The organism is Microcystis viridis FACHB-1342 (assembly GCF_014698335.1).
Lineage (GTDB): Bacteria > Cyanobacteriota > Cyanobacteriia > Cyanobacteriales > Microcystaceae > Microcystis > Microcystis ichthyoblabe_A.
Genome location: NZ_JACJSV010000007.1, coordinates 1 through 57417, shown reverse-complemented (window position 1 = coordinate 57417; position 57417 = coordinate 1). Strand labels below are relative to the sequence as shown.

Sequence of the window (57417 nt, the reverse complement as noted above, 5' to 3'; positions counted from 1 at the left end):
CTGCGACTGTAGCGCCTCTGCGTCAAACAAAAAATATAAAACTCAAGCCCTAATTACAGTAATTCTATATTGATTTTCTGTCACCACAACTTCAGTGGATAATCTTTCTTCCATAGGTAAAGCATTTTTCCTCCTATCAAAGATAAATAACCAACCAAAATCTAAACCCAAACGCCCTAAATAAGATTCTAATTGTTCAATTCCGTCAGCTTGCGGATTGCGTTTTTTATCCCGCCATACTTTTAATTCAATCCCTAAAGTTACATCTTTATACTGCAAACATAAATCCATTCTGTCACTACCAATTGCATATTCCCTTTCTAAAACTCCTCCACCATTAACCACACGATGTAAAAAAGCCATTAATACTATATGCGGAGCAATTTCATGGTAAGCAGCACTACTTAATAATGGTTCTCCATGCTGTCGCCAAAACTTGAGAAATGCTGTTAATAAAGCATCTATATTTAATTCACCTTTTGCTGTCAACCAACTAGGACTAATTAAAGGTAAACTGTCCTGAGTTCCTTGTACTAAAACGCGGGGAATTACTTCACGATAAATGGGGTTAGAAATAACTAATCCCCCCATCGGATCACGTCGTAATAATCCTAAATCTATTAAATATTGCCTATCATCTGCTAGGGTATCGGGTAAGGTTTGCCCTGCTAAAATTGGTTCAATAATGTTTTTAACTCGTTTTTCTCTGAGTTTTTCCGCTAAACTATCTAAATGAGTATCCTGACGAGCAATTAATATTTCCTTAGCTTGTAAAATGTTTTCTTCGGTAATAGCAATACTTCTATCTTTTACCATTTTTTCTACAATTTCTTTAGCTAAAGCATTGACTAACCAAGGTTGTCCTTGGGTTAAATCAAACGCTGTTTCTATTGCTTCTGGTGTAAAAAGTTGTCCAGTTGCTGCTGTATGTTGTTGATATAATTCTCCCACTTCTGCAAGATTAAAATTTCGCATAGTCAGAGAAGCAACTTTGATATTAAAAGGACTAGATGTATTTAATCTATCACTACCACCAGATGCTACTTTATAATCTCTCACATCTCGTAAACCAATTAATCCTACTGAGGTCGGAAAATTTTCAGGACGGTTAGGAAAACCATCTCTTAACTGTCGTAAAACTGATATTAATGTTTGGTCTTGTAAAGAGTCAATTTCATCTATAAATAATACTAAAGGGCGGTTTAAGGATGTTGCCCAATCTGATAAAAAAGCCTTAATTCTGCTTCCCGGTTGTTCCTGTTGCCATTGTTTAGCAGCTGGTTGCAATTCTTTAGGTAAACGGATATTTATTGTATTATACCATGCCCCTAAAATTGCCAATTCTGCGGCAGTAGGATCATGATTAAATGCACTTCCTACTTCCACTGATACCATGACTGCGGCATAATTTCCGGTGTCGGTAAGTTGTTTTGCTAGGGATAACATAGCGGTGGTTTTCCCTGTTTGTCGTGGTGCATGAAGGACAAAATAACTTTCTTGTTCAATTAGCTCCTCTAAATCTGGTAATCGTACTGTGGGAGATAACATATAGTGGATATCGTCTTTACAGGGACCGGCAATATTAAACCAGCGAGTCATGGTATTTTGGCAGTGGGTGAACTCTTTAAGTTTACACTATCTATAATTATGTTGGTATCAAGCAAGATTTTCACAGGTTATGTTTCTCCTTTAAATATTCCCATTTAGCTTGATCTGGATCAAAATCAGGAGGTGCAGGTTGGGTTTTCTCAAACCAGTTTTGCAAAACCTTGATTTTAGTTGGTCTTTTTGGTGTTTCTGGTGCTGATTCAGTGGTTAGGGTTGTGGTATGATCAAGGGTATCTGTAGCTGCCCAAACTACAATTTCCCCTTTTCTGGGGGGTAAATTCAGGGGTTCGGTAATTACTAAGTTACCAGATTGATCAATTTTTCCTTTGAGTTTGTATGCTTGCATGATATTTTTCATGAGACTCTGTTTTTATATTATTATCTCAAATTGACTGAATTGGAGGTTATTAACTGAATGTACACCTTAAAAATTAGTAGAGTTGGAAATTCCTTGGCTATAACATTACCTCAAGAAGCTCTGGAAAAACTTAAAGTTCAAGAAGGAGACAGTGTATTTGTCACTGAAACACCAACAGGTATTATTATAACTGCTGGTAATCCTGATTTTGAAAAAGCAATGGAGGCTTACAGAAAAGTCAGCACAAAATACAGAAATGCACTTCATGAGTTAGGGAAATGAATGGAATTTTCTGGTTAAATGAAATAATTGTTAAAGCTATACATGAAGACCAATTAATACAGCATGGTGGTCTTGCAGGTGTGCGAGATAACAATTTGTTTTTAGCTAGTTTAGATAGACCGAAAAATTTACTTGCTTATGGTGAACCTACACCCAGTATATTTGATTTAGCTGCGGCTTATGGTTATGGATTTGCTAAAAATCATGCTTTTATAGATGGTAATAAACGGGTAGCTTTCGTAGTAATGGCTATCTTTCTGGAATTAAATGGATATTCGTTAGATGTTCCAGAACCCGAAGTTGTTTTAATAATGGAACGACTAGCAAACGGTCAAGAAAGTCAAGAAACTATATCAGAATGGCTGCGAGAAAATTCTATTAAATATTAAAGGTTATCTGTGGCTGCCCAAACTACAATTTTCACGTTTCTGGGGGGTAAATTCAGGGGTTTGGTAATCACTAAGTTACCAGATTGACCAATTTTTCCTTTGAGTTTGTATGCTTGCATGATATTTTTTTAGGACTTACGCAAAAGGGAACGAAAGTAGGGGTAATTCATGAATTACCCCTACGCAAGAATAAGGTTTTCAGTCACATCTTGCGTAAGTCCTAAATATAAAATGGTGATTTTTCCGCTCTTTCGCATCAAGACTTGTGGAGTGTAACCTATGTTAGGATGTCTCTAGTATATTTCTTAAAAATTAATCTACAGGAATATCACTATGAGCTTACAGCGAGAGGTAGAATTAAAATCAGATGCAGGAATGGACTACAGCAAACTCCGTGACTTACTCAAAGCTGGGAAATGGAAAGAAGCGGATGAGGAAACAGCAAGGGTAATGTTAGCGGTTGCAAACCTCGAAGAAGAAAGTTGGTTAGATAATGAACACATTGATAATTTTCCCTGTGCAGACCTCCGCACCATTGACCAATTGTGGGTAAAATACAGTAATGGTAGATTTGGGTTTTCTGTTCAGAAACGCATTTATCAGGGTTTAGGGGGAACGAGAGAATATAACCGAGAAATCTGGGAAAAGTTCGGGGACAAGGTAGGATGGAGAGAAGGAGGAAGCTGGTTGTCTTACATTGATATTACTTTTGAGATGAAAGCACCTAAAGGCCAACTCCCATGTGATTGTTGGGGTTTTTGGTTTTTTAGGAATGATTTTTCGTTTGGGTCTTCTCTCGCGTCGAGACTTGTAGATTGTAACCTGTAAAGGTTACAAGAAAATATTAAGTTTGTAGGGTGCGTTAGGAACGCAAAAAGATTATAAAATATACAAATAAATTAAATACGCGACGTAACGCACCATTATTATTAAATGAGATTTTTAAAAACATAATAAAATAAATTATTTAGTAAATATGAGGTGCGTTACGCTGTCGCTAACACACCCTACAAATTATCTATTACATCAGAAGATTAATAACAGAAGTCGGGGATCTAAATTTTATCAGAATCAGATATAATCAAATTGGGTAAATAACCAAAATAATCTATGAATACGTTAGAACTTCGTGAACAAATCCAAAAATATGTTGAACAACTGTCACCAGAAAAATTACTCGTAGCAGTTGATTTTTTAGCATATTTGGCAACAAGAGAAGATGATGCTACTCAAGAGTTATTAGAGATTGTAGGATTTAAAGAAAATTTTGATCATGCTAGAGAAAATGTAAAACAAGGAAAGGTGATTACTGTTGACAAACTTAAACGAAAATATTAATTATACTGTTGTTATTAGTATTGATGCAGGGGAGTTTTTTGAATCTGCTTCTGCTACTTTACAAAAAAAGTTAGATAGATGTTTTGAACGTTTAAAAATTAATCCTCGTAATCATCCTAATATAAAATCTCTCAAAGGTGAGTTATCAGGTTATTATCGTTATCGAGTAGGTGACTATAGAGTTATTTATGAAATTAATGATGATTTAAAACTGGTAACGATAATTTTTATCGCCCATAGAAGTAAAGTTTATGAATAGCTGAAATAAAAATTAAGCAGCCAATCCTGTAGGGTGTGTTAATTAAATGCAACGTACCTTATAAATTCACCGTTAAATATCTTTGAAAAAAGCATTGTTTCCAAAAATACTTCATTTAAAACACTCAAGCTCTAATCACAGTAATTCTATATTGATTTTCCGTCACCACAACTTCAGTTGATAACCTTTCTTCCATAGGTAAAGCATTTTTCCGCCTATCAAAGATAAATAACCAACCAAAATCTAAACCCAAACGCCCTAAATAAGATTCTAATTGTTCAATTCCGTCAGCTTGCGGATCGCGTTTTTTATCCCGCCATACTTTTAATTCAATCCCTAAAGTTACATCTTTATACTGTAAACATAAATCCATTCTGTCGCTACCAATGGCATATTCCCTTTCTAAAACTCCCCCACCATTAATCACACGATGTAAAAAAGCCATTAATACAATATGCGGTGCGATTTCATGATAGCCAGTGCTACCTAATAACGGTTCTCCGTGCTGTCGCCAAAATTTGAGAAATGCTGTTAATAAAGCATCTAGATTTAACTCCCCTTCTGGTGTTAACCAAGTCGGTGCAATCATTGGTAAAGATGCCATTGGTGTGACTGTTAATACTCTGGGTAACACTTCCCGATAAATGGGATTAGCAATAGTTAAACCTCCGTAGGGGTGCATTTTACATAATCCCAAATCAATGACAAATTGAATATCATCATTAGGTATATTCCCTAATTCTAAACCGGCTAACATCGGTTCAATAATGGCTTTAATTCTTGGTTCTCTTAAACGTTCTGCTAAACTATCTAAGTGAGTATCCTGACGAGCTATTAATATTTCTTTGGCTATTAAAATGTGTTCTTTTGTAATAGCAATACTTCTATCTTTTAACATTTTTTCTACAACTTCTTTAGCCAAAGCATTAACTAACCAAGGTTGTCCTTGGGTTAAATCATAAGCTGTTTCTATTGCTTCTGGTGTGAAAATTTGTCCGGTTGCTGCTGTATGTTGTTGATATAATTCTCCCACTTCTGCAAGATTAAAATTTCGCATAGTCAGAGAAGCAACTTTTATATTAAAAGGACTAGATGTATTTAATCTATCACTGCCTCCCGATGCTACTTTATAATCTCGCACATCTCGTAAACCAATTAATCCTACTGAGGTCGGAAAATTTTCAGGACGGTTAGGAAAACCATCTCTTAACTGTCGTAAAACTGATATTAATGTTTGGTCTTGTAAAGAGTAAATTTCATCTATAAATAATACTATGGGACGATTGATAGCTTTTGCCCAATCTGATAAAAAAGCCTTGATTCTGCTTCCTGCTTCTTTCTGTTGCCATTCTTTTACAGGTGGTTGCAATTCTTTAGGTAAACGAATATTTATTGTATTATACCATGCCCCTAAAATTGCCAATTCTGCGGCAGTAGGATCATGATTAAATGCACTTCCTACTTCCACTGATACCATGACTGCGGCATAATTTCCTGTAGCAGTAAGTTGTTTTGCTAGGGCTAACATTGCGGTGGTTTTCCCCGTTTGTCGTGGTGCGTGTAGGACAAAGTAACTACGTTGTTGAATTAGCTCCTCTAAATCTGGTAATCGTACTGTGGGAGAGAGCATATAGTGGATATCGTTGGAACAGGGACCGGCAATATTAAACCAGCGAGTCATAGAATTTTATTATTTAGTGGACATTTTAATTTTAGATGATTTTGGTGGGGTTTGTCATGGCAGGAAGGAAGAGGTGATGATCGGCAATACCTTGTTATGCTTGATTATGATCAATTATTGTTATGTAGAGGAATGGTAGGCTGATTTTACGTTTGCTAATGGGTAGTGATACTAAATCTGGTTATTAAAAGTGGCATTTAATATACAAGACTTTGATTGTTGATAGCTTACTGGTATAATGTGGGAGCGCATTGATATGGTTAACTTCCATGACCATCGTTACCTAAACCCGATCGAACGATGGTGACAGGAGATCAGTTAATGATCAAAATTGAAAATCTTAAGCTAATTGTCAAAAATTATGGCCGCTGAAATTATTTGTGTAGGAACGGAATTATTATTAGGGGATATAGTTAATACTAACGCCCAATATTTAGCTCTAGAATTGGCAAAATTAGGCATTCCCCATTATTATCAAACGGTGGTGGGGGATAATGTAGAAAGACTGAAAAAAGCGATCGCTATTGCCCGAGAACGTTCCTCAATTTTAATTTTTACCGGGGGACTGGGACCTACTCCCGACGATTTAACCACAGAAACAATCGCCGATTTTTTCCAAACGCCCCTTAGAGAAGATAAAGAGATTTTAGCAGAAATCGAGGCTAAATTTACGAGTTTAGGGCGAGAAATGCCTCCTAGTAACAGTAAACAGGCTTTAATACCCGTGGGAGCCGATTTTTTGCCAAATCCGACCGGAACCGCCCCCGGCATGATCTGGCAACCAGAGACTAACATAACTATTCTCACTTTCCCCGGAGTACCCTCAGAAATGAAGAGAATGTGGGTAGAAACGGCCATTCCTTACCTAAAAAGTCAAGGATGGGGCAAAGAGAGGATTTATAGTCGTTCTCTGAAATTTCGCGGTATCGGTGAGTCAGCTTTAGCGGAAAAAGTAGCCCATTTATTCGCTCTGACTAATCCCACCGTTGCCCCCTATGCTGGTTTAGGCGAAGTGCGTTTGCGAATTGCGACGAAAGCCCCTTCTTTACAGGCTGCTTTGCAGGTAATTGAACCGGTAGCGACGGAAATTAAGGAAATCGCCGGATTAGATTATTTTGGGGCCGATGATGATACTTTACCCTCGGTAGTGGGGGAACTGTTGCGGCGACAAAAACAAACTTTGAGTGTGGCAGAATCCTGTACCGGAGGGGGATTAGGGGAAATTATCACCCAAATCGCCGGCAGTTCCGATTATTTTTGGGGTGGGGTTATTTCCTACGATAATCGGGTAAAAGTTGCCCTCTTAGACGTAAATGAGCAGGATTTAAATAATGTCGGGGCTGTCAGTGCCATTGTTGCCCAACAGATGGCTCTAGGAGTGCAAAAACGCCTCGCTACCGATTGGGGGATCAGTATCACGGGTATTGCTGGACCAGGAGGAGGCAGTGAGACAAAACCCGTGGGCCTAGTTTATATCGGTTTAGCCAGTCCTGACGGAAAAGTGACTGTATCAGAGCATCGTTTCGGAGAAAATCGAGATCGCTTGACCATTCGCCAGATTAGTGCCTATACCGCCCTCGATCGCCTACGACGGAACTTATTAACAATATCTTAAAAAAGAATTACCAAGAATATATACTCAGACTAAAAAGTTATGTTAAGCTTAATATAAGTACAAGATATAGATTCCCCCGTTCGTCAGATTGAACAGCCAAACGATAAAAATTAGTTAAAATTCTCTAGAATCAAGCTTTTGCGTGGCTGTTGCGGGGATCAATCGACGAAAACTCATAGCTAGTATCTCAAAGGAGCCATTTGGTCAATGGACTATTTAGATGAAGTGATAGAAAAATTGAGAGAATGGGCGCGCAAACTGGTCGAGAGTGTTTTTGGTCCGGAACCCGAACCCGAACCCGAACTAATCCCGATCCCCGTGCGCGATCACAGTCGATAAAGCCACCAGTAAAACAGAATATTGCGATAATATCAGTGCAAACTTACTATGAGTCTGCACTTGATTTTTAGGTGAAGCCAAGTCTAGCTTAGAGCAGGCTGAATAAATCTAAAATTTAGACTTTTTGGAAATCAAAAAGTACCAGATATGGGAGTAAGCGGGGGTAAAATTCAGGTAATTTTTTCCTAAAAATTAGGTAGGGTTTGCTGAATAAATCTAAAAACCTTGTTAGATAAGGCTTTTAGACTTTTTTCCCTCAAAAAGTGTTGACCATTGGAGTGATCCGGGGTAAAATCCCTGGACTTTTTCCCTGAAAATTAGGTAACTGACTACCTAAAAATCGGTAAAACCCCACACCCCACACCCCACACCCCACACCCTGCCCCCACGAGCAACTTTTTGCCGTAAACCCTAGCTTAATTTGGTGACTATTTGATTATTTAGTAACAATTCTTGACTGAGTAAATCTTCCACATTAATCCGCAGAAAACACTGATCATCAATCCAGAACTGCACTTTAATGCGATCTTTACCCCGGAAACCTAAAGGATCGAGTTTAGCGATCGAACGGGCCCCCTCGCGATCATTTAAGGGTTGGACGCTAGTTTCTCCATTACTCAGGGAACGAGTAATTAATTTATCACCATCAAAATAAACCTCCATTGCTCCACTTTCTGTGCCTAATTCGCCGATAATTAACTCAATGCTGGGTTGATTGTCCACGGAAGCACCTAGGACTAATTCCACGGGTTTTTCCATGGGATAGGGTTGTCCAGAGTTAATAATTGGATGCCAAGCGTGGGCATTTTTGCGACGATTCCAGTAACGAATGCCGTAGCTATGATAGAGAAAATCTTTGACTTGATAACCTTGGGTTAATTGTAACGCTCCCAAAGCGATCGCTTCAAAGGGTCGATCCTCTTTAATTTTACTACTATCAAAATACTGTCGCACCCAATCTTTTACCGCCGGAATTTGTACAGTTCCCCCAACTAATAACACCGCATCGATGTCGCTAACTTCAATTCCATTGCGTCTTCCCTGTTGCAAAACTCCCGTCATTAAATCATCTAATTGATTAAAAAAGTTTTGTTGTTGGAGAATATCGGTCAATTGTTCTCGATCTAAGCTTAACTCGTAACTCTCGAAATTTTCCTGATCAAAATATACCTCCTCGGCGGTTAATTGGGAAGAAAGTTTAATTTTTAATCTTTCCGCTAGACGAGTAGTCAAGGAAGTTTTCGCTAAAGATTGCTTTTGGGCAAAATAATCGACAATCCAATCATCGATATCTGACCCCCCTAAATTTATCCCCGCCTTGGCTAAAACTCTGGCTAGTTTAGTTTTTTGGGCGGAATTATTGCCTAAAAGTTTTTCTCCCCACTTGAGAATAAAACCTTGATTTTTTTGAGGATTATCTAAATCTAATTGTACCAAAGAAAGATCGAGGGTGCCACCGCCAAAATCTACCACTAAAATTACCTGATCACCCGTGCTTCCATAACCCAAAGCGGCGGCCGTGGGTTCATCAATTAGTCGAATTTGTTCGATTTCCCACCCCTGACAAACATTACTTAACCAATTGCGGTAACTTTCAAAACTATCAACGGGGACGGTTAAAACTAGAGATTGGGGGGTTTCCGAGGTGGTGTTTTTTAAGTTGTCGATGATGCTATCAAGGAACCATTGACCAACCCCCTCGAAACTGAGGACAGTTTCCTCTAATTCTGGTAAAAATCCTTGAATTTTTGCCCCGATACCTCGTTTAAAGCGACGAAAAAAACGCGGATCTTGATCGATATCTAAACCCCGATCGCGCACTGCTTGACCAGCAATTACTTGCAGAGGATTGGCTGATTTAATATAGAGTAAACTGGGAATTAGGGGCGGATTGTCGGCTATTTGTTGGGATAACTCCGATAATTTCACGGTTTCGGCCCTATTTGTCGCCCCATTCCAACGAGTAATGACGGTATTGCTGGTTCCGAAATCAATAGCGTAGAACACGATCGATAGTTTTTAGGTAAATTTAGTTAATTATTGGCTATTGTAACCTGTTATTTAGTGAAACCGCCCGATTGAGGTGGAAGTTTCCCTAAAAAATCGGGAATTTGTTCAGCGCAAGCTAAAGAATTCTGTGCAGAAACTTGACCAATAATCTTTAATAGTATAAGTTGCACCTGATCAAAGGATTATGTTAGCAGTTACTACCTCACCCGAAACCCTCTCCTTAGAAATTCCTAGCGCGATCGCTCTCTCTATCACCCTTGAACAGTTTGAAGCCCTTGCGGAGGTCAACCGGGACTTAAAATTAGAACGTACAGCCCAAGGAGAATTAATCGTGAATCCCCCGACAGGTGGCGAATCAGGACAGCGAAATTTTAGCTTAACGACTCAACTGGGTCGCTGGTGCGAAGAAAATGAAGCTTTAGGAGTCGGGTTTGACTCTTCCACTGGATTTATACTGCCAAATGGGGCGATTCGTTCTCCCGATCTATCTTGGGTGAGTCGAGAACGCTGGGAATCTTTAACCCCTAAGCAGAAAAAAGGATTTATTCCCCTCTGTCCCGATTTTGTGGTGGAATTGCGCTCTGAATCCGATAGTCTTGACAAATTACAGAAAAAACTGCTTGAGTATAGGGAAAATGGCGCAAGGTTAGGCTGGTTAATCGATCCCCAGAATCGGCAAGTTGAAATTTATCGTCAAGGAAAGGAAGTAGATATCTTAGAAAATCCCACTGATTTGTCAGGTGAAGATGTTTTACCTAATTTTAGCTTAAATTTAAAGCTCTGATGTTTTAAGGAGTAATCCTGCGATATTCTGCCAATGTTTTTGAGATCGGGGAGTCGCTTTAAAATTATCTAAGAATTCTTTTTTCTAGGTCATCATCAAATGAGCATCGAAAAGTCTTTAGTTTCCTCAGGTAAAAGTCTTTATCAAGAAGATTTCTACCGATGGTTACAAGAAACCGCTAATTTACTCAAAGAACATCGTTTTGAAAAATTAGACTTAGAAAATTTGATCGAAGAAATTGAAACGATGGGAAGGAGTGAAAAACGAGAACTAGAAAGTCGCTTAACCGTCATTGCCGAACATTTGCTTAAATTGACTTACTGGCTAACTGAAAAGGAAGCAAACGCTCAAGGGTGGCGCAGCACAATTGTTGAACAACGCCGACAAGTTCAACGCTTATTAAAGGAGAGTCCAAGTCTGAGAAGATTGATTCCTGAAATCTGGATAGATTGTTACCAAGCAGCCAGAGAAGATACTGTCAGAAAGTATCTTCTCTCTGCTGATTTATTCCCAATTGAATCACCCTTTGCCCTTGCAGAAATCCTTGATTCTGACTATCTTCCTTAAAACTAAAGTTTGGTGTTTTATCGATGAAGACAATGCCTAACAAAGCCAAGCGTTAAACGGCAATCACTACCTCTGATTTACCAAATCAAAGTAAGATTTAAACTAAATTCTGGCAGAATACTTTCCCCCGATAAACTCTCTGGATTAGTTAAAATTTTTACTGCCTGTCCTTGACGATAAATTTCCACTTCTCTAGTTTTTCTATTGATTAACCAACCTAAACGAGTCCCATTATCTAAATATTCCTGCATTTTTTTCCTAGCGGTTTCTAGGCTATCACTAGGAGACATTAATTCAATGACAAAATCGGGAGATAGAGGTAAAAATCTTTCCTTTTGTTGCGGGGTTAAAGCTTGCCATTTTTCTAAAGGTATCCAAGCAGCATCGGGAGAGCGATCGGCCCCATTCGGTAGTTTAAATCCTCCAGAAGAATCAAAAGCGATACCCGTACCATTATTATCTGACCAATTAAATAATTTTTGGGTGATTCTACCGTTACTATTGCCCGTTTTTCCTCCGGTTGGTGGCATAATAATTAAATCTCCTTTGGCGCTGCGTTCCAAACGTAAATCTCGGTTATCCTGACAAAGTTGAAAAAACTGTTCATCGCTGAGTTGCCAAGATTCAAATTTAATTTCTACTACTGTCATCATAGATTCTCTTTTATAGGATTATAGAATTACCAAATATTATCAAGTTCTAAGACAAATTGAGATAAAATATTTTCCCCCGATAAACTCTCTGGATTAGTTAAAATTTCTACTGCCTGTCCTTGACGATAAATTTCTACTTCTCTAGTTTTTCTATTGATTAACCAACCCAAACGAGTCCCATTATCTAAATATTCCTGCATTTTTTTCCTAGCGGTTTCTATGTTGTCACTAGGAGACATTAATTCAATGACAAAATCGGGAGATAGAGGTAAAAATCTTTCCTTTTGTTGCGGGGTTAAAGCTTGCCATTTTTCTAAAGGTATCCAAGCAGCATCGGGAGAGCGATCGGCCCCGTTAGGTAGTTTAAATCCTCCAGAAGAATCAAAAACTACACCTAATTTATGTAGGTTATTCCATAACCATAATTGGGCAGTGATTCCAGCGTTAGAATTGCTGGTTTCTCCTCCAGTCGGTGGCATAATAATTAAATCTCCTTTTGGGTTGCGTTCCAAGCGTAAATCTCGGTTATCCTGACAAAGTTGAAAGAACTGTTCATCGCTGAGTTGAAACGAGTTAAATTTAACTTCTACTGTCATTATTATACCCAACCTACTCTCGTCTAAAATTTATGGTAACGCCCTAGGGCAAGAGATGTTCCTGGATGAAATTAGTATAAACATCTCCGGCTAAAAAGGCGGGAGTTTCCAATATTTTACGATGGAAATCAATAGTTGTCGGTACTCCCGTGATCGCACATTCCCGCAGAGCGCGTTTCATGCGTTTAATCGCAGTTTCGCGATTTTCTCCCCAGACAATTAATTTACCGATTAGGGAATCGTAATAGGGGGGGATTTCGTAATCGGTGTAAACGTGGGAATCCATGCGGACACCCGGACCACCGGGGGGCAGATAACCGCTAATTTTGCCGGGGTGAGGGCGAAAATTGTGATCGGGATCCTCGGCATTAATGCGACACTCGATCGAATGCCCTCTAAATATCACCTGATCTTGCTTAATTTGCAGTTTTTCGCCCTGTGCCACCAGAATTTGTTCTCGGATCAGGTCTATCCCCGTGATCATCTCCGTGACGGGGTGTTCCACCTGAATACGGGTGTTCATTTCCATGAAGTAAAAATTGCCCTGTTTATCGACTAAAAATTCCACAGTTCCCACCCCGACGTAATTAATCGATTTAGCGGCTTTAACAGCGGCATTACCCATTTTTGAGCGTAAATGGGGCGTTAAGAAGGTGCTGGGTGCCTCTTCTAGCAGTTTTTGGTGTCGTCGCTGAATCGAACAGTCTCTTTCTCCTAAATGGATCACGTTACCGTGACTATCGGCCAAAATCTGAAACTCGATATGTCGGGGACATTCGATAAATTTTTCTAGATATACTCCTGAATTGCCAAAAGCCGCTTCTGCTTCTCCTTGGGCGGCTTTTAACATATTACCTAGTTCATCTGCACTCTTGACAAGACGCATCCCACGCCCTCCACCGCCGGCGGTGGCTTTAATCAGGACAGGATAACCGATGTCATCAGCGATACGTTTTGCTTCCGCTTCTGAGGTAATTAAACCACCACTGCCGGGGATAGTGGGAACTCCCGCTTTTTGCATGGTTTTTTTAGCGGTAGATTTATCCCCCATAGCCAGAATAGCACTGGGAGACGGACCGATAAAAGTTAACTGATGATCGGCACAAATTTCGGCAAAGCGGGCGTTTTCTGCCAAAAAACCGTAACCGGGATGGATGGCCGTGGCGTTGCGTGTTAGGGCAGCCGAGATGATATTAGGGATATTTAGGTAACTTTTGCTGCTCGGAGGCGGACCAATACAAACACTCTCATCGGCCAATTGAACATGAAGGGCATGGCGATCGATGGTAGAGTGGACGGCAACGGTTCTAATGCCCAATTCTTCGCAACTATGAAGGATTCTTAAGGCGATTTCCCCGCGATTGGCGATTAATATCTTGGCAAACTGCATTGGACGACCACGAGATCAGGCTGGTGTGATAGGCGACTATTTAGTAGAATATCTGGTTTTGTTACCTTGGGGAAATCGGGAAGTGGGGAAGTGGGGTGCGGGGTGTGGGGTGTGGGGTGTGGGGTGTGGGGAGAAAAAATAAAAATAATCTCCTGACTCCTATCTCCTGACTCCTGACTCCTGACGGCTAAATTAACCGACTTCGTCTCCCTCCCCGGTCAAGATTGAAAGCGATAAGCTAGAGTGTGAGAAGTGAAAACCTTTTAATCTCGTTTCGCCCCTAGAGGATAATAGCTCGATGTTGCGAATTATCACAGAGCCATGGTCAGCCAGAACGGAACTGAGACGAATTCGGGAACGATTCGACGATCCGGAAATTCGGGAAAAAGAATCGCTTGTCCGAGAGATTATCGATCAGGTGCGACTTACTGGCGATCGCTCGTTGGTGGATTACACGGAAAAATTCTACCAACAGTCCCTTAATCTACAACAACTTAAGGTGAGTGGCTCGGAACTCGATGCTGCTTATCAACAGGTGTCCCAGGATTTATTAAATGCGATCGCTATTGCCTGTGCAAAAATGGAGGCTTTTCACCGTCAGCGTCTTCCCAAAGCTTGGGTGCAGTTTCCTGAGGATGGTACGGTTCGAGGGAAACGTTATCAACCGATTAACAGTGTGGGAATTGTCGTTCCCGATGGTAAACGAGCCTATCTCAGTTTATTGCTCCAACAGGCGATTCCTGCCAAAATAGCGGGGGTTAAACGGATTGTCATGGTGTCCCCCGCCGATGAGGATTTACGCATCCATCCGGCGATTTTAGTGGCAGCCCAATCGGTGGGTATTAGTGAGATTTATCGGGTGGCTGGACCACAGGCGATCGCCGCTTTAGCCTACGGGACAAAAACGATCGCTCCTGTGGAGATGATTGCCGGAATAGGTGATTTTTACACTAATTTGGCTAAAAAACTGGTTTCTGATCATGTAAAAATCGATTATCTCTCTATTACTTCTGATTTAGTTATTATTGCTGATAATCAAGCTAATCCTAGACAGTTGGCCCTAGATCTATTAGCGCAAGCGGAACAGTATTCCCTAGCGGCAGCGATTTTATTGACGACGGATAAGGCTTTGGCTTTAATAGTACAGGAAGAAGTACAAAAACAGTTACAGGTACATCCCCAGAGATTGTTAACGGAAAAAGCGATCGCTCATTATGGTTTAATCGTGGTGGTGGAATCATTGGAGAAAGCGATCGAATTATCGAATCTTTTTGCTCCTACCCATTTATCCTTAATGATCGATGAACCCTGGGAAAAGCTATCTTCTGTGAGACAATCGGGAACTATTCTCCTTGGTTCTACTACTCCAAAAGCGGTGGCTGATTATTTAGGTTGTCCCGTGGGAGTGGAAACTTTTCTCGATTCCGCCACTTTGATCGAATATCCCGCCGATTCCTTCGCCTCCATAGCCCACAATCTACAAATATTAGCGCAAGCAGAGGGCTTTACGGCAACGGATGAGGGCATAGAGTACCGAGGACAGGACAAAACCTAGAAAAAGTATGGTCTTGTGACATATTTTTTGATTCCCATATCCTTAATTTTTTTACCTTGCTGTTCTTCGAGATTACCACTTCCTTTTTTATCTAATATCTCCCCATAGATTGGGATGACTCTCTTGTCATAAATTAGACTCACCATTAAGATATTTATTGCTCCCCAACTCATCCGGTCTATGGCAATATCTACCAGAGTAACCGCATCTTAACAATCCTTGACAAAATCAACTTTATATGAGTTGCTTACCCAGCAAAGCAAAGGATTAAGTAGTCATGCAAAATAAATTTCCTAGTGAAGACAGGCAAGAGGCAATAGGCAAGAGGCAAAAGCTTTATCGAAATGTGTAATTAATTTTGCTTAGGTACTTAAGTCTCCATCACTACCACCGAATCACCACCTCTTAGTGAATAGTAAACACCAACGAGTGGAAACTTTTCGACGGGGTGAACAGGGTTTATGGATTCTGCAAACCTATCAGCAAGAAAGTTTTAGTTTGCAGAGTATTAATCTGACGGCATCTTTTCGGGATTTATACGAGGATGTCACCCTAGAAACGGTTAATTATTCCGTGGAAGAAATAGAATAAATTATTGTTTTTTACCGGGGGGAATAAAACGGATTTCAATTCTGCGTCTGCTTGCATCTGCGTCACGATTAACCGCAGCTAATTTACCCGATGGGAGGTATAACTGTCCTGCGGAAAAAGCTCGAAATTTGACGTTTTTGAGTTTACCTGTGCTTTCGATTTCTTGCACTACTGCTAAAGCTCGCATTAATCCTAAATCAGTGTTAGAACCGGGTACTAGCATTTTAACAGATTGTTTTCTGCTGGCAACCGATTCGATATTTTTATCGAGATTACTTGTCTTTTGTATTCCCTGTCCGTCCGTGTGTCCAATTACTTGAATAAAGTCGATTTCTCTGTCTTTGGTAATGGTTTCGATAGCGGGAATAATGCGCTGACGAATATAGGTTTTTAAAGCGGGGTTTAATTCAGCACTTCCTGACTGAAATTTGAATTTTCCTGATTTTTCATCGATAACTATCGGGGTTGCTGTTTGTAGTTTTTGAAGTTTTCGATTTGCTTATTCGAGATACCTAATCAGTAGATATCTCCAAGAGTGACAAACCAATCACAGCTTGCTTTTATGCTGTGTACTAACAAAATAGTGCAACGACTGAAATGTATGTCTTTCATTGCTAATTTAATTTTATAAAAAAACTATGGGGCAAATAAAATAATTTTTATTTAGCCCAACTCCTTTGCTGGAAACATTTTCAGTCTTAAAATAATATTATGGAGGTGTCTAATGGTCAACTGGCTATTTAATCGCTTACAGTTGAATAAATTGTCTAAATCTCTTCCTTAATTCCTTCTTAGAGGCGATAATGAAGATAAATTCGTTATGTCTGCTTGTCCTATTGAATAAATTTAATCACTTATTTTTGGTGTTCTCTCTTATATTTTTACATAAATGGGATGCTCTCGATGCTCCCGTGTTTTGATTGATTGACAAACCCCTACTTTTTGTGGATAATAAAGCAAAGACGGCCAAGAGCAACATTTGGCTTATTTTCAATAATTCTAAAAGTCGTATCTCCTAGATTATATAAAAAGGGTTGTAAATTGTAAGTTCTATCTCCTGCAAAAATTTCGTTTTCGCCAAAACTCCAATCTTTCCACCAAGACGGGGCTTGATATGGTCTTGATGAGCCAGAAATTTTTTCGGGAAACACATCAAAAATTAAGCGATAAACGCCAATTCCTTGAGGATTATTGTCAAGATTTATTAAAGCATTAAATTCTAATTGACTATTCGTAGATTGCCAATTCGTTAGTTGAAGGGGAATCAGTGAACTTTGGGGATCTAATTTTTTAAATTCTTCTGTGTTGTTATTAAAGTCACTATCACCATTGAGTTGATAACTAGCAGAATTCCCTAGAGGCAAAGTATAGGGCAGAGGATTATAGTTAAGTCTATATTTTAAAGAAGTTTCTTTTGGACTATCATTGCTCGTTTGACTAGGAATAATAAGTCGTTCTACATTTTGAGGATTCTCCACTTTTTTGATCACTATTCTACCATCATTAATCACTTCTACTCGTCTAATTCCTGATTTCTGAGGATTATCTGATGTCGGAGAAGAAGATGAAGGGGTAGGTTGTTCATTGTCATTAATTTGCAGTAAAGCAGGTTTTTCAAAAATTTGAGTGGAGAAAATAACAAAATTTTCAGCAGGAAAATCAAGTCCTGTATTTTGACTTTCCGATTTGATTTTATCGAAATATTGTTTAACCTGAGAATAGCGACCTAACACTAAGATATAAAAGGGATGATTTGTTTTAACACTGGGATAACGAATATTATCTAATCCGACATCATAAATATCCCCCAAAAATTCACTTTTGACTGCGATAATACCGACGGCGTCATCCTTCAGGAGATAATGATCTTTGAGCTGTGCTACTAAGTCTTCCCATTGAGCTTTTTCTTGATATAAATCTGTGACAATTACATAGAGAGAATTGGGCGGATCAGTCTTTTGGGGTGCGATAATTTTATGAGTGGCCGCATCTCTTAATTCAGGTCTTCCCCCACTATAAAACCAGGCAGTTTCAGCTGATTGATGATTGATCGGCTCCTTGAGTCGCTGAGTCCCAAAAACATAAAAGGTAGGAGATGGAGTGACGGGAAAAGCTGTATTTGTCGCACTTCTTAATAATCTTAGGGTTCTAATGTAGCGACTATTGCGATCGCTGACAAACCCTTTCATAGACGGCGTACCATCAATTTGAATGATGATTTTTTCTGGTTTGTCAGGATTTTATAACATAAATTTAGCACAGAAAAACTTGATTTATGTTTTAGTGGTTTTATATTGTAATCGATACTGTTCCTGTCTGCCATTAGTTGGATTATAATAAGTCTAGTAATAATGAACAAACAGTTATGAACATTAACATAAATTTACAACACGAGGTTACATCGGAAGACTCTTATGAATTAGAATACCTTGCTATGCTAATTGAAAAAGAGTGTAACTTAACCGTAAAACAAGAAAAACTTGAATCTTTATCTAAGGTGAAGGATGGCGGATTAACGATAGGAATAGCCATTGCTAGTTTAGCCTTATCTGCTGTCGGAACTTTTATTTCAGTTTTAGCATACTGGCAATCTCAAAAACCCAGATACTCTGTTTCAATGACAATTGGAACTCAAACTTATACCATTGAAAATATTTCTCCGCAACAAATTGAAAATATTCAAACTACAATTGCTCAACTTCAGTCTAGCTCAACAGAATCAAATATTTTGGTCAACATTTATAAACAATAAATCATGAACGAAACAACAGGGAAAAGAATAGCATTTGTTGTTAATGCACGGACAGGGGATGAATTGCAGGCTGGCAACCGTGATTCATCTCGTTTGTGGACTTTGTTAACCGATCCTAATCTTGGAAGATGCGAGCCTATTTATCCGCCTCTTCACAATTGTGAGAACGAATTTTCCTTTTTAAAAGAACTAAAAGAAATTCTCAAAAAATTGAATTCTAGCGATCAATTATTGTTCTATTTCTCCGGACATGGAATTGTCAAAAATCAGCAATATTGTATTAAACTGGGCTTAGATGAAGATAGTTATTACCCTTTTAAAAATCTTATAAATCAGCTAAGAGCATCAGGAATTGAGCGTGCTATCATTATTATTGATGCTTGTCATAGTGGCAAAATCTTAAGTGAAATAGGGACTAAAAAAAACGAATTTAATCCCTTGGAAAATCTAGAACTAGAATTACCCAAAGGTATTGCTATTATTGCCTCTTGTCAAGAAAGTCAGAAGAGCTATGAATTGGCAGACAGTTCATCTAGCGTCTTCACCCATTTGTTATGTCAAGCGATAGAAGGGGGGTTAGATGGTCAAGCTACTCCCAATAGTTTAATTAGTATTTCTGATGTTATTGGATATATACAAAAACAGCTAGAAACAAATAAAATTTATAAAAGTTATCCTCAGAAACCTATTTTTACGATCAACGGAGCTAATCAAGATATTTGGATTGCTAAAAATAAAAGTGGTTTACAAGAAATTGATAATAATATAGTACATAATTCCAAGATTAAGATTATCTCTTCTCAAGAAGACCTAAGATTATTATATGAAAAAACTGTTCCTAGTCGTCATCCCTGTATAGAAGCCAGAATAGAGGAGTTAGATTGGGATTCAATTATAGAATATGCTCAAAGAGTTTATCCTAATGAGTTGTGGAAAGGAAAGAACAGGGAAGACATTTTAGATTTTCTAAGTTTATATTCACCTATTGATTATTTAGGACAACGGAAACTACACAAATCAGCCGTATTGTGCTTCCATAAATATCCAGATAAAATTTTTTCCACAGCTAGATCAATTTTCGTGTTTGGACAACTTGATAGCCCACAATTCCAAAGAGAAGAGATTTGTGGCTCTCTACCTTATCAATTTAAACAATTAATGGAACGAGTGACTCAAAAAATAGAGAAAATATCTTACATAGATCAAAAAGGACTTAGACAAGAAACCGATGAAATTGACCTTGTAGTTGTCAGAGAATTAATATCAAATGCCATTACTCATAGAGATTATAATAAATCAGGAAATATTACAGTGAAGCTAACACCACAAGCTTTAGAAGTCCATAGTCCGGGTAATTTTCCTGATTCGATTTCATGGGAACAACTGATATATGAAGATCATACATTGTCTGTGCCAGTTGATGAAGCACTTTCTATGTATTTGTCAAGATTACTGGTACTGGAAGGAATAGGACGCGGATTTTCTATTATTCGTAAATATATTAAAGATAACGGCGAAGCGACCATTACCCATACATTTAAAGGAGATATGACTTGTATTCGTCTTTTACGAATATTAAAAGAGAAAATAGGTATTTTAATACCAAGTGAAGTAGGGATTGTGGGGACTGACGCAAAATCCAAGACAAATTTGCATCACATTAGTGAAGAAGATATTTTCGCAAAAACTTTCTACTATTTAGAAGGAGAAGGACAATTACCGGGGGCGTTACTTCCTGAAGGAATAATAGTTGACGAGCAGAAACGTATTTTAACGCCTTTATTACCCCTAAAGCCTAAAATACTTGATTATTTTAGCCCAGAAGAACTCATTAAACGCCTTGCTTTTAATCCGACGACCATTGGCAACCAATCAGCCGTCAGAGTATCTTTAACTTTACCCTTATCTGGGGGAGACTTTACCATTCACAGAGAGTATCCTATTGAAGTTAACAATGCAATTACAGCGAAACCATTCTTAGAAATTTGGCCGAATTTTAAAGCCCCGAACTGGAAAGCGTATTATGCGCTATATTTCGACAACCGCACCGAAGCGACCAAACAAAATAAAATCTTTCGAGCCGTTTTTCCTGAAGCAAGAGAAATTCATCCCCTTGATCTTAAAGACTTCCAAATTACTCGTTTAGATAGTTTTCCCGATTATATTCTTTGTCAGGATGAAATAGGGATTTCTCAAGGGTTAATTGTGTTGAAAACGCCGCCTAACGTGGGAGATCAAAATCCCAATAAAACATGGACAGTGGGCGTTGATTATGGTACATCCTTTACTACTGCTTATTACCAAACTGAAAATATTAGAGAACCTGTAACCTTAACTCCCCTACATCTCCAAGTTACCCAAGTCTCTCAAATTATTCGTTTTTGCATTTTATATTACTACTTTATGTCTGGCGAAGCTGAAACATTTCCTGTATCATCAACTCTGACGATTAGAGGCGGTGCTGGACAAGAAAGACCTATTTTAGATGGACGAGTCTATATTCTGGGAGATGTCAGAGCGTTTGACCCCACTCAAGATGATATTAAAACCGATCTTAAATGGCACCCTCAGAATATTGCCTATACTCGCACCTTTCTAAAGCATTTAGCCCTTTTAATTACGGCTGAAGCGGCGAAAAATCATGTCAAAAAGATCAACTGGTCTATTTCCTATCCCTCGGCCTTTTCTCGCAGTGACAAAAATCTCTATAAAGTGACGTGGCAACGAATTATCGAGGATTTAGGCAAAACGACGGGAATTGACCATAAATGGTTAGACAGAGGCAACCCCTATCGTGCAGAAAGTTTAGCATTAGCCCATTATTTTGCCGATGAAGAAGGAAAAGACCTCCTTTATACCACCTGCATTGATATGGGAGGGGGAACGTCCGATATTTCTATCTGGGTTGGTAATCGTTTGATTCATCAATGTTCGGTACAGATAGCAGGAAGACTCCTCTTTTCCCAATTTTGGAAAAACCGACCTGATTTTCTTAATCAGCAATTTAATACAGATTTAAGTGATTTAAGCAGTAGTTTGCGGGATGAACCCTTTTTCGTGAAACTTGATGGCTTATTGGCGGCCGAAGGAAGCAAGTGGTTAGAACGCAATCGAACGCTGATGGACGACGATACTGATCTGCAAACGATTGTACAACTTTCTACACTAGGAATTTCAGGTTTGTATTACTATATCGGTCTTGTATTGCGTGCTTTAGACATTGAGGAAAAATACACTCGTAAGCTGAATACGCCAGTCTATATTGGGGGAAATGGCTCTCGGATTCTTAATTGGTTGGATTTAAGTGGAAGATTTAGTCCAGATTGTGAAACTTCTCTTCTTTTTAGCCGATTGCTCAGTAAAGCATCAGGATTTGAGAACAAAAAAGAACCCACTGTCCTCAGTTCTAAACCGAAAGCAGAAGTCGCTTGTGGCTTAGTTTTAGATCAAAATGTGACTCGTTTAACGGGATTACAAGATGATGATGAAGTGATTTTCGCAGGAGAAGATTGTGAGGTGAATGGGAAGGCTTTTGGCTGGCAAGATCGCCTTGATTTAACTCAATTTCAGGAAATTGAAAGCTTTAAGCTGGTTGGGTCAGATGATGAGGAGGTAGGATTAGCCAATCTTCAGAAATTTCTAGAGGATTTTCAACAAGCTTTTAAGGAGTTAAAAATCACCAGTATTAAACCGCTCAGACAGTATGACGATGAGCAATGGCGCAATAGTCTCTGGACAAAGGTTAAGCGTTCGGTAGAATCCAATTTAACGAATTTAGAAGGTCGTAACTCAGAGGATGTCAGGGTTGAACCTCCCTTTATCTTAGGGTTAAAAGCCTTATTAAAAGAATTAAATAGCAGACTATAGGAGGAAAGGAACGATGAGGGTTAGAAAAACATTTCTGATACTTTATTTAGCAACGGGATTATCTGCGGGGTTGTTAAGTGGTTGTAATCTGTTTAGCAATACTCAAGGAGAATCCTCTTCGTCTCCTACAGAAACAAGTAGTCAACCAGTAACAGATAATCAACAGACTCCTGCTATTGAAAATCTAAAGACACTACAGCAACAATTAAAGACACTGCAAGAAAAACGCAGGGCTCTGAATACTTTGGTTGGGAATATTAAAGTTACAGAAGATGGTACAAAAGTAGAAAATCCTGTAGATTATGCTCAAGCAAAAACAATTGTTGATGAACTTGCTAATGCTTACAAGACATTTAAAGATAGTTTAACTACTGAAAAAATTAAAGATAAAATCAATTTTGATAGTTTTAATTCATCAATTGACTCTGTTTTAAAAAACGATTCTCAAGAGCGAAAAATTCTAGATGATTTAGCGGAAGGCTATAAGCTCAGTCCCCGAGAGAATACTTATAATCAAAAATATAATGATGCCCAAACAAAACTATCTCAGTACACAATTGGCAATCAGCCTATTTATCAATCAGATATTGATGGAGAGGATGGTTCAAGACAACGAATTGCGACTAAAAAGCTATTAGAGCAAATTCTAAATGAAACCAACCCTCTCGCCACTTTAAAAATTGATAATTTATCAGAGCAACCTACTTTAACTGCTGATAAGTTAAAAATTCAATTAGAACAACTTAAGAAGGATATTAATCGTAATAATTGGGTATGGCCATTATTCAATACTCTTGCGTTACTTTCTGTTCCCATTAGTTTTATTTTTTTATGGGATAGGATGGGTAAGATTGTTCTGATTCACAAATTTCAGAAAACAGGAAAACCAGAAACAGATATTCAACAATTTAAGAATGAGATAGTCGCTATTAAAACTAATCTTCAAGAAATGAGTAATGAGTTGAAAAAATACTTAAAAAACAATGAATCAAAAGAAGAATTGAAATTAACCTTGCGTAAAATCGATGAAGTAAAGCGCGATCTTGAAAGGATTTATCATGATGTTATTTTACAGCATCTGGACACCTTAGATCCGACTCAAGATTTAATCGAAAATTATGCAGAACGTCCGACCCGCAATTTTTCAACACCTCAAGACAATTTCTCCCTTCAGCAACTAGGTGATCTTAATACCAAACTCGATAAATTATTGCAAATTAATCAACAAAATCTGTCTGTGAGATACCCTAGTGAAAATAGTGGATTATTAAACCAAATATGGTATCGCATTCAACAGATACCTTTAGATTCTCAAGATTTAACTTCTGAAGTTAAATACTTAAATTCTCAACTACAAGAATATCGCGAAAAAAATAGAGAGTTAAAAAATAAATGTAATCAATTACAGTATCAAATCGATAACCCAAGTCAGTCTGAGAATCAACTACAAAACTATGAAGAAAATATTAAACGTTTAACAATTGAACGAGATAAACTCCAAGAACAACTTGAACTGTTCAATTCAGGAGAAGTGGAACAGTTGCGTAAGCGAAATCAGCAACTAAATCAAAGCTATCAAAATCTTTCTAGTTCTTATCAAGACCTAGAACAACGATTGCAGACGGTAAATAGTGAAAAAGTCAGACTAGAGGAACAATCTACAAATCTACATAATCAGGTACACCAGTTACAGCAAGATAAAGAAGATTTAGAGTTAGAAGTTAAGAGAAATGTCCAAGATATCGGAGAACTTAAAAAACAGATTGAGCGACTAAGAAAGCTGCTTAACAAAGAGGCAATTGAGACAGTAGATATTCCCTGGCAATGGCAAAACATAATCAATTCCTATAATCAGTCTCCAGATGCTATCCTTAATATTCATGGGGTACACAAACAGGGAGAAGTGGTCGAGGATGAAGATAAAGGAGCAGAAAGACGGAATAATTCTAGTAAGCCTGTGGTTTTGACATCTAATGTGTCCCCTGATGGATTTTATATCGTATCAGTAGGAAACGATTACTTACTCTTTCCGAAACAGCACGCTATTGCCGCTTCTCAAAAGTTTACAGTATCTGCTTTATTTGATGGCTATAAAAGCGGCAACACCAGTAAATTTACCTTAATTTCACCTGCACAAGTTACCCCGGTTGGTAGCGGTGGGATGTGGCAACTGAAACACAAAGGAAAATTAGAATACAATTAATGTAAGCTAACAAGCTCAAATATTTTAGATAACTTCCCGTATTTATCAATAATAAAGCGACGAATTCTCATTAACACATCTCGACCAGTACCACCTAATCTGAAATCCAAACTACCGACTGGGGTTTGATAGCTTGATTGGCAGTTAAACGACACTGATTTAAGCGTGCCAGTCGAGTATAAACGTGCCATTCTGCTCGCTGAATATCGGTATTTTTAGCACTTTGGCTAGATTGCCAAGGAATCGCTTTTAAAACCGCGTCTATATCTTCGTTTCCGCGAATTAAAATCGGTTCTGCAATCGGTTGGACATTATCAGCAAAGGGAACTAATTGACACTCCCATCGCTAAAAGCGAGGGATTCTTGGTTCACTGAGTTTCCTTAGTCTGGCAGGACGTATCCAACCAAACCAGAGGGAATCTCTCCCCAAGCGTATTAGTTTCGGTATGCCCTACCGTACTTAGTCCCTTTTTGAGAATGTTGATAGCGGCGTTAATATCTCTATCTTCTACATAGCCACAATGGGGACAAACATGGGTTCTCGTAGATAGAGATTTAGGTACTTTTTGACCACAATTAGAACAATTTTGACTCGTGTTATGGGGGGCTACTGCTACCGTAGCCTTACCATATTTAAAACCAAAATATTCTAACCATTGCCGAAAAGTTGACCAAGCCACATCATTAATAGATTTAGCTAGTTTAGAGTTTTTTACCATGCCTTGAATATTTAAGTTTTCGTAGGCGATGAAATCGTTAGATTTAATGACGCGCAATGCCTCTTTTTCGACAAAGCCTTTACGTTGCCTACTTACTCTTAAATGCTTTCTAGCATATCTCTTTCTAGCTTTTTGGTAGTTGTTTGACTGAGGTTGACCTTTTCTAAACTTTTTAGACTTCTTCCGATTCAGTCGATTTAATCTTTTTTCTGCCTTGCGATAGTATTGCGGTATTTCTACCGTTTCCCCATCACTATTAGCGTAGAAAACTTTTAAACCTACATCCAATCCCACACATCTTTTTGTTGGTTCTAGGGGTTTAGCATATTCCCGAATATCAACGCTTAGACAGAATTGGACATAGTAACCATCCGCTCGTTTAACAATTCTAACTCGTTTAACTTGGTCTATAGGATAAAAGTTTAGGTCTCTAGTTCCTTTTAGTTTAACCGTCCCAATGTTTTTCTTGTCTGTGAAAGTTATTTTCTTTCTATCCTCCGATAGTTTCCATCCGGAGTTTTTATATTCCACAGAACGATTATTTTTCTGGAATTTAGGATAACCTTTTTTTCCTTTAACCTTTTTCTTACAATTATCATAGAAACGGGCAATAGCTGACCAAGCTCGTTCGGCCGATGCTTGTCTGGCCGTAGAATTTAGAGTATCGACAAACTTGAACTGTTTGGCGAGAACTGCACAATATTTATTGAGAGAATATTTATCGATTGTGTCTTCTCTCTTGGCATCCATCCAAAGCCTTAAAGCCTTATTACGGATGAATTGTACTGTACGAATAGCTTCATCAATGGCAGAACATTGACTTGGTTTGACCACGGCTTTCATTTCTAAGACAATCATTGTTTATCGACCTCAAACAACTTATTTTATGTTAACCTGTATAGCACAAATTGTCAAGATTTTAGTGAACATTGAGCTTTTACATTGAGCCTGTCGAAATGTCGTGCTTTGCTGTTTTATACTGGTCGGGGTTTCATCCCGTCGCTAAAAGCGAGGGTCTTCACCCCGACATTCAAGATAAACGGAATCGTTATTTTTTAAACTATCGCGAATAATTTGACCGAGGCGCGTGCGTCCTTCATCATTAAAGTTAACACTACCGGTAAGATCGATCGCTAGGATAACATCTCGTCCCTGCCAACGAGCCACCAAATCTAATCCGAGTTTTTGCCAATCGGTAAGCGGTTCCCCGGGGGATACCGTTAAACATTCAGCACTTTTCATCTAACCTCGTCCGAGAGTGAAAAATTGAGATTATCCCTATCCTTCCGCCATTGTACTAAAAATTTAATACTTCTTAAAAGTTTTTTTCGCTTTTATTCTCGACTTGCCCTAGGTTATTGTCAATAGTAACCATAGAGTAAAATAAATTTTAAAGTTAAGCTGCCCGCGCATTTAAATTGCTTGTTGAGATAAGGCACTCTTGCAAGAGGCAACAGTAAAGGGATTGAGGGAGATTCAGAGGTTAAAATGTGTCCTAGCTTATCCTCTAACCACCTAATCCTAATTCCCGTCTGAGTAATTGAATTGATTTATCCCCAATATAATTATCACTACAGATAATTTCTGGCAGACGAATTAAATCCGATCGCACTTCATTAATCAGATTTTTAATTAAAGTATAACTCGCTTGATCACTGATAATTGTCTGGGAAGTTCTGGCTAAAACTCTTAACTCATCCGTTTCATGAATTTGAGCGGACATAACTAATACATCACCCCGTAAACTATGAATTAAAATTTCGGCCACCTTAATAATACCGGTGCTAATACTGACAATCCCTAAACGGCTATCGGTGGGTAATTTTTTGATTAATGCCAATTCTTTGCTGTAATCGTAGATATCGATGGGAATGACTCGCAGGTGAAAAGGAGCGGCAATTTCCTCCGCTACACTGATAAAATAGCGACTGGTGACAACAGTGGCAGATTTAGTATTGGCTAAAACTTGGGCTAAATCCTCCATTGCCACTAATTGGACGGGAATTTTGAGGGATTGCTCTAATTCTCTCAACATTAGTTCTCCTGCACCCAAATCGTGACGGGGAATGGTGACAAGAACTTGAGAACGACACTGCGATCGCCAATCGATTTCCGCCAGTAATAACTCGCGAATTTGCTCTAGAGTTAAACCTTGAGCGAGAAAACTAGCCAAACTCTGGCTAATTAGTCGGCCTATTTCTGGATTTTGTTCCAATAGGGGCGAACCCAATAAATTATCGTTTTCATGTCCGCGAGCCTTGACATAAATCCCCGAACCTGCTATGGATTCCACTAACCCATCGTTTTCCAGTTGTTGATAAATTTTACTTATCGTATTACGGTGTAATCCCGTGATCATAGCTAGTTGACGGGTACTAGGTAAACGATGTCCCGGTGGATACTGACGAGAGGCAATAGCGAAGCGAATTTGGTCAAATAATTGCTTAGAGGCGGGGATTTCACTGTCTGGCTGGATTTGGAACTGCATCGGATCACTTCGCTCACAAACTACTTTCGCTGATACCCATTCTATCATTAGACCCCCTGCAACAATCGGACATCTTCACCGATCTGAGGGGTTTCCGAGGCAGTATTCAGGAGCTAGAAATAGAAAAAACCAAGATATTATTTATTTAAACCAGAAAAGCCACTTTTTTGCTTAAAAATAGTTAAAACAATCATTTTAATCCGTCCCCGAAATCCCACTTGTGCGGTAGATAGTCAACAGCTGATTAAGGTGATTGATCCTCGTGGAGAAGTTTTAAGCGATCGCTCAAGGTTTTGGTTAAGCGGACAGTTTCCCGTTTTAGCGAATTTTGTTGATAATCAAGCACATTAATCCCTTGACCGATGTTTACTGTCGCTTCGCTTCCCCATCCGGGGTAAGGCTGATTATAACTAATGCTTACAGGCAAAATCTTGATATCTGCATCGGGTTTGATGGTCTTAACTTCCAACGCGATCCGCGCTACCCCCGGTTTAAGAGGATGAACCACTTGATCGCGACAGATACCCCCTTCCGGAAAAATCGCCACCATTTCCCCTGCGGCCAAAAGTTCGACACTGTGGATCAGACTACCCATACCGGGGTGATCGGTGTTGACGGGAAAACCCCCCAAACGTTGGATAAACCAACCTTGTACCCCTTTCATCTCGTTAGCGGAAACCATAAAGCGCAAATCCCGTCCACTAACTAAACGTCCCACCGCGTAGGGTAAAATCAGCGCATCCCAACGGGACCGATGGGTAGGTGCCAAGATGACACCCCCCGTTAGGGGGATATTTTCCTGGCCTGTAACCGTTATTTTGCTGAAAAAAGCTGGTAAAACTAGATAATTTCCCAGAAAATAACAAAAGCGAATTAAACAGGGATTAATTCGGGAATTGACAGCAGGACTTTTTCTAATGGTGAGGGACTCGTCAACGATAGTGCTTTGAGACATCCGAAGTGTTAGGGAAGATCGAGACTTTCTGACCACTTCTACTTTAGTCTAGTTGTCTGGGGGGTCGCTATCTTGTCCTGACCAGTTCGGCAATTGTCTTGGGGGATTAATGGTTAGGATTGCGGTTCTACTCCCGATCCTACCGGTGCGATCGAGTTTAATTGCAAAGAGGGATGATCTTCTTTAACTTGCTGTAAATTCCACTCATTTTTGAATAATAAGACGGGACGACCCCAATAATCTTTGACAGTTAAAGTATTAAAGAGTTTACCTGCTTTTTCTAAAGCGGCCCAACCCCCGGCTACCCAACGGGCTAAACTATAGGCTAGGGGTTCGAGGGTAGTTTCGACTCCGTACTCGCTTAAAAGACGGAATTGCACCACTTCAAACTGTAATTGACCGACAGCGGCTAAAATTGGGTCGCGTTTAAATTCATCGATCGAGGATAATATCTGTACGGCCCCTTCTTCCTGTAATTCCGAGACTCCTTTTTGAAACTGTTTGAACTTGGAAGGGTTAGGATTTCTGAGATAGGCGAATAATTCGGGAGAAAAACAGGGAATCCCTTCGTATTCGAGCTTTTTACCCATATAAATCGTATCACCGATCGCAAAGACCCCGGGGTTATTCAATCCGATCACATCTCCGGGATAAGCTTCTTCAATAACTGCGCGATCTTGGGCAAAAAGTTTCTGAGGACGGGATAAACGGATAGTTTTACCGGTTCTAGCGTGGTTTACTACCATATCCTTCTCGAATTTCCCCGTACATACCCGCACAAAGGCCACCCGGTCGCGATGTTTGGGATCCATGTTTGCTTGCAGTTTAAAGACAAAACCGGTGAAATCGGGATAGGTGGGATCAAGGACACCGAGGGAGGAATTGCGTCCTCTGGGTGGTAATCCATAGTCGAGGAAGGATTCTAGGAATAATTTCACCCCAAAATTGGTCATGGCGCTACCAAAAAAGATCGGGGTCATTTCTCCTGCGTGGACTGCTGGCAAATCCAATTCTGCACCCAATTCCGAGAGTAGTTCTATATCCTCTTTTAACTGGTAATACAGGTCTTTTTCGAGATAATCCTCAATTTTGGGGTCGCCAAGCTCGATCACGGTTTCCTGCGCCTCCTGAGAGCCGTGGGAGCGACGTTCAAACAGGTGTATGGTCTGGGTGGCTCGATCAAAAACTCCCCGAAAGCGATCGCCAATTCCGATCGGCCAATTGACGGGATAGGTTTGTAATCCTAATTCTCGCTCGATTTCGTCCAATAAATCCAGAGGTTCGCGGCCGGGGCGATCCATTTTGTTAACAAAGGTAAAGATGGGTAACTGCCGCAGTTTGCACACTTCAAAGAGTTTTCTCGTTTGGGGTTCCAAACCTTTGGCCGCGTCGATTAACATCACTGCATTATCGGCAGCGGCTAGGGTACGATAGGTATCTTCGCTAAAATCTTGGTGGCCGGGAGTATCGAGGAGATTAATCTGAAAATCACGATAATCGAACTGTAAAACCGTGGAAGTAATCGAAATTCCCCGTTGTTTTTCCATTTCCATCCAGTCGGAGGTGGCCTTGCGTTGGTCGCGTCTTGCTTTGACTGCACCCGCTTGATGGATTGCACCCCCGTATAGTAACAGTTTTTCGGTCAGGGTGGTCTTTCCCGCGTCAGGGTGGGAGATAATGGCAAAATTTCGCCGTTTTTCCAAGACAGCTTCGCTGGTTTCTAGTTCTTTTTCAATTTCGGTCGTCATTCTAATTTCGATCGCTTTCCTATCTTTCTATTCTAGTTTAGCTGGGGAGTTAGATATCTTTATGGCTCTGATTCTAGGTTAAACTCAATCCGGCTCTGTAAAACCATTTCTGCAATTACCGCTCCTCCTTTACCTTGAGCTAAAACCCGCTCAAAACGGTTGATTAATTCGGGAATATTGATCACTTCCTCTACAGATTCTAGATATCTTTCGACAATTGCCCTGATCTTGTATCTTATCTTAGCTTGCTCCGCAACTTTTTCTAAAATTTCCTCGCAAGTCTGCTCGGTTTTAACCACAAAAGTAATGGGATATTTTTGCACTTTATCAATATCTAAAAAATATTTATCAGCAGCTATCGTTTCCGTAACTTGAAAAAATCGACCTAGGGGTTTCATGACAAAATCTATCCCCCCGTCATTGGCATTTGTTCGACCAGTTTTATATAAAAGTAAGTATTCAGAGTTTAAGCGATCAGGCGACCAACCCCAATATATTTTCTGTTCCCCATAATACTCTTTAAGAATTGCATAACTGACAATCTCAAAAACTCTAGCATCAATGTTTGGTCTGAGTAAACTCCGAATAAATTCAATGGCTTTCTGGGGATCTTGCTGTTGAATATTAATCATCTGTTGACAATAGCTGATAAATTGATTAAATGCTTTTTGTCTTGTTTGCACATAGGCATCAATTATATCTATAATCACTGGCGCAATATTAACTTGATTACCGTCTAGAGAAACCTTAATTAGATTCTCATTAATCCAGTATCTATTGGTTTTAACATCTCTAATTATAGGCAGATAAGATAAAGTGGGAAAATACTTTTTAAATTCCTGATTTAATCGATGATTGAGAGCATGATTTTGTAATTTATCGCCAAAAGGAAGCTCCCTTTGCCTGCGAAAAAGTGTCATATACTGAGCGCCTTGATACTCGTCGTATCCATCCTTAAGATGAAACTCATTATTAATATAGTCTTCCACTAAAACATAAATGGCATAATGATTAGCCAATCCTGCTCGGGATTTAGAACCTCGATTAGCGGCTCTAGTTTTAATGTTCAAATATTGCAATAACTCACTAGCATTTAAAATGCTATTTCCCTGATTGGGAAAGTAATTATCGATAATTTTAATAATTATCTTGGTGAATTCATGCTTTACTATCGACATCGAAAAGACTCTCCTGTACAAAGTTAGATTCTTGTTTATTTTCGCTTTTTCTACTATAGCTTTTTTGAGGAGGGAGTAACTTTTCTCCCTTGTATTCTTGCCATCCGAGAATCCGTCGAAGACCAATTTTTAAATACTCCTCTTGTAATTCTATACTAATAGAAATTCTTCCCAAACGTTTAGCTACAGCTGCAGCTGTAAAAGTTCCTGCAAATGGATCAAGCACAATTCCACTCTTGTCAGTGCTGGCCAAAATAATTCTTTCTAGCAATGATTCAGGTTTTTGTGAGGGATGATTTTCGTATTCATCCATGCGATATCTTACCCTAGGGAAATACCAGACATTGCCCGGTACTTTCTCTGTATTGTATTGACTTGGAATCGCTTTTCTATAATCAATTAGTTTTCGTTTTGCTCCGGTTTTTGCTTCTATCTTAATATCCTTTGAATTAAAAGTGTAATTATTTTTATCTTTCACACAGTGAAGTATTGGTTCATACATCGAACCAAAGTATTTTGTTGCTTGTACTCCTGAACTATCATAATGCCAGATAATGCGACTAAGAATCGTCATTTTTTGTCTTAAGTAAAGATCAAAGTAAGGCATTGCTTGAGTGCTGGCCATAACATATAATGTTCCCTGGGGTTTCAAGATACGAAGACACTGATCAAGAATTTGATTTGCCCAATTTATATAATCATTTTCCGATTCCCATTTGTCGTAAAAATCGGCGAAATGCTTACCTATATTATAGGGAGGATCGAGAAAAATTAGATCTACAGAATTAGAGGCAATCTCACTGGATAAAATCGGCAAAGAATCACCATGAAATATAACTTGCTCATCAGCTTCATATCGTTTAAACATGATCATTTTTTCAATTTAAAGTAGTTATATTTTTAGTAGGAAATGTCTCAATTTTTAACCTCCTTAGCAATTAGGATAATTTACAGACTTTCTCATAAAGATGAAGTATAACCTAATTTGGTATTGATGACTGACTTCTGACGAGGGAGTCCCCACAACGAAAACTTGGATTTTTAAGCCTTTAAATATTTTAATATGAGTCAGTATCCCGCAGTCTAATAATCGGGACGAATTATTTCCAGTAAATTTCTTGCTACTGCCTCCACCACTGGTACAGGAACAGCGTTTCCGAATTGTTTTTTAGCGATAGCTGACTGTGGATGATAGATAAAATTATCGGGGAATCCTTGTAATTTACGCGCATCTTGGGGAGTAATTTCTCGAAACTTTTTGGGTTTATAGATTTTCTTTAAAAACAATTGTTTGTATTCTTGGGGATGAGTAGCGGTAATTGAAATAGTAGCAATATAATCTTTAGCACCCGTAGCGGTTAGGGTAGGAATAATATCGGCCGTCGGTAAAATAATCCGATAAATGCCGTTAATTCCCGTCATATTTTTCGAGTTAATAAATTCATACTTACCTGCGGTCGTTTGCCAACAAATACCGAGAGAAACTAACTGATTTAGTTCCTCGATTTTTAGGTCGGGTATAATTTCCAAAAAAGTAGAAAAAGCCACGGGATGACCATCTTTTTCGCCATACTTTTTACTGCGTCTTAATTTCAGCAAAGCTAAACAGATACTTTTTTGTCGTTCCGTAGTTTTGATAATATCCCAAGAATGAATAGTTGTGTGACCATTTCTTAAATCAGAAAAAATAAAGAAGTCATTTAATTCATCTTCTTTTTGAAAACGAGTTCTCGATGGGGGAACAAAACCATTAAATAAAGTATCCGCAGATAACTTGACTTTCTTAACTGGTTGAATATTCTTGATGTCTTCTAAAATATCCAAAACCTTCGGATGGATACCCAAAGGTAAAGGAAATTTAAACCGCTCATAGTTGTCTATATCTTTTCTAATTCCTACGATAAAAACTCTCTCGCGATTCTGGGGTAAACCAAAATCGTAGGCATTTAATAACTGCCAGTAAACTTGATAACCACAGCTGGTTAATTCATCGATAATTAATTGTAAATTCTCCCGATTGCGAGGACTAGCTAAACCACTGACATTCTCGAAAATAAAGCTTTTCGGTTGACTTTTCTGGACTAATTTAATCACATCAAACCAGAGTTTTCCCCGGGGATCTTCAAATCCCCGTAAACATCCCGCCACCGACCAAGGTTGACAGGGAACGCCGCCGACAATAAGATCAAGATTATCGGGTAAATTGCTGATTTTACTCACATCTCCGAAAGCAATTTCATCGCTGTTGAGATAGCTAATAAAATTTTGTTGATAAACTTGGATGGCCTGTTTATCGATTTCTGAATAGCCTAAACAACGTCCTCCCAATTTCTCCAAAGCGATTCTAAACCCACCGATTCCCGCGAATAAATCGATAAAACGATACTGGGGATGGGTAATAACTAGATGTAGGGGTAATTGGGTTTGTCTGCTGACTTTAACTGTAGTTTTCAAGGGTCAATAATTCCTTTTCACCGTCTGGGAAGATGCCTATCTGTACTAATTATTTTAGTATAACTTAAGTTTTTTTTCTAGAGACCTCCTGCAAATTTCCTGTCTCCTGACTTGAAAGAGGGTGTAGGGTGTGGGGTGTGGGGTGTGGGGAAGGACACCTCTTTCATCTCTGGTGGTGAAAATTTTTTCATCGAGACTGACTCCTCACCTAACGGAAGATTTTTGATTTTTGCAGGAGATCTATCGAGTCGAGGAATACTCGTAGTCTTCGATAATGCGGAGAAGTCGCATAGCTGAACTACAGGATTCTTCTAAAATTTCCTGTTTCTCCTGAGAATCATCGATTAAATCTTCAGATACCAGACGCAGAGAACCTAAAAGACTATTAAGACTGCTTCTCGCTTCGTAGGATAAATAAGCTTTTCTTTTTTGCTCATCTTCCCTATTCTTAGAGTCAGCCTCTTTGCTATCACTAAATTGCAGAGCGTGTAAACGGGCATAATGACCACCTTGAGCTAATAATTCCTCATGATTGCCGATTTCTGCCACTTTTCCCTTGTCCAGCACCACAATTTGATAGGCTTTTTGAACAGTGGAAAGACGGTGAGCGATCACAAGAGTAGTCCGCTCGCGACAGAGTTCATCGATCGCTTCCTGTACTAAACGCTCAGAAATTGTATCCAAAGCACTGGTGGCTTCATCGAGAATGAGAATATCTGGCTCTCGCAGTAAGGCACGAGCGATCGCTAATCTTTGTTTTTGTCCTCCCGAAAGTCTCACTCCCCGATCGCCAATTTCCGTATCCAGTCCTTCCGGCAGTTTGGAGATAAACTCGTAGGCATTCGCCCTTTTTGCCACTTCTAAAATTTCTGTATCACTAACATCGCTTAATCCGTAGGCAATATTAAAACGGAGAGAATTATTAAAGAGAAAAGTGTCTTGACTGACTATTCCCATCGCTTTTCTCAAGGATTTGAGATCATAATGGCGTAAATCGTGACCGTCAAAAAGAATTCTCCCGGCTGTAGGATCATAAAAGCGTGGTAATAAATCAGCAATTGTCGATTTTCCCGCCCCCGAAGCACCAACAAGAGCGATCATTTTTCCTTTTGGAATCCACAGATCGATGCCCTTGAGAACTAATTCTTGATGACTGGGATAGGAAAATTGAACGTTATCAAAATGAATACCTGTCTCTAATCTTTGATAGGGAATAGAGCCATTAGTCATAAACGGTTTATTCTCTCGAATGAGAAAATCCGCTACCACCTCCACTGCGGAAACATCAACCAATAGACTACTCCTAACACCGTTAATTTGACTAACCATCGGCAAGGCCCGGAAAAGCACATAGAGATAGGTCAATAAAATTGTCGCTAAAGCTTGCAGTTGTTCATTAAAAAGATAACGACCAGCAATGATAATTAAAGCAATAATAATTACCCCACCGATCTCATTGAGCGGTCCGATTACAGCATTATTAGTCTGGGCATCTAAACCCGCTTTCTCCCTAGCTTCGATATCTTCCACAATAGATTTTAATTCGTATCTTTCATTTCCTACTGCTTTAATTAGGCGAATTCCCGTTAACAGTTCCAACAGTTTATTACTTTGCTGTTTAGCCGTTACGGTGATAATCTCTCCAAACTTTTTTGATCTCTTGACAAAGTATTGATTAAGCAGAGCTAAAAAGCCACCCAAAACACTAGAAATAATAGTTAATTGCCAAGAAATTGATAATAAAATAGCCAAGTACATGAAAGCTGTGGCGACAATCTTAACCAAGCCAATGTAATTTCTAATTGATCCCACGGCCCGATTAATCTCCGACATGAAACGATTAAAAATATCTCCTATTTTACTTTTTACATAATAATCTATATCCACTTCTAGCAGCAGAATAACTGAATCAATTCGCATATCTCTTGCCATAATCAAAGACAAGTAAGTACCTAGCAAATTACTGACAAAATTGGTAATGTGCTTGAGAATTAAAATCAATAATATTGCCGCAAACATCCAGAAAAAACGAGTATCAACCGAGAAAACCTCGAAAACGGAGAGCAGCTTTTTGATAATGTGGGGGGCATTTTTTAAGATATCATTTTCGGGATTAATAAAATAAATTAGTAAGGGGATAACTAAAATAGCTCCTACCCCATTAAATATGGTACTGACAAACCCGATAATAATGCTGGAAACCACTAATATCCAGTGTTTCAGCGTATATTTAAGCAGAATTTGATTAGGATTCATCGCAAGTAATAAAGTAAACAGTGAACGGTCAATTATCCTACTCGCTAGACTCTAATATTTTGCTTCCAGAGAAGTAATTAGGCGAGAGAGAGTTGTCGCCATGGCGGTGGTACTATAGGAGGCGATACAGCGCTCTCTCGCTTTTATTCCTCGTGCATTAGCCGAGTCGAGATGATTAAAAACTTCGCTAATCATAGCAGCTAGTTGTTCTGGCGATCGAGGTTCGACTAAATAGCCAATATCAGCTAAAATTTCGGGAATATCTGCCACTTTAGTGGAAATAATCTGTTTAGCCATCGCCATACCATCGGTGAGTTTAATCGGAAATTGGGCGTTAGCCGTAGCTTCATCCCTCTGGGGAACGATAATAGCATGGGCAGCGGCAATAACTTTCGGCATTTGATCGATCGGTTGAGCAGGTAAATGAATTAACCAAGGTTGACCTTTTTCTAGCAAACTATCCAGATAACCATCCCCGATTTGGCGACCTCCCACCACCACCAATTTAAAATCAGGATCACCAATTTGATCTAAAGCGATTAAGACATCTTCTAAACCTTTGTTGGGTCTAGCTGTACCCTGGAACATTAAGACTTTATAGGCAGATAAACCGTATTTTTGACGACAAGCGACGGGATCGTAAAGATTGGGATCGAAAAGTTACGTATCCTTGCCATTCGGTAAATAAATCCCCCCATAACGCTTTTGCAAAAATTGATTATTAACCGTCACCGCATCGGCACGGTTAATTAAATTTTCCAACCAGCACAGATAAAGAGGGTGATTCGGATCCCTAAGCGCAGCATTTTTTTGAGTATATCCCTAGCTAATTGTCGGGGATAAGGACGATAGGACCATCGATCGCCATCAAACCAACTCATTTCCCAATCGTCAATATCGAGAATTAGGGGACGTGGGGAAAAAAACGTTTCAGTAAACCGATGCCGAAACTGGTGGGACGGGGTTTAACCCCATAGATAATCTCTCCGGAGAGGCGATCAAGTAAAGTTTTGATCTGGCCAAAAAACTGGGGATAATTATTGCCTTTGACCGATACCACCGCTATATTCCCCGGTGGGGTTGGATAGATTTCCCAGCCAAAAATCGGACCATAAACCGTCACCTGACAGTTTAGCTGTTGCAAGACTTGAGCAATCAAATAGACTCTTGTGCCACCACCACCGGATAAATCTGGTGCTAAAACAGAGATTTTTTTGTTCATGATCGCCGCTCAATCCAGATTATCTAGCACGATAGAAGAATGTTAATCAATGTTAACGATTTTGTCAATCTTAAACGGACTTAACATTAATATCCCCAGAGATAGACTAGACAAAGAAAACTAACATATACATAGCCGAGACGACTAACTGAGTAAACATCACTGGTAAACCGTAGCGCAGGAAGGTGTGAAAAGTAATTTTGCCCCCGTGTTGTTCGGCGATGCCGGCGGCGACAATATTAGAAGAAGCTCCCACTAAAGTACCATTACCCCCTAGGGTAGCTCCATACATCATCGCATAGAAAAGCGGTAAAACTTCTGGGGGAAAAGAACCGGCATAATCGGGGGAAAGAACCTCCGTCCCGACTAAATTAACATTAACAAGGTACTGTTTCAGCAGTGGAACCATGGCCACCACTAGGGGAATATTGGGAACGACACTGGAAACAAGTCCGACAAAAAACAGCAAGACTAGAGAACCTAAAAAGATATTTTTGCCTAAAATTATCGCCAGAAGTCCCGATACACTATTAACTACGCCAGTTTTTTCTAAACCGCCAATTAGCACAAAAATCGACATAAAAAATAATAGGGTACTCCAGTCCACATCTCGGAGAATATTATGCACCGTATCTATCTTCGATTGCTGGGCTAAAAGTAGGGCTAAAGCTGCCCCCATCAGAGCAACGGCAGCAGGAGCAAGGGGTACAGGAAAAGATTCGCCGACGACGAATAAAAATAAGACCAAAAAGACGATAATTCCCCCCAAAGCTAAGACGCGAGGATGATTAATCTTCGGATGGGGTAAGTCTTCTAAATGCTCGAATTTTGTCCGCCAGATTTTGGGGAATAACCAAGGTAACATAACCAGAATGGTAATCACTGCCAAGGCACCACCTAAACTTAAACGCTGTAGGTATTCCATGAAGGTGATATTAATAGAATCACCAACGATATAAGTAGCGGGATCACCAACAATAGTTAATAATCCAGAACTGTTGGCCACGAAAACCATCAGGATTAAGAGAGGCACAAAATCTACCCCTATATCTTGAGATAAGGGCGGAATTAAAGGTGCTAATAACATCACCGTGGTGGCGTTGGGTAATACCGCACAGATCGGGGTAGTAATGGCAACAATTCCTATTAATAATAATTTGCCCTGTCCCTTGGCTAAAAGCACCATTTGTGCTGCTAAATAATCAAAAATTTTCGTTGGTTCAAAGGCTCTTACTAACACCATCACCCCAAAAAATAGGGCAAGAGTGGCATAACTACGACTGATATAACCCACCGCTTCCTGGAGAGTCATGATATGGGTAAAAACTAAAATTAAAGCTCCCAGTAAAGCCGCTACGGTAATATGAAGCCACTCGAACATAATAACCACAATGACTGCAATAAAAGTCATCGCAGCAATCCACATTGGTAAAGATTCCAGCATTTTTGATCCTGTTTTTACTCTTGGTTTCTCGATACAACTAAAAGTTTGCTCGAAAAATGTACAGCAAACTCATAGAAAATATGGTTATCTACGGAAAATCTTAAAATTGTTGTGATCGGTAAGCTGACATGAGAATCCCCATAAACAATGTCTCCTTTGAGTTATGACTATCAAGTAGTACCAGCGACATAACTGAACCGATCAAGACATTACTAGGAATGTAGTGATGCTTCAGTCTTCCCCCCCACGCCGACGAAGTTAGCTGACGGGCTAGGATAGAGAGATATCCTTTTCTAGGCTAAAAAATCTAGAAATACGCCCCCAAATGTGGTTCCTCCGCTCCGAATTTGTCTAGCTAATATCTAGCATAGAAACTTGGATTAGGCTGACTTACTCTGTTTAGTGATCCACCATAGCATACTAACCCAAAAAAAACGATATAGCCCTATACCAGACCTATCCTGTCGGTTATCCCCCGGGTTGCTAGGATAGAACAATGATAAGCTAATAGCTAACGACTGACCGCCATAGCAGCCACATCAGCAATTTCTATGAATAGAAGACCTCGTTATACTCCTCCTCGATCGCGTGATCGTGATTATGACCGCTCCTATGGCGATGACTCCCGCGCTTCGTCCCCCGGAGGCCTATTGGCAAAATTGAACTATGCCATGATCGCCCTGATTGGTGGTATTTTTGTACTAGGAGTGGGTCTCGGTCTGGTATTCAGTTCTACCGCTAATTTTAGCCCCGAAAACGTCGCTTCCCGAGAAGTAATCGATCGCAGCGCCCCCAATGCGGAATTATGCGTGCAATTTGGGGCCAGCGCCATTGTCACCGATTTGCGGGTTTATGTCACCCTTAACCCCTTTAATGTTTTTGTTACCCAACCAGTCATGCAACCCGGTTGCGTTTTGCGACGCAATAACTGGTCAATTTTAGAACAACAAAAATTAGTCGATGGACAGCAGGTACAAAGTTGTAAAAACCGGATGAATACCTTTGGTTATACCGGTCCCTTGGAAGGCAAACCGAAAATCGATTGTATCTTCCAAAATGAAGCCGGTGGGAATCTTTTTGTTAATCCTGCTGGCGCTGTTGGTCCCAGACCAGATACAGATAAATTCTAAACTGGAAAAGATCGTTCTCCTGACTTAAAAGAGGGTGTAGGGTGTGGGGTGTGGGGTGTAGGGAAAGAAACCTCTTTCATCTGTGGGGGTGAAAATTTTTTCATCGGGACTGACTCCTAATTAACTAAGTAGGTGGAGGAATTAAATATAAGATGAACGTAGGTTGGGTTGAAGCATGAAACCCAACCTACGCATAGTTTACGCTACCGCTAACCCATCCTACAAATAATTGTGCCTCCCTACTTACGACAATTTTTGATTTTTACAAGAGGTCTAATGAGTTAGCCATTGGGCCGTAGTCACTACAAAAATTCCGCCAGCTTTTTTTAAAAAAGGCTGAATTTTATCGATCAGACGATTAAGTTGTTCGTCACTATTACAAACCGTCATAATGTAGTTACCACTGTAATCACAATCCAAGTCATCACGGGATAAACCTCGATCGCCTTTTCCCGAAGCATTGCCAAGGACGGTATAACCGGAAACTCCGACAACATCAAGAATGCTTAAGGTTTCTTCCAGAAGAGCATGACTAACAATTATGTCCACTTTTTTGACAGTTTGTAGGGAAGGATGAGGGGATTCAAGCATGGTAGTTAAGTAAAAAAGGTATAAGTGCAAGAGAAAAATTTTGACAGGAATTATTTAAAAACCGCCTGGCTTTTTAGACTCCACGGCCAATGATTTTGATCATCTCTAGGTACAGAGGAATACCGATGACGATATTGAAGGGAAAAGTTAAAGCCAAGGCCATAGAAACGTATAAACTAGGATTAGCTTCAGGAACAGTCATTCTCATGGCCGCAGGAACAGCAATATAAGAGGCACTGGCACACAAAACAGCGAATAATAAAGCATTGCCCTGTTCAAATCCGAGAACCTTAGCGATGAGAATGCCAACCATAGCATTGATGACGGGAATGAATACCGCAAAACCGATGAGAAAAGAACCAGTTTTGCCTAATTCCTGGATTCTTTTCGCCGCCACTAATCCCATATCAAGGAGAAAGAAAGTTAAAGCACCATAAAAAATCTCTTGAGTGAAAGGTTCTAATTTTTCCCAGCCTTTTTCCCCCGTGAGCATACCAACCACAACACTACCGACTAAGAGAAATACCGAACCATTTAAAAAGGCTTCATGTAGAACCTTTGACCAAGAAAACGCTTCTTCTTCGCCATTTTTCTCTTTAAAGACTCGCACCAGGATTAAACCCACTACAATCGCCGGTGATTCCATTAAAGCTAAGGCCGCCACCAGATGACCGCCATAGGAAATATGAAGTTTTTCTAAAAAAGAACTGGCAGTGATGAAAGTAACGGCACTAATGGAACCATAGGCTGCTGCGATCGCTGCTGCATTGGCACTATCGAGTTTAATTTTCAGGATAAAGAAAGTGTAAATGGGAACGATACAAGCCATAACCACGGAGGCAATCAAGGTTAAAGCGATTTGGTTATTGATGCCACTTTTCGCTAGTTCATAACCTCCCTTGAAACCAATCGCCATCAACAGATAGAGAGAAAAGAGTTTAGGCAGTGGTTGGGGAATCTCTAGGTCGGATTTAAAAAATACTGCCAGCATTCCTAAGAAAAAGAACAAAACCGGCGGATTGAGAATATTGAACAGGATTAAGCTGCCATCCATAGGTTTGCGTACATTGAGTTATTCCAATCTATACTATTCAATTTTGAGAATACTGGCAAAATGATAATTACTCGCAGCCAGAAATACGTTAGTCTCTATCATACTTTGTGCTTTTTGTCAAAAAAACTTTTTTTTTGCAATAAAACTACACAAAAAAAAGATCATCGTTGTGGGTGAAATTGACTGATTTACCCGTCTTAATTAGGATCACCTTCTAGGTGTGGCAAGGGTTTCAGCCATTGCTGCCCAAAAAAGCATAAGATAACCCATTATGAAATTCAGTAAAATCGCTGTAACCATGATAACATCGTTGTTAAATAAAAATCTTTCTCAATTAATTCTTAAGAATTTATAAATATTGCGAAATGTTAATTTAAATATTATCAAGTTTTTGCAGTCAATAAATAACTTTTGCTTATATTTGTCAGAAAATAGAACTCCTGCAAAAATCCCACATCTACTATTGGGTTAGGAGTCAGTATTTAGGAGACTCCGAGACTATTTTTATTTATTCTCCCTTCTCCCCACACCCCACTCCCCACTCCCCACTCCCCCACACCCCACACCCCACACCCCACACCCTACACCCTACACCCCACACCCCACACCCCACACCCCACACCCTACACCCTACACCCCACACCCTACACCCCACTCCCGTTCCCCGATCAATGCCAAAAATCCAGCTTAAAACCCCAAAATCGCCGCATCTTGCCGCCATGGTAGCACTTGATCGCCGCAGTCTCGGCGGTATTTGGACCCTATCTGGTTATGAACGGGAATTAAACAGCCCCAACAGTGAATTATTAATTCTTACCCTAGACGGGGAGGACGAAACCCTAATCGGATTGGCTTGTTCTTGGGCAATTCTCGAAGAAGCGCATATTACCCTCCTGGCAATTTATCCCGACTATCAAAGACAAGGATTAGGAAAACTGCTTCTCTACAAACTGCTTGAAAAGGCTGTACAAAGACAACTGGAAAGGGCTACGCTAGAGGTAAGGGTATCGAACCAGTCAGCAATCGCACTCTACGAGCATTTTGGCTTCCGCATCGCTGGAGAGCGGAAAAATTATTATTCGCAAACTGGCGAATCAGCCCTAATTTTCTGGCGCAACGATCTACAAACGGCCGCTTTTCAGGAACAATTAAACAAGTGGCGACAAGAAATCCTCTCCAGACTGGGGCAGGGAGAGTGGCAATTAGAGGAAGAAACCAGAGCCAAAATAGATACCATGGGGATGCAATGATTACCTACAAGCTTAAATCAGGTCGAGGTTAGGGAAAAATGAGGATTTTAGTCTTGGCGTGGGAATTTCCACCGCGATTAGTGGGCGGTATCGCCCGTCATGTTGCCGAACTCTATCCCGAAATCGTCAAACTCGGTCATGAAGTCCATTTAATCACGATCGAATTCGGTCAGGCCCCCAGTTATGAACTGGTGGAAGGTATTCACATCCACCGCGTCCCCGTACCCCCCGGCAATGACTTTTTCCATTGGGTGGTCAACATGAATAACAGCATGGGGCAACAAGGCGGCAAACTAATCGCCGAATACGGAAAATTTGACCTTGTTCATGCCCACGATTGGTTAGTAGGGGATGCAGCCATCGCCTTGAAACATCTCTTTAAAATACCCCTGATTGCCACGATTCACGCCACGGAATACGGACGTTATAACGGACTGCACACCGACACCCAACGCTATATCGCCGGCAAAGAGGGAACCCTCGTCTATAATGCTTGGCGCGTCATCGTCTGTACCGGCTATATGCGTCATGAAGTCCATCGGGCCTTGGGCGCACCCTGGGATAAAATCGATGTGGTTTATAACGGTATTCGGGCCGAGAAAAAGCAAAGAGACCCTAACTTTGATTACCAAGCTTTTCGTCGTCAATATGCCGAAGATTACGAAAAAATCGTCTATTACGTCGGGCGCATGACCTTTGAAAAGGGGGTTTCGGTGTTACTCAACGCTGCCCCAAAAGTCCTCGCTCAGACTGGGGCTAAAACTAAATTTGTTATTATCGGTGGCGGCAATACCGACAAACTTAAACAACAGGCCTGGCATCTCGGTATCTGGCATCATTGTTATTTTACGGGCTTTATGTCCGATGAAAACCTCGATCGCTTCCAAACCGTGGCCGATTGTGCCGTTTTTCCCAGTCTTTACGAACCTTTTGGCATTGTCGCCCTGGAAAGTTTCGCCGCTAGGGTTCCCGTGGTAGTTTCCGATACCTGCGGTTTTCCCGAAGTTGTCCGTCATGGTCAAACGGGAATTGTCACCCGGGTCAATAATCCCGATTCCCTCGCTTGGGGCATTTTGGAGGTTTTAAATCATCCTGAATACGCCCACGAATTAGCTAATAACGCCTACGAAGACCTAGAAAAACGCTTTCATTGGGCGAATTTAGCCCGTCAAACCGAGACAGTATATGGTTTGGTTGTCCAAGAACGACAACTGGTGGAATGGCGTTAATCAGGGAGCGGTTTTTTAGCCGTCAGCCGTCAGTATTAGGGGTCAGTTTATGTCTTAAAATAACAAAGGCACAACTTAACTTCTCCAAATATGACTATGAAAGCAGCTGAAATTATGACCACGGAGGTGGCCAAGATTAAAGGTTCTGAAACCGTTGCCAAAGCGGTGCAATTGATGAGAGAAAAGAACATTAGAACTCTCATTGTTGATCGCCGTCACGATGAAGATGCTTACGGAATTATCACCGAAACCGATATTGTCTATAAAGTCGTCGCTTTCGGTCAAGATCCGCAAAAAGTGCGCGTCTATGAAGTGATGAGCAAACCCTGCATCGTGATTAATCCCGACCTCGGGGTTGAATATGTAGCCCGCTTATTTGCTAATACCGGTATTCGTTTCGCACCGGTAATTAAAGGCGGTTTGCTCGGTGTTATCTCTGTTAGTGACATCCTCCATAAAGGTAACGCCGTCGAGAAGCCCCGCAGTCTTGATTTAGAAGCGGAGATTATCAAAGCTAGAGATATTGCCCGGGCAGTCTGTGCTGAAAAAGGAGGAAATTCTCCCGATTGTGCTGCAGCTTGGGATATTGTTGAGGAATTACAGGCAGAATTGGCACACCAACGCGCTAAAAAACCGGAAAAAACCTATTTTGAGGAATACTGTCAAGAAAATCCCGATGCTTTTGAAGCGCGTATTTATGACACCTAATCCCCATGGGTTTTCGGTATTCTCCGATACCTCAAACTTTTTAATCCGGCAAAAGTAGTGTATAAAGGTTTTATTTGCTAATAATCGAGGAAAAATTATGGCTGATCTATTTGTCATCGCCTATGAGGACGAATTTAAAGCAGAAGAAGTTCGTTTAACTTTGGCTAAACTGCAACAGGAACATCTGATCGAGTTAGAAGATGCTGCCGTAGTGGTTAAAAACAAAGATGGCCAGATTAAACTCAAGCAAGCGGTCAATTTAACGGCAGCAGGAGCCGCTAGTGGCAGTTTCTGGGGATTATTAATCGGAATGCTCTTTTTATCCCCTTTATTAGGGGCCGTCCTCGGTGCTGCTGGTGGTGCTTTGGGAGGTGCTTTAAGTGATATCGGTGTGGATGACAATTTTATGCGCGAATTGGGAGAAACCCTGCAGCCCAGTACCTCTGCTCTCTTTGTTCTCGTCCAAAAAGTTACCCCCGATAAGGTCCTCGATGAAGTGGCCCCCTACGGAGGTAAAGTGTTACGCACTTCTTTGACCAAAACCGACGAAGCTGAATTACAGAAAGTTCTCGACCAAAGAGGTGTTCAACCCGAAACCGTTTAGGATATGGGTCCATAAAAGCTAGAAAAAGGGAATATATTTCCCTTTTTGCTTTTTGAACAAGAATGGGTTTAGCATGACAACCACAGCAGCTATAAAATAAGAAACAATCAATAATTATTAATGAACTTTAAGCTTCGATCGAGAATAAAAGTGCTTCAGTGTCGTAGTATTTATTCGTTAATCCCATTGATTGCATTCCTAATCTTTCGGTGACACGAATTGAGCGATAATTATCGGGATTAACCACTGCGTAGATAATCGGCAATTGTAAGGTGATTAAGCCGTATTCTAGAATAACTTTAGCCGCTTCGGTTATATATCCTTGTCCCCAATAATCGCGCCGTAAATGCCAACCAATTTCGCTATCTGGGGTAGGATAACCGTAGTTATCGGGTAAATTCTGTAAAATTATCGAACCGATAATCTGATTATTTTTTTGATCGATCATTGCCCACTAATCGCTGCCATTACCCTGATTACGAATAGTTGCTAATCTTTCGGAAAAATGGGCATTTAAACTCTCAATATCCGTGGCTAACTGACGAATTCTCGGTAAAAAATCAGTGACTTCGGAATTTTGATAGATTCTGAAAAAAAGACTCTTTGTCTGCGGGTAGTTGCCAAGAACGGAGAATTAGGCGATTACTGTTCATTGTTTTAGTGAGCAAATTATAGCAATTCTCTGGCTGAGATTAGGGATTATTGTTGATAAAAAAACTTCTAAATCCCACTGCTAGTAGGGAACCACTTAAGACAGTTATCAATGTCCAAATTTGATTCTTTTGGGTTCCTTCGACTTTCTCTAAGCGTTTATTCATGTCATCAAATTTACTATCAAGAGTTTTAATATCACCTTTAACTTCCGTCAGTTCAATCTTTAAATCAGTAGTATCTTTTTGAAGATTTTTGACATCAGCTTTTATTTCCGCTTGTCCATTCTCGATCACCTTCAATCGATTGTCCACCTCAATCAGTCGAGTTTCCGTGGTAGTGAGTCGAGTTTCCACGGTAGTGAGTCGATTGTCCACGGTAGTGAGTCGATTGTCCACCTCAATGAGTCGAGTTTCTATGGTAGTGAGTCGAGTTTCCATGGTGGTGAGTCGATTGTCCACGGTAGTGAGTCGATTGTCCACGGTAGTGAGTCGAGTTTCCATGGTAGTGAGTCGATTGTCCATGGTAGTGAGTCGATTATCGATTTCGTTGAATCGATGTTCGATTATCTTCTGTCCATTGAGGATTAAATCTTCTAGTCTTTTTAAATCATTATCGGTAGTAGTGGTGGTGGTCATTGATTAAACTCCTATAATTTCAATTTGCTCTTATCTTTATCATTATACCAAATCCGTTTTTAATCCTGTGATTAACTCCCAAGTTATGGATTGTTTTTCCCCACTTCCCACTTCCCCTATACCTTTTAAACAGGATTTATTATTAGCTATAAGTAGTCGGACATAAATTCTGTTGTCTATCTTAAGAAATGTAAATTGCCGCAATTCTTACTGAATCCTGACTCCTGAATCCTGACTCCTTACCCCACAGTTAACTTTACTTTTGTCCAACTACTTAGCTTTGCTGCTTGAGCAAATATATTCAGCGAGGATCACTCCCGTTAGAGTGAGATAAGATTAGCTCTTATTTCTCACCCTAACTACTAGGAAAAACTGCCAATTAAATTAGGCACCTTGGCGCAATTTGTCCAAAACCGATCGATCTTCTAGAGTAGAAGTATCACCAGAAATCTCTTGACCTGATGCTAAAGTTCGCAAGAGACGACGCATAATTTTACCCGATCGCGTTTTTGGCAGTACATCGGTAAAACGGATTTCTCCCGGTCGAGCAATAATGCCAATTTCCTTGACAACGTGATCCTTTAATGCTTGCGCTAACTCCGGACTCGCTTCATAATGCCCCTCGAGAGTCACAAAAGCATAGACTTCTTCCCCTTTAATTTCATCCGGTCGTCCAACTACAGCCGCCTCCGCTACCGCGGGATGAGATACTAAAGCTGATTCGATCTCCATTGTCCCTAAACGGTGGCCAGAAACGCTAATCACGTCATCAACGCGCCCCATTACCCAGAAATAACCGTCCTCGTCCTGACGACTACCATCTCCAGCAAAATAGAGATATTGGCCATCTTTGGGGGCGATCTGTTCCCAGTAGGTATTGCGGAAGCGATCGGGATTTTTATAGACTGTTCGTAGCATACCGGGCCAGGGATATTTGACCACCAGATAACCCCCCTCATTCGCGTGGGTGGGATTGCCCTCTAAGTCCACCACTGCGGCGATAATACCGGGAAAAGGTAGGGTTGCTGACCCCGGTTTGGTGGCAATTGCCCCGGGTAAGGGAGTAATCATAATCCCCCCGGTTTCCGTTTGCCACCAAGTATCGACAATCGGACATTTTTCTTTACCGATAACCCGGTGATACCACATCCACGCTTCTGGGTTAATCGGTTCTCCCACAGTTCCCAGTAAGCGCAAAGAGGATAAATCCCGGCTATTGGGGATGTCTTCACCCATTTTGATAAAAGCGCGGATAGCAGTGGGGGCAGTATAAAAGATATTAACGCGATATTTCTCGATTACATCCCAAAAACAGCCTAAATTAGAGGGACGGGGAACCCCTTCATACATTACCGTGGTGGCACCATTGGAAAGCGGTCCGTAAACGATATAACTATGGCCGGTAATCCAACCCACATCGGCAGTACACCAGTAAACATCGGTGTCTTTCAGGTCAAAAATCCATTTGCTGGTGACATGGGTGTAGAGATTATAACCGCCGGTGGTGTGGACGACTCCTTTCGGTTTGCCGGTGGAACCACTGGTGTAGAGGATAAATAACATATCTTCGCTATCCATGGGTTCGGCCGGACAATTAGCAGATACCTGTTTTTGTAGATCATGCCACCAGTAATCGCGATCGGCAACCATATTGATGGGTTCCTTGCTGCGCTGGACAACGAGAACTTTTTCCACACTGGGGGCGCTATTATCGGCTAGGGCCAGATCCACCTGTTCCTTGAGAGCAACGACTTTATCCTTGCGGAAACCACCATCGGCAGTGATTACCACCTTAGCGGCCGCATCATTAAGACGATCGCGCAAAGCATCGGCACTAAATCCCCCAAAAACTACACTGTGGGGCGCACCAATTCTGGCACAGGCTAACATGGCGATGGCCGCTTCGGGAATCATCGGCAGATAAATTCCGACCACATCGCCTTTTTTTACGCCTAATTCCTTTAAAGCGTTGGCAAATTGACATACTTCTCGGTGTAGCTGTTCGTAGGTAATGGTGCGGCTGTCTCCCGGTTCTCCTTCCCAGATGATGGCGGCTTTATTGCGTCTCCAAGTGGTGAGATGTCTGTCAATACAGTTGTAACAAATATTAATCTTGCCGTTGACGAACCATTTAGCAAAGGGGGGCTGCCAGTCAAGAACCTCTGACCATTTTTCAAACCAATGTAGTTCTTTTTCGGCTAATTGGGCCCAAAAAGCCTGGGGATCAGCCTTGGCTTTGGCGTAGAGTTGCTGGTATTCTTCAAGGCTTTTAATGGTGGCATTCTGAGCAAATTCGGCACTGGGAGGAAACAGCCGATTTTCCTGTAGGATCGATTCGATCGCTATTTCTGTCATACTGGCAAACGAAATAAATTATCTTGCGATCCAGATTACCTTTTTCGGTTCCCCCCGTAACCTTGGCAAGCAATTCTTTAAGGCTATTTTAGGATTGCCCGATCCCTGACCAGCGATCGCAATTTGTCCCCAAGTGTTACAGAGTTTAAAGTTATGTCACCGATCGAGCGATGAACAGATCGCTGTAAGGTAAACTAACCGATAAACCCGAAATTTAACATGGAGAACACTCGGTAAGGAGTCATAATTCAATGTCTCATAGCGTTAAAATTTACGATACCTGTATCGGTTGCACCCAATGCGTTCGGGCTTGTCCCCTCGACGTGCTGGAAATGGTCCCCTGGGATGGCTGTAAAGCTGCCCAGATTGCCTCCTCTCCCCGCACGGAAGACTGTATTGGTTGTAAGCGTTGCGAAACCGCTTGTCCGACGGATTTCTTAAGCATTCGGGTTTATCTCGGAGCAGAAACCACCCGCAGCATGGGTCTAGCCTACTAGGCCCGCCAATCATTCTGTGTTTAACATTTAGCGAAAACTAATCTTGTTAAGAGGACTAACCAGTCCTCTTTTTTCGTTATACTCCCGTCGCTAGTGAAGATTTTAGTTAGGGCTGGCTGAATTACTGAACTTCCCCCATACATATATACTACAATAGCCGAAAACCCTTATCCATCAATGGATACGCCCCTTAACTTTTCTTGATGTACCCATGTAATTTGTAACATTTCTTAATGGATAAGAATTCTCTCTATTTGCTAGAATGATAGCCATGTATATAGAAAAAGTTCCTAATACCATTTCTCTAAATGAAAACTACACATCGAATTTAAGTCACCCTTTTTAAGGGGGATTTAGGGGGATTAAACTTCTGTAGTCAGACTTTGGAGAATTGGTATAAAGTTACTGCTTGTAAAAAATTCTTCAAAATAGACTTTATCCTGATGAGTTAACCGATAGTAACCTAAAACTTCCAGATAAGATAAAGCAGATACATAAGGAGAATTTTCTGCAATAAACTCCCTGAGAAACTCATTTTCCAATTGAGCGGCATAGATGATAATATTGCTATCTAATAACATGATTTAATCCCGATCAGGAAGAGAGCGATCGCACCGATTTTGTTGTTGCCACTGTTGGGTATCAACAGCAGTAAAAGTATTATTGTTAGCAATTTTTTTCAAAGCATTGGCCATTTTTTGACCGTTAGATCGATTTTCACCAATGATATTTTCTTCTAATAATGTAATATAAACATTAACAGGATATTCGGAGTTGATTTCAGGGGTTTCATTAAGCCATTGAAGGGTATTATTTTTCAAAATTGCTTTAAAGGTTTTTAGCATAGTTTTCTCCACCCTTAAATGATACAGGATAAATGATTCAGACTAGCCCTAACCCAATTTTAACACAAGACCAACCCAACAAACTGCCTTACCTCAATCTTTTAAATTAACGTCTTTGGATCATTTCATAATCAAAAGTTCATTACCAGAGTGAAAAAATTAGGCAAAATGGTGATAGTCACTTTACCTGTTTTTAAGGCAGGCTAATTTATCGACGATGACTGGGTGAAAATTAATCATTAAATCAATTTATAACAAGCAATCGAGGGTTTTACTCTTGTGTTAATGTACCTTAAAAAAGTAGCTATCACTTTATTTTAGCTCTTGGAAATAAAATTAAGATAAAGCGTACTAGAATAGATAATTTCTTCGTTTGAAAAAACGCATTCAATCATCTATTTTAATAAATGTTCTATTTCTTCATCTGTAAAACCAAATTGTCTAAAAATTCGTAAAACATAAGCAGGGGACATTTCTTTTGCACCTATATCAATAGGAACGATTCGACGTTGATTATACAATACTCTACAATATAAACGAGGATCACCTTTTCCTTCTCGATAAAATTGACAGCCTCCTTTTTCAAGAATTTTGATTAGTGCTTTGGGTTTAAGAGAAGGAATATTTTTAGGCATAAACTTTTCTGAGTTCGTAAGTTTCGGGAGTTTCAGAATCTCCCACAGTTAAAAATTCATGAAGTTCGTCTATAGGAATAGGACTGGTATATATATTGGCTTGATCATGATAAATCTCCCAAAAAGATTCAATCGCTTCTTTTAGTTTCTCAATAGCTTTTTCCTGAGTTTCTCCTTGTCTAACTAATCCATTTTCAAGACATAATGAGACCCAATAATCTGCACTTTTTCTCAGAATAACGGTATAAAAGTTCATGGTGATTGTTCCGTTGAAATTTTAATCGGAGATTAGAATTTACTCTAGCTTAATTTTAACACAAGACCAACCCAACAAACTCCCCTGACCTCAATCTTTTAAATTAACGTCTTTGGATCATTTCATCAATAAACAATAAATAAAGTGCATTATACTTTGTTAATGCACCCGATCAGAAAAGCGATCGCTTAGGATAATATATGATTATGTAATTACTAAAACAGACTCGGTAGAATTATCGCTAAATCTCTTAATAGCTTGTTTATGTTTTAAAATAAGACTGATTAGATGATGAGTGGTACAATTTCCAATCCTCAACCAGATGAACTTTGGAGGTTGGCCATACAACAAACTCCGTTGATAAAAATCAGAATCTTTCGAGACAATTATCAATCCATTGATACGCGCATATTCCCAAATCCTTTGATCGGGAAACCCTTTTAGGCTACAATCTCTAACATGAGCGCTATCGGGAAAATGTGATACCAGTAACAGAGGTAGTTTAGGTGATAAATTTTCGTCAAATAGCAGTTTCATAGGGAATAACCATTAAACGACGATCCCGCTCGGCGGCAAATGCAAAACAGGCTTGTATATCTTCTAAGGTAAGATCGGGGAAATCATCTAATATTTCTTCAATAGTCATCCCTCCTCCTAGATAATCAAAAATATCTGCTACTGCAATACGAGTATTGACAATGCAAGGTTTGCCACTGCGAATGTCTGGGTTAATCACAATCCGATCTCGATATTTAGCTGCAAAAGACATAGTAATAACTGTTGTTGGCTAATGATTATTATAGCTTAATGTTAACTGTACTTTAAGCTTGATAAATCTTAAAACTAAAGCCCTCGACTTTTAGGTTTCAAAAATTCTATTATCAATAAGCTGCATTACACTACCTTAATCCACTCTAAAAGAGCGGCGATCGCACTTTTGATGTTAAACTAAGATCAGAAAACTTTTTCTATCATTTATGAAAAAACTTAGAGTTTATATCGATACATCAGTGATTGGATGCTGTTTAGATGATGAATTTTCCTTAGAGTCCAATCAATTGATGGAAGCCATTAAGCAAGAAAAGTTTATTTTGTTAATGAGTGATATCATTGTTAGCGAATTAATTAATGCCTCCCAATCGGTTAAAGATATTTTATTATCGATTCCGCAGAGAGTTATTGAAGTAGTTAAGATAACAGCTGAAGTTTTACAGTTAAGGGATGCTTATATCAATGAAGGAGTTGTTACATCAAAGTCTATTAATGATGCTACTCATGTAGCGGATGCAATCATATCATGGAATTTTAAACATATTGTGCGCCTAGATAAAATGAAAGGCTATAATCAAATTAATTTACTCAATGGCTATGGGATTTTGACTATTATTTCTCCTTTAGAGGTAACAATTGATGAAGCCAACGACAATTAAAAAAAGTTTTGACTGTTTAGCTTTTAAACAAACCAGTCAAGAAAAAATGGCTGAAGACATGAAAAATCTCAGTTATTCAGATCAGATTGAATATCTTCAAAAAAAGATTAATGAAAGTGATTTAAAGTTATGGTGGGAATCTATCAATAACAAGAAATAAGGCGCATTATACTTTGTTAATGCACCCGACAAAATAAGCGTGCTGCTACGCAGTGCCTTCAGTATCACACTCAGTCTCCAAAAATGCTCTCAAATATCTCACGCTTGACTCTAAAGTTAATTTCTCTAAGTCTTTGATAAAAAATCTCCAAATTTTCAATTTCTATCTTTCCTTCTTTGAGAAGTTTACGAATAATCGCTAAAGTTCCTTTAACATTTAAGCCTAAGCGTAGTGCTTCTTTTCTTGCTGCAAAGTCATCAAGGATGATATAATCAGTTTGTAATTCTATTCCTAAAGTAATGGCATCAGATTCACCTTTCCCTAAACGTTCATTTAAACTATTTGCTAGAGAGATTAATTTAATATTTAGGATAATTAATTTCTGTTGATTGATCAGCTTATTAAGAGTCTCTGAAGATTGATCTTGTTTGGCATTAATTTCTTGTTGTACGGTTGCAGGCAAATAAAAATTATCATTAGAATCTAGGTATCTTTCTAAAAATCCTAACTGAGACAAAAAGATTAAAGGGGAAGAATTGAAAACAATTTTCATAGAGATTACCATTTTTTTTCTCTATCTATGTCTTCTGTAGTAAGATAAGAAAAATCGATTCTCATTAATTCTAAAATTTTCAAGAACATTTCTGTATCCATTTCCATGATTTCTGCGGCTTTATGAAGACTGATGATGCGAGAAACTAAAGCACCCACTACAAAAATAAATTGTTCTTTTTGTTCAATATTATCAAATAATTGAATTTCGGCGGCGATTTCTTGAAAAGTGGTCGAAGTATTCATTGTCTTGCTAAGTTTCATCAATTAAGACATATCTAACTTAATTTTAACGCAAAATCAACCCAACAAACTGCCCTTATCTCAATCTTTTAAATTATAGACAACAAATAAGGTGCATTAACAAAGTATAATGCACCCGATCAGAAAAGCGATCGCATCTTAGAAATTAATCATAATCTGATACCCATTGCCACAATGAAGAAAGTCCTGAAAATACCAATGGAAAATCGTCCCACGCACTTTGTGCTCTTGTTCTTGAAAAAACCGAAACAATGATTGTAAAAAACAATCGAATCAATATTTCAAGGGGAAAAAGAATGACTAAAAAGATTGTTAATATCACAGCGATAATAAATCTCACTAGCGTAATAATTAAATTAACCATGCTTACTAAATTTTACAGTATTTTATAAATTATATTTGGTGTCCGTACTATTTTATACATCGAATTTTAATGACTTGTGAGATAAGAATGATTAAGACCAGATCAGGATATGTAAGGGAGCATCTGACATTTGCAGAAATACCGACAATCAGCCATTATCAGTGACTCTTAAATGATTGCAAATGTATCAGCAGCTGACTGTAAGCATCCCACCGAAAAGCTAATGCACGGGGGGTTTGGAGGGTAGAACCCCCCAAAAAATTGGATTGAGTGATAAAATCGGAAGTAATGCCCGACTTTAGCAGAGAGTTTCCCCGTAAAAACCCCAACTTGGTAGATTTACAAAAATGAGATGCACCCAAGTAAAAATATGTATACGGTTGACCAGACTGTAACAGTCTACTACTCCCTAAAGTTTAAAAGTTATTTGCACATATTTGTCACGAGTCTCAGTGTATGTACCAACTTTATAACCAAATAGCTCAATGTTATGAACTCTTGTCTCTGTACCAGCAGGAACTTCAAAAGTTATTTCCTTGACACCCTGATCCTTGTATGAACGTAGGGTGGATGAGATTTGTCCTAATGTATCTATTTTCACAATACCTGACATTTGAATCTACCCTCCCGAATACTTGATACCAACTTGACTTAAAATCTGAACCACTTTACTCGCATCATAACTGGGTACTTCTATCTGATCCCCTGAAATTGAGGCATTTGAACCCAATGAACCGACGATTTTTGCCTTAGCTTCTGATTTTTTAGAATCGAGCGCATATTTGTCTAAAACGAACTTCGTCATAAAATACCTACGTTAAACTGAGACATAAGCAATAATACTTAGAACTAGCGTCGCTGAGTTAGATGTGGTTAGTTTTAGGTCTGTTTTGCTTAACTACATTCCATCATGCCAAACGCTTCCAAAAAGTGACAACCCCTAAACATCGGATTTTATCGGGAGTTTTGTCGGGTAAATTTTTCTGAAAATTGGAAAAAGTGGGATTTAGTTGGGCTATAATACCCAAAAGTCTTTTGCTGTGTCGATTGTATGAATATCACGGAAGTCTTACAACTGATTGACGAACGCCTTATCGAGCGAGATAAAAAGCCGCTAAATACTATCCAGAAGGCTATTTTTGAAGGGAGTTGGCAAGGACAGAGTTATCAAGAAATAGGTAACGAATATCACCGCAGTGAGACTCATATTAGAGAGGAAGGTGCTAAATTATGGAAGCTTTTATCGGATGCTTTTGGGGAAGAAATAAGAAAATCTAATTTTCGTTCTACTATAGAAAGAATGAAGATTAAATCATCTCCAAATTCTTTGAATGTTGTAAATAGTAACAATAACCATTTTTGCCATACACAAACCTTCACTTTACCCAATGACAATGATAAAAATAGATATATAAACTCTCAATCTGAATCAAAATATCATGATCTAACCCTTGCTCCCCAAATTATTGACTTTTATGATCGAGAAAATGAACTGGCAACAGTCTCGAACTGGGTATTTAAGCAAAATACTCGCTTAATTGCTGTTTTGGGATTATGGGGAATAGGAAAAACCACCCTAGTTAAACGATTTATTGATCTCAATTTAGAACAATTTGAAGTGGTGATTTGGAAAAGTTTAAAATTTCCTAAGTCTTTAGATTTATGGCTAAATGATTTATTGAATACTTGCCAAAAAGAACCGAAGGAAAGCACCGATAATAAAATCCAGCAATTGTTAGAAGTTCTAAGCAATCATAAATGTTTAATCGTCTTAGATGATTTTCAAAATCTTTTTGCTGTTGGTCAAATGGCGGGTAATTATCAACCTGAATATAGTAGTTATCAACATTTTTTAAAACTGATTGCAGAAATCCAACACCAGAGCCATTTTATTCTCATTAGTCAAGAAAAATCGGCGGAAATGAACTATCTTAATCAAGAAAATTCTCCTATTCAATGCTTAGAATTATCAGGATTTGAAGCGATTGATTTTCTTAAGAATAAAGGTTTACAAGATGGGGAAAGATGGTTAGAATTAATTCAATTATACGAAGGTAATCCTTTTTATTTAACTGATATTGCCGTTTTGATTAAAGATGTTTTTGATGGCAAGGTTAACGATTTCTTGGCAGAAAATAGCTTAGTTATTACTAAAAAAATGCAGTCTCATTTAAAACAAATTTTTGGTCGCTGTTCTCCCCTTGCTCAACAAATCGCCTTAGAATTAAGTAAAGTTGATCAACCTTTATCTAGAGAGGAGTTAAAAAATAACCTAGATTTATCTGCTAGTGATTTAATCAATGGTTTACAATCCTTGCAACAACGTTATTTAATTCAAAGGGAGCAAAACCGATTTCAATTATCATCTATTTTTAAAGCGTATATCAAAAGCGATTGATTGTAATATTTTTTAGAGGAGATCGAGTCCGAAAAAGAACCCTTCCAACCTCTTAAACTGATTAGTAACAATTAGAGGCAATCAGCGATATTGATAGCGATCTGTGAGATTATTCTTGAGATAATAAATGGCTGGTTATAATTAAATTAAAAATGGATTTTAGGTTTGATCCCCCCTGCCCCCCTTGATAAGGGGGGTGCCGGTAGGCGTAGGGCTGTTTCATTTAAATTAATTACAGCTGATTTTGAGTCAATAAATTTGACCGAAGATTCTCAAGTTTATCTTTTTCTAATCAAAAGAGTTATTCACAATAACTAATCTTTAATCTTCTGCCAATATTTATTATGAATAAATTGATAAAGCCTATTCCCAAGCCACTAAAAGCCTATCTCTCTTGAAATTGTCTGAGAGTACATCCTGTTAATTTAGCTAATTTTTCTGCTTCTTACGTCGATAAAACTATCAGTTTTTCCCAACGTTCAGCTAACCACCTCTGTCCCTCTGT

General features: G+C 39.4%; 56 protein-coding genes, 4 pseudogenes and 1 riboswitch. Of the genes and pseudogenes, 23 read left to right on the top strand and 37 right to left on the bottom strand.

The annotated features are described in order from the left end of the window. Window positions 1–42: 42 nt before the first annotated feature. Both H6G40_RS04335 and H6G40_RS04330 read right to left on the bottom strand, forming a co-directional pair. On the bottom strand, window positions 43–1599 hold the full coding sequence (locus H6G40_RS04335; protein WP_190537317.1) for an AAA-like domain-containing protein: 1557 nt from the start codon (window positions 1597–1599) through the stop codon (window positions 43–45). A gap of 70 nt (window positions 1600–1669) precedes the next feature. Beyond that, window positions 1670–1954, bottom strand: a complete 285-nt coding sequence (locus H6G40_RS04330; protein ID WP_016515349.1) for a hypothetical protein — start codon at window positions 1952–1954, stop codon at window positions 1670–1672. A gap of 69 nt (window positions 1955–2023) precedes the next feature. Here H6G40_RS04330 and H6G40_RS04325 point away from each other — a divergent pair, with 69 nt between their 5' ends. After that, complete coding sequence (locus tag H6G40_RS04325; protein WP_002751127.1) at window positions 2024–2248, top strand: AbrB/MazE/SpoVT family DNA-binding domain-containing protein; 225 nt, start codon at window positions 2024–2026, stop codon at window positions 2246–2248. Further along, window positions 2245–2637 carry a type II toxin-antitoxin system death-on-curing family toxin gene (locus tag H6G40_RS04320; protein WP_002731957.1) on the top strand — a complete coding sequence of 131 codons (393 nt, stop codon included), beginning with the start codon at window positions 2245–2247 and terminating at the stop codon, window positions 2635–2637. Before H6G40_RS04325 ends, H6G40_RS04320 begins: the two co-directional genes overlap by 4 nt. On the opposite strand, the gene H6G40_RS23635 is transcribed toward H6G40_RS04320, so the two are convergent. After that, complete coding sequence (locus H6G40_RS23635; RefSeq protein WP_002733163.1) at window positions 2634–2756, bottom strand: hypothetical protein; 123 nt, start codon at window positions 2754–2756, stop codon at window positions 2634–2636. The two genes, H6G40_RS04320 and H6G40_RS23635, sit on opposite strands and share 4 nt — an antisense overlap. 214 nt (window positions 2757–2970) lie before the next feature. On the opposite strand from H6G40_RS23635, the gene H6G40_RS04315 reads away from it, so the two are divergent. The 3 genes from H6G40_RS04315 (at window position 2971) to H6G40_RS04305 (ending at window position 4234) form a co-directional block, all read left to right on the top strand. Further along, a complete protein-coding gene (locus H6G40_RS04315) occupies window positions 2971–3465 on the top strand; it encodes a GUN4 domain-containing protein (protein WP_081330839.1) in 495 nt (164 codons plus the stop codon). A 282-nt stretch (window positions 3466–3747) separates the two neighbouring features. After that, window positions 3748–3975, top strand: coding sequence for a hypothetical protein (locus tag H6G40_RS04310; protein ID WP_002734104.1), 228 nt, complete (start codon window positions 3748–3750; stop codon window positions 3973–3975). Beyond that, window positions 3950–4234: a type II toxin-antitoxin system RelE family toxin gene (locus H6G40_RS04305; RefSeq protein ID WP_002734303.1), complete on the top strand. Its 285-nt coding sequence runs from the start codon at window positions 3950–3952 to the stop codon at window positions 4232–4234. Before H6G40_RS04310 ends, H6G40_RS04305 begins: the two co-directional genes overlap by 26 nt. 124 nt (window positions 4235–4358) lie before the next feature. Here H6G40_RS04305 and H6G40_RS04300 read toward each other — a convergent pair whose 3' ends face one another. Further along, complete coding sequence (locus tag H6G40_RS04300; RefSeq protein WP_069474401.1) at window positions 4359–5915, bottom strand: AAA-like domain-containing protein; 1557 nt, start codon at window positions 5913–5915, stop codon at window positions 4359–4361. Between the two features lie 361 nt (window positions 5916–6276). On the opposite strand from H6G40_RS04300, the gene H6G40_RS04295 reads away from it, so the two are divergent. Both H6G40_RS04295 and H6G40_RS23630 read left to right on the top strand, forming a co-directional pair. Then, a complete protein-coding gene (locus H6G40_RS04295) occupies window positions 6277–7530 on the top strand; it encodes a competence/damage-inducible protein A (protein ID WP_002793358.1) in 1254 nt (417 codons plus the stop codon). Between the two features lie 207 nt (window positions 7531–7737). Continuing rightward, on the top strand, window positions 7738–7869 hold the full coding sequence (locus tag H6G40_RS23630) for a hypothetical protein (RefSeq protein WP_002731870.1): 132 nt from the start codon (window positions 7738–7740) through the stop codon (window positions 7867–7869). A 411-nt stretch (window positions 7870–8280) separates the two neighbouring features. On the opposite strand, the gene H6G40_RS04290 is transcribed toward H6G40_RS23630, so the two are convergent. After that, entirely contained in the window at window positions 8281–9876 is a 1596-nt protein-coding gene (locus H6G40_RS04290; RefSeq protein WP_069474402.1) for an Hsp70 family protein, read from the bottom strand. A 187-nt stretch (window positions 9877–10063) separates the two neighbouring features. On the opposite strand from H6G40_RS04290, the gene H6G40_RS04285 reads away from it, so the two are divergent. Further along, window positions 10064–10663 (top strand): Uma2 family endonuclease, encoded by a 600-nt coding sequence (locus H6G40_RS04285; protein ID WP_002732928.1) that lies wholly within the window; start codon window positions 10064–10066, stop codon window positions 10661–10663. Between the two features lie 99 nt (window positions 10664–10762). Further along, window positions 10763–11230: a DUF29 domain-containing protein gene (locus tag H6G40_RS04280; RefSeq protein ID WP_002732981.1), complete on the top strand. Its 468-nt coding sequence runs from the start codon at window positions 10763–10765 to the stop codon at window positions 11228–11230. 77 nt (window positions 11231–11307) lie between these two features. Here the strand turns inward: H6G40_RS04280 and H6G40_RS04275 are convergent, their stop codons facing one another. From H6G40_RS04275 to accC, 3 genes are read right to left on the bottom strand one after another with little or no spacing between them, the layout of a single operon-like run. Further along, a complete protein-coding gene (locus H6G40_RS04275; RefSeq protein WP_069474403.1) occupies window positions 11308–11883 on the bottom strand; it encodes a Uma2 family endonuclease in 576 nt (191 codons plus the stop codon). Between the two features lie 26 nt (window positions 11884–11909). Then, on the bottom strand, window positions 11910–12479 hold the full coding sequence (locus H6G40_RS04270) for a Uma2 family endonuclease (RefSeq protein ID WP_016514655.1): 570 nt from the start codon (window positions 12477–12479) through the stop codon (window positions 11910–11912). Window positions 12480–12522: 43 nt separating this feature from the next. Beyond that, entirely contained in the window at window positions 12523–13869 is a 1347-nt protein-coding gene (gene accC, locus H6G40_RS04265) for an acetyl-CoA carboxylase biotin carboxylase subunit (RefSeq protein ID WP_069474404.1), read from the bottom strand. Between the two features lie 298 nt (window positions 13870–14167). Between accC and hisD the strand changes: the two genes are divergently transcribed. Both hisD and H6G40_RS04255 read left to right on the top strand, forming a co-directional pair. Continuing rightward, window positions 14168–15424: a histidinol dehydrogenase gene (gene hisD / locus H6G40_RS04260; protein ID WP_002734219.1), complete on the top strand. Its 1257-nt coding sequence runs from the start codon at window positions 14168–14170 to the stop codon at window positions 15422–15424. A 399-nt stretch (window positions 15425–15823) separates the two neighbouring features. Further along, window positions 15824–16015 (top strand): annotated as a pseudogene (locus H6G40_RS04255) (Uma2 family endonuclease); the annotation flags it as partial. Window position 16016: 1 nt separating this feature from the next. On the opposite strand, the gene H6G40_RS23095 reads toward H6G40_RS04255, so the two are convergent. Next, window positions 16017–16238, bottom strand: coding sequence for a hypothetical protein (locus H6G40_RS23095; protein ID WP_008203612.1), 222 nt, complete (start codon window positions 16236–16238; stop codon window positions 16017–16019). A 712-nt stretch (window positions 16239–16950) separates the two neighbouring features. After that, a complete protein-coding gene (locus tag H6G40_RS04245; RefSeq protein WP_242028707.1) occupies window positions 16951–18204 on the bottom strand; it encodes a hypothetical protein in 1254 nt (417 codons plus the stop codon). A 176-nt stretch (window positions 18205–18380) separates the two neighbouring features. Here H6G40_RS04245 and H6G40_RS04240 point away from each other — a divergent pair, with 176 nt between their 5' ends. Genes H6G40_RS04240 through H6G40_RS04230 form a run of 3 tightly spaced genes read left to right on the top strand, consistent with a single transcriptional unit; the run spans window position 18381 to window position 24837 of the window. Further along, window positions 18381–18767 carry a hypothetical protein gene (locus H6G40_RS04240; RefSeq protein ID WP_061430453.1) on the top strand — a complete coding sequence of 129 codons (387 nt, stop codon included), beginning with the start codon at window positions 18381–18383 and terminating at the stop codon, window positions 18765–18767. Between the two features lie 3 nt (window positions 18768–18770). Beyond that, window positions 18771–22634, top strand: a complete 3864-nt coding sequence (locus H6G40_RS04235) for a caspase family protein (protein ID WP_081330840.1) — start codon at window positions 18771–18773, stop codon at window positions 22632–22634. Window positions 22635–22647: 13 nt separating this feature from the next. Then, a complete protein-coding gene (locus H6G40_RS04230) occupies window positions 22648–24837 on the top strand; it encodes a coiled-coil domain-containing protein (RefSeq protein ID WP_069474405.1) in 2190 nt (729 codons plus the stop codon). A 97-nt stretch (window positions 24838–24934) separates the two neighbouring features. Here the strand turns inward: H6G40_RS04230 and H6G40_RS23865 are convergent. The 12 genes and pseudogenes from H6G40_RS23865 to H6G40_RS04175 all read right to left on the bottom strand — a co-directional run. Continuing rightward, a pseudogene (locus tag H6G40_RS23865) lies at window positions 24935–25168 on the bottom strand (VWA domain-containing protein); the annotation flags it as partial. A gap of 37 nt (window positions 25169–25205) precedes the next feature. After that, a complete protein-coding gene (locus H6G40_RS04225; protein ID WP_069474406.1) occupies window positions 25206–26414 on the bottom strand; it encodes an RNA-guided endonuclease InsQ/TnpB family protein in 1209 nt (402 codons plus the stop codon). Window positions 26415–26588: 174 nt separating this feature from the next. Beyond that, a pseudogene (locus tag H6G40_RS04220) lies at window positions 26589–26798 on the bottom strand (VWA domain-containing protein); the annotation flags it as partial. Between the two features lie 265 nt (window positions 26799–27063). Next, window positions 27064–28092 carry a GntR family transcriptional regulator gene (locus tag H6G40_RS04215; RefSeq protein ID WP_002777411.1) on the bottom strand — a complete coding sequence of 343 codons (1029 nt, stop codon included), beginning with the start codon at window positions 28090–28092 and terminating at the stop codon, window positions 27064–27066. 196 nt (window positions 28093–28288) lie between these two features. After that, window positions 28289–28999, bottom strand: coding sequence for a lysophospholipid acyltransferase family protein (locus H6G40_RS04210; protein ID WP_069474407.1), 711 nt, complete (start codon window positions 28997–28999; stop codon window positions 28289–28291). Window positions 29000–29112: 113 nt separating this feature from the next. After that, window positions 29113–30747 (bottom strand): peptide chain release factor 3, encoded by a 1635-nt coding sequence (gene prfC, locus H6G40_RS04205; RefSeq protein WP_002732604.1) that lies wholly within the window; start codon window positions 30745–30747, stop codon window positions 29113–29115. A 59-nt stretch (window positions 30748–30806) separates the two neighbouring features. Then, window positions 30807–31925 (bottom strand): restriction endonuclease, encoded by a 1119-nt coding sequence (locus H6G40_RS04200; protein ID WP_069474408.1) that lies wholly within the window; start codon window positions 31923–31925, stop codon window positions 30807–30809. Next, on the bottom strand, window positions 31906–32793 hold the full coding sequence (gene yhdJ / locus H6G40_RS04195; protein WP_002751178.1) for an adenine-specific DNA-methyltransferase: 888 nt from the start codon (window positions 32791–32793) through the stop codon (window positions 31906–31908). Before yhdJ ends, H6G40_RS04200 begins: the two co-directional genes overlap by 20 nt. A 215-nt stretch (window positions 32794–33008) precedes the next feature. Beyond that, the gene (dcm, locus tag H6G40_RS04190) at window positions 33009–34379 is read right to left on the bottom strand and encodes a DNA cytosine methyltransferase (protein WP_190537314.1); all 1371 of its coding nucleotides are present in this window, start codon (window positions 34377–34379) and stop codon (window positions 33009–33011) included. Between the two features lie 240 nt (window positions 34380–34619). After that, window positions 34620–36635, bottom strand: a complete 2016-nt coding sequence (locus H6G40_RS04185) for an ABC transporter ATP-binding protein (RefSeq protein ID WP_069474410.1) — start codon at window positions 36633–36635, stop codon at window positions 34620–34622. Window positions 36636–36686: 51 nt separating this feature from the next. Then, window positions 36687–37857: pseudogene (locus H6G40_RS23860) on the bottom strand (glycosyltransferase family 4 protein). Between the two features lie 106 nt (window positions 37858–37963). Beyond that, complete coding sequence (locus H6G40_RS04175; RefSeq protein WP_069474412.1) at window positions 37964–39301, bottom strand: ArsB/NhaD family transporter; 1338 nt, start codon at window positions 39299–39301, stop codon at window positions 37964–37966. Window positions 39302–39533: 232 nt separating this feature from the next. Next, a riboswitch (cyclic di-AMP (ydaO/yuaA leader) is annotated at window positions 39534–39664 on the bottom strand. A 188-nt stretch (window positions 39665–39852) separates the two neighbouring features. On the opposite strand from H6G40_RS04175, the gene H6G40_RS04170 reads away from it, so the two are divergent. Then, entirely contained in the window at window positions 39853–40431 is a 579-nt protein-coding gene (locus tag H6G40_RS04170) for a DUF3172 domain-containing protein (protein WP_002733879.1), read from the top strand. Between the two features lie 273 nt (window positions 40432–40704). On the opposite strand, the gene H6G40_RS04165 is transcribed toward H6G40_RS04170, so the two are convergent. Then, entirely contained in the window at window positions 40705–41022 is a 318-nt protein-coding gene (locus H6G40_RS04165) for a P-II family nitrogen regulator (protein ID WP_069474413.1), read from the bottom strand. A 73-nt stretch (window positions 41023–41095) separates the two neighbouring features. Next, window positions 41096–42076, bottom strand: coding sequence for a sodium-dependent bicarbonate transport family permease (locus H6G40_RS04160; RefSeq protein ID WP_069474414.1), 981 nt, complete (start codon window positions 42074–42076; stop codon window positions 41096–41098). A 671-nt stretch (window positions 42077–42747) separates the two neighbouring features. Between H6G40_RS04160 and rimI the strand changes: the two genes are divergently transcribed. The 4 genes from rimI (at window position 42748) to H6G40_RS04140 (ending at window position 45867) form a co-directional block, all read left to right on the top strand. After that, the gene (gene rimI, locus H6G40_RS04155) at window positions 42748–43326 is read left to right on the top strand and encodes a ribosomal protein S18-alanine N-acetyltransferase (RefSeq protein WP_069474415.1); all 579 of its coding nucleotides are present in this window, start codon (window positions 42748–42750) and stop codon (window positions 43324–43326) included. A gap of 38 nt (window positions 43327–43364) precedes the next feature. Then, the gene (locus tag H6G40_RS04150; protein ID WP_190537312.1) at window positions 43365–44555 is read left to right on the top strand and encodes a glycosyltransferase family 4 protein; all 1191 of its coding nucleotides are present in this window, start codon (window positions 43365–43367) and stop codon (window positions 44553–44555) included. Between the two features lie 90 nt (window positions 44556–44645). Beyond that, a complete protein-coding gene (locus tag H6G40_RS04145) occupies window positions 44646–45263 on the top strand; it encodes a CP12 domain-containing protein (protein ID WP_002756663.1) in 618 nt (205 codons plus the stop codon). A 97-nt stretch (window positions 45264–45360) separates the two neighbouring features. Beyond that, window positions 45361–45867, top strand: coding sequence for a DUF1269 domain-containing protein (locus H6G40_RS04140; protein ID WP_069474416.1), 507 nt, complete (start codon window positions 45361–45363; stop codon window positions 45865–45867). A gap of 127 nt (window positions 45868–45994) precedes the next feature. Here H6G40_RS04140 and H6G40_RS04135 read toward each other — a convergent pair whose 3' ends face one another. From H6G40_RS04135 to acs, 3 genes are all read right to left on the bottom strand, one after another. Further along, window positions 45995–46315 (bottom strand): GNAT family N-acetyltransferase, encoded by a 321-nt coding sequence (locus H6G40_RS04135; protein WP_002733385.1) that lies wholly within the window; start codon window positions 46313–46315, stop codon window positions 45995–45997. A gap of 244 nt (window positions 46316–46559) precedes the next feature. Further along, window positions 46560–47156, bottom strand: a complete 597-nt coding sequence (locus H6G40_RS04130) for a hypothetical protein (RefSeq protein WP_042790432.1) — start codon at window positions 47154–47156, stop codon at window positions 46560–46562. Between the two features lie 384 nt (window positions 47157–47540). Further along, entirely contained in the window at window positions 47541–49511 is a 1971-nt protein-coding gene (acs, locus tag H6G40_RS04125; protein WP_002777445.1) for an acetate--CoA ligase, read from the bottom strand. Between the two features lie 251 nt (window positions 49512–49762). Here acs and psaC point away from each other — a divergent pair, with 251 nt between their 5' ends. Continuing rightward, complete coding sequence (psaC, locus tag H6G40_RS04120; RefSeq protein ID WP_002734319.1) at window positions 49763–50008, top strand: photosystem I iron-sulfur center protein PsaC; 246 nt, start codon at window positions 49763–49765, stop codon at window positions 50006–50008. A 362-nt stretch (window positions 50009–50370) separates the two neighbouring features. Here psaC and H6G40_RS04115 read toward each other — a convergent pair whose 3' ends face one another. The 6 genes from H6G40_RS04115 to H6G40_RS04090 all read right to left on the bottom strand — a co-directional run bounded on the left by H6G40_RS04115 (window position 50371) and on the right by H6G40_RS04090 (window position 52513). Beyond that, a complete protein-coding gene (locus tag H6G40_RS04115; protein WP_002736190.1) occupies window positions 50371–50589 on the bottom strand; it encodes a PIN domain-containing protein in 219 nt (72 codons plus the stop codon). 3 nt (window positions 50590–50592) lie between these two features. After that, the gene (locus tag H6G40_RS04110; protein ID WP_002738208.1) at window positions 50593–50853 is read right to left on the bottom strand and encodes a hypothetical protein; all 261 of its coding nucleotides are present in this window, start codon (window positions 50851–50853) and stop codon (window positions 50593–50595) included. 395 nt (window positions 50854–51248) lie between these two features. After that, window positions 51249–51488, bottom strand: coding sequence for a type II toxin-antitoxin system HicA family toxin (locus H6G40_RS04105; RefSeq protein ID WP_002735907.1), 240 nt, complete (start codon window positions 51486–51488; stop codon window positions 51249–51251). Beyond that, window positions 51481–51744 (bottom strand): type II toxin-antitoxin system HicB family antitoxin, encoded by a 264-nt coding sequence (locus tag H6G40_RS04100; RefSeq protein ID WP_069474740.1) that lies wholly within the window; start codon window positions 51742–51744, stop codon window positions 51481–51483. Before H6G40_RS04100 ends, H6G40_RS04105 begins: the two co-directional genes overlap by 8 nt. Window positions 51745–51948: 204 nt before the next feature. Then, the gene (locus H6G40_RS04095; RefSeq protein ID WP_069474741.1) at window positions 51949–52281 is read right to left on the bottom strand and encodes a DUF5615 family PIN-like protein; all 333 of its coding nucleotides are present in this window, start codon (window positions 52279–52281) and stop codon (window positions 51949–51951) included. Further along, window positions 52265–52513, bottom strand: coding sequence for a DUF433 domain-containing protein (locus H6G40_RS04090; protein ID WP_002735373.1), 249 nt, complete (start codon window positions 52511–52513; stop codon window positions 52265–52267). Before H6G40_RS04090 ends, H6G40_RS04095 begins: the two co-directional genes overlap by 17 nt. A gap of 208 nt (window positions 52514–52721) precedes the next feature. Here H6G40_RS04090 and H6G40_RS04085 point away from each other — a divergent pair, with 208 nt between their 5' ends. Continuing rightward, on the top strand, window positions 52722–53174 hold the full coding sequence (locus tag H6G40_RS04085; protein ID WP_190537310.1) for a PIN domain-containing protein: 453 nt from the start codon (window positions 52722–52724) through the stop codon (window positions 53172–53174). Beyond that, window positions 53155–53334 (top strand): hypothetical protein, encoded by a 180-nt coding sequence (locus H6G40_RS04080; RefSeq protein WP_002747316.1) that lies wholly within the window; start codon window positions 53155–53157, stop codon window positions 53332–53334. Before H6G40_RS04085 ends, H6G40_RS04080 begins: the two co-directional genes overlap by 20 nt. A gap of 70 nt (window positions 53335–53404) precedes the next feature. On the opposite strand, the gene H6G40_RS04075 is transcribed toward H6G40_RS04080, so the two are convergent. The 4 genes from H6G40_RS04075 to H6G40_RS04060 all read right to left on the bottom strand — a co-directional run bounded on the left by H6G40_RS04075 (window position 53405) and on the right by H6G40_RS04060 (window position 55319). Beyond that, a complete protein-coding gene (locus tag H6G40_RS04075; RefSeq protein WP_242028706.1) occupies window positions 53405–53887 on the bottom strand; it encodes a PIN domain-containing protein in 483 nt (160 codons plus the stop codon). Between the two features lie 5 nt (window positions 53888–53892). Beyond that, the gene (locus H6G40_RS04070; protein WP_147073572.1) at window positions 53893–54132 is read right to left on the bottom strand and encodes a hypothetical protein; all 240 of its coding nucleotides are present in this window, start codon (window positions 54130–54132) and stop codon (window positions 53893–53895) included. Window positions 54133–54923: 791 nt separating this feature from the next. Beyond that, window positions 54924–55127, bottom strand: a complete 204-nt coding sequence (locus H6G40_RS04065) for a hypothetical protein (RefSeq protein ID WP_036402427.1) — start codon at window positions 55125–55127, stop codon at window positions 54924–54926. Between the two features lie 6 nt (window positions 55128–55133). Beyond that, on the bottom strand, window positions 55134–55319 hold the full coding sequence (locus H6G40_RS04060; RefSeq protein WP_002754073.1) for a hypothetical protein: 186 nt from the start codon (window positions 55317–55319) through the stop codon (window positions 55134–55136). Between the two features lie 246 nt (window positions 55320–55565). Here H6G40_RS04060 and H6G40_RS04055 point away from each other — a divergent pair, with 246 nt between their 5' ends. After that, window positions 55566–56912 carry a helix-turn-helix domain-containing protein gene (locus tag H6G40_RS04055; protein WP_190537305.1) on the top strand — a complete coding sequence of 449 codons (1347 nt, stop codon included), beginning with the start codon at window positions 55566–55568 and terminating at the stop codon, window positions 56910–56912. Window positions 56913–57417 lie beyond the last annotated feature (505 nt).

Excerpts from the sequence above, each read along its gene's own strand:
- H6G40_RS23095 (WP_008203612.1), bottom strand. The coding sequence starts at position 16,238 with ATGCTAGTACCCGGTTCTAACACTGATTTAGGATTAATGCGAGCTTTA.
- H6G40_RS04315 (WP_081330839.1), top strand. The coding sequence starts at position 2,971 with ATGAGCTTACAGCGAGAGGTAGAATTAAAATCAGATGCAGGAATGGAC.
- H6G40_RS04140 (WP_069474416.1), top strand. The coding sequence starts at position 45,361 with ATGGCTGATCTATTTGTCATCGCCTATGAGGACGAATTTAAAGCAGAA.
- psaC (WP_002734319.1), top strand. The coding sequence starts at position 49,763 with ATGTCTCATAGCGTTAAAATTTACGATACCTGTATCGGTTGCACCCAA.
- H6G40_RS04095 (WP_069474741.1), bottom strand. The coding sequence starts at position 52,281 with ATGAAACTGCTATTTGACGAAAATTTATCACCTAAACTACCTCTGTTA.
- H6G40_RS23635 (WP_002733163.1), bottom strand. The coding sequence starts at position 2,756 with ATGCAAGCATACAAACTCAAAGGAAAAATTGGTCAATCTGGTAACTTA.
- H6G40_RS04060 (WP_002754073.1), bottom strand. The coding sequence starts at position 55,319 with ATGACGAAGTTCGTTTTAGACAAATATGCGCTCGATTCTAAAAAATCA.
- H6G40_RS04075 (WP_242028706.1), bottom strand. The coding sequence starts at position 53,887 with ATGAAAATTGTTTTCAATTCTTCCCCTTTAATCTTTTTGTCTCAGTTA.
- H6G40_RS04160 (WP_069474414.1), bottom strand. The coding sequence starts at position 42,076 with ATGGATGGCAGCTTAATCCTGTTCAATATTCTCAATCCGCCGGTTTTG.
- H6G40_RS04310 (WP_002734104.1), top strand. The coding sequence starts at position 3,748 with ATGAATACGTTAGAACTTCGTGAACAAATCCAAAAATATGTTGAACAA.
- H6G40_RS04135 (WP_002733385.1), bottom strand. The coding sequence starts at position 46,315 with ATGATCGATCAAAAAAATAATCAGATTATCGGTTCGATAATTTTACAG.
- H6G40_RS04145 (WP_002756663.1), top strand. The coding sequence starts at position 44,646 with ATGACTATGAAAGCAGCTGAAATTATGACCACGGAGGTGGCCAAGATT.
- H6G40_RS04150 (WP_190537312.1), top strand. The coding sequence starts at position 43,365 with ATGAGGATTTTAGTCTTGGCGTGGGAATTTCCACCGCGATTAGTGGGC.
- H6G40_RS04165 (WP_069474413.1), bottom strand. The coding sequence starts at position 41,022 with ATGCTTGAATCCCCTCATCCTTCCCTACAAACTGTCAAAAAAGTGGAC.
- H6G40_RS04215 (WP_002777411.1), bottom strand. The coding sequence starts at position 28,092 with ATGATAGAATGGGTATCAGCGAAAGTAGTTTGTGAGCGAAGTGATCCG.
- H6G40_RS04325 (WP_002751127.1), top strand. The coding sequence starts at position 2,024 with ATGTACACCTTAAAAATTAGTAGAGTTGGAAATTCCTTGGCTATAACA.
- H6G40_RS04065 (WP_036402427.1), bottom strand. The coding sequence starts at position 55,127 with ATGTCAGGTATTGTGAAAATAGATACATTAGGACAAATCTCATCCACC.
- H6G40_RS04055 (WP_190537305.1), top strand. The coding sequence starts at position 55,566 with ATGAATATCACGGAAGTCTTACAACTGATTGACGAACGCCTTATCGAG.
- H6G40_RS04270 (WP_016514655.1), bottom strand. The coding sequence starts at position 12,479 with ATGACAGTAGAAGTTAAATTTAACTCGTTTCAACTCAGCGATGAACAG.
- H6G40_RS04335 (WP_190537317.1), bottom strand. The coding sequence starts at position 1,599 with ATGACTCGCTGGTTTAATATTGCCGGTCCCTGTAAAGACGATATCCAC.
- H6G40_RS04295 (WP_002793358.1), top strand. The coding sequence starts at position 6,277 with ATGGCCGCTGAAATTATTTGTGTAGGAACGGAATTATTATTAGGGGAT.
- H6G40_RS04235 (WP_081330840.1), top strand. The coding sequence starts at position 18,771 with ATGAACGAAACAACAGGGAAAAGAATAGCATTTGTTGTTAATGCACGG.
- rimI (WP_069474415.1), top strand. The coding sequence starts at position 42,748 with ATGCCAAAAATCCAGCTTAAAACCCCAAAATCGCCGCATCTTGCCGCC.
- H6G40_RS04070 (WP_147073572.1), bottom strand. The coding sequence starts at position 54,132 with ATGAATACTTCGACCACTTTTCAAGAAATCGCCGCCGAAATTCAATTA.
- H6G40_RS04090 (WP_002735373.1), bottom strand. The coding sequence starts at position 52,513 with ATGTCTTTTGCAGCTAAATATCGAGATCGGATTGTGATTAACCCAGAC.
- acs (WP_002777445.1), bottom strand. The coding sequence starts at position 49,511 with ATGACAGAAATAGCGATCGAATCGATCCTACAGGAAAATCGGCTGTTT.
- H6G40_RS04320 (WP_002731957.1), top strand. The coding sequence starts at position 2,245 with ATGAATGGAATTTTCTGGTTAAATGAAATAATTGTTAAAGCTATACAT.
- H6G40_RS04200 (WP_069474408.1), bottom strand. The coding sequence starts at position 31,925 with ATGTCGATAGTAAAGCATGAATTCACCAAGATAATTATTAAAATTATC.
- H6G40_RS04110 (WP_002738208.1), bottom strand. The coding sequence starts at position 50,853 with ATGCTAAAAACCTTTAAAGCAATTTTGAAAAATAATACCCTTCAATGG.
- H6G40_RS04170 (WP_002733879.1), top strand. The coding sequence starts at position 39,853 with ATGAATAGAAGACCTCGTTATACTCCTCCTCGATCGCGTGATCGTGAT.
- yhdJ (WP_002751178.1), bottom strand. The coding sequence starts at position 32,793 with ATGTTTAAACGATATGAAGCTGATGAGCAAGTTATATTTCATGGTGAT.
- accC (WP_069474404.1), bottom strand. The coding sequence starts at position 13,869 with ATGCAGTTTGCCAAGATATTAATCGCCAATCGCGGGGAAATCGCCTTA.
- H6G40_RS04330 (WP_016515349.1), bottom strand. The coding sequence starts at position 1,954 with ATGCAAGCATACAAACTCAAAGGAAAAATTGATCAATCTGGTAACTTA.
- H6G40_RS04130 (WP_042790432.1), bottom strand. The coding sequence starts at position 47,156 with ATGACCACCACCACTACTACCGATAATGATTTAAAAAGACTAGAAGAT.
- H6G40_RS04115 (WP_002736190.1), bottom strand. The coding sequence starts at position 50,589 with ATGTTATTAGATAGCAATATTATCATCTATGCCGCTCAATTGGAAAAT.
- H6G40_RS04185 (WP_069474410.1), bottom strand. The coding sequence starts at position 36,635 with ATGAATCCTAATCAAATTCTGCTTAAATATACGCTGAAACACTGGATA.
- H6G40_RS04225 (WP_069474406.1), bottom strand. The coding sequence starts at position 26,414 with ATGATTGTCTTAGAAATGAAAGCCGTGGTCAAACCAAGTCAATGTTCT.
- H6G40_RS04285 (WP_002732928.1), top strand. The coding sequence starts at position 10,064 with ATGTTAGCAGTTACTACCTCACCCGAAACCCTCTCCTTAGAAATTCCT.
- H6G40_RS04275 (WP_069474403.1), bottom strand. The coding sequence starts at position 11,883 with ATGATGACAGTAGTAGAAATTAAATTTGAATCTTGGCAACTCAGCGAT.
- H6G40_RS04230 (WP_069474405.1), top strand. The coding sequence starts at position 22,648 with ATGAGGGTTAGAAAAACATTTCTGATACTTTATTTAGCAACGGGATTA.
- H6G40_RS04105 (WP_002735907.1), bottom strand. The coding sequence starts at position 51,488 with ATGCCTAAAAATATTCCTTCTCTTAAACCCAAAGCACTAATCAAAATT.
- H6G40_RS04085 (WP_190537310.1), top strand. The coding sequence starts at position 52,722 with ATGAAAAAACTTAGAGTTTATATCGATACATCAGTGATTGGATGCTGT.
- prfC (WP_002732604.1), bottom strand. The coding sequence starts at position 30,747 with ATGACGACCGAAATTGAAAAAGAACTAGAAACCAGCGAAGCTGTCTTG.
- H6G40_RS04300 (WP_069474401.1), bottom strand. The coding sequence starts at position 5,915 with ATGACTCGCTGGTTTAATATTGCCGGTCCCTGTTCCAACGATATCCAC.
- H6G40_RS04100 (WP_069474740.1), bottom strand. The coding sequence starts at position 51,744 with ATGAACTTTTATACCGTTATTCTGAGAAAAAGTGCAGATTATTGGGTC.
- H6G40_RS04175 (WP_069474412.1), bottom strand. The coding sequence starts at position 39,301 with ATGCTGGAATCTTTACCAATGTGGATTGCTGCGATGACTTTTATTGCA.
- H6G40_RS04245 (WP_242028707.1), bottom strand. The coding sequence starts at position 18,204 with ATGAAAGGGTTTGTCAGCGATCGCAATAGTCGCTACATTAGAACCCTA.
- H6G40_RS04080 (WP_002747316.1), top strand. The coding sequence starts at position 53,155 with ATGAAGCCAACGACAATTAAAAAAAGTTTTGACTGTTTAGCTTTTAAA.
- H6G40_RS04280 (WP_002732981.1), top strand. The coding sequence starts at position 10,763 with ATGAGCATCGAAAAGTCTTTAGTTTCCTCAGGTAAAAGTCTTTATCAA.
- hisD (WP_002734219.1), top strand. The coding sequence starts at position 14,168 with ATGTTGCGAATTATCACAGAGCCATGGTCAGCCAGAACGGAACTGAGA.
- H6G40_RS04210 (WP_069474407.1), bottom strand. The coding sequence starts at position 28,999 with ATGTCTCAAAGCACTATCGTTGACGAGTCCCTCACCATTAGAAAAAGT.
- H6G40_RS04240 (WP_061430453.1), top strand. The coding sequence starts at position 18,381 with ATGAACATTAACATAAATTTACAACACGAGGTTACATCGGAAGACTCT.
- H6G40_RS23630 (WP_002731870.1), top strand. The coding sequence starts at position 7,738 with ATGGACTATTTAGATGAAGTGATAGAAAAATTGAGAGAATGGGCGCGC.